The organism is Streptococcus sp. HMSC078D09, from assembly GCF_001813675.1.
Classification (GTDB): Bacteria; Bacillota; Bacilli; order Lactobacillales; family Streptococcaceae; genus Streptococcus.
This window is the reverse complement of sequence record NZ_KV813661.1, coordinates 23,801-79,971: the sequence shown is the minus strand read 5'-3', so window position 1 is coordinate 79,971 and position 56,171 is coordinate 23,801. Positions and strand designations below refer to the sequence as shown.

The 56,171-nt window shown below is 43.1% G+C and carries 55 protein-coding genes, 1 tRNA gene and 1 other RNA gene (1 of these 57 cut by a window edge); 14 read left to right on the top strand and 43 right to left on the bottom strand.

The genetic code is table 11. From position 1 onward, the window contains the following. From HMPREF2926_RS02750 to HMPREF2926_RS02675, 16 genes are all read right to left on the bottom strand, one after another. Positions 1–430, bottom strand: the 5' portion of a protein-coding gene (locus tag HMPREF2926_RS02750; protein WP_049523160.1) for an isoprenyl transferase. The gene continues 320 nt to the left of window position 1, outside the view; 430 of the gene's 750 nt are visible here — the first part of the coding sequence; the start codon lies at positions 428–430; its stop codon lies beyond the left edge, outside the window. 154 nt (positions 431–584) lie between these two features. Next, the gene (yajC, locus tag HMPREF2926_RS02745; protein WP_070586356.1) at positions 585–911 is read right to left on the bottom strand and encodes a preprotein translocase subunit YajC; all 327 of its coding nucleotides are present in this window, start codon (positions 909–911) and stop codon (positions 585–587) included. A 156-nt stretch (positions 912–1,067) separates the two neighbouring features. Next, positions 1,068–1,313, bottom strand: coding sequence for a hypothetical protein (locus tag HMPREF2926_RS02740; protein ID WP_070586355.1), 246 nt, complete (start codon positions 1,311–1,313; stop codon positions 1,068–1,070). Between the two features lie 225 nt (positions 1,314–1,538). Beyond that, a complete protein-coding gene (locus HMPREF2926_RS02735) occupies positions 1,539–3,668 on the bottom strand; it encodes an AAA family ATPase (RefSeq protein ID WP_023919529.1) in 2,130 nt (709 codons plus the stop codon). Positions 3,669–4,024: 356 nt separating this feature from the next. Continuing rightward, positions 4,025–4,324, bottom strand: coding sequence for a hypothetical protein (locus HMPREF2926_RS02730; protein ID WP_070586354.1), 300 nt, complete (start codon positions 4,322–4,324; stop codon positions 4,025–4,027). A gap of 18 nt (positions 4,325–4,342) precedes the next feature. Then, positions 4,343–4,723 (bottom strand): hypothetical protein, encoded by a 381-nt coding sequence (locus tag HMPREF2926_RS02725; protein WP_049474433.1) that lies wholly within the window; start codon positions 4,721–4,723, stop codon positions 4,343–4,345. Further along, on the bottom strand, positions 4,702–6,303 hold the full coding sequence (locus HMPREF2926_RS02720; protein WP_070586353.1) for an alpha/beta hydrolase family protein: 1,602 nt from the start codon (positions 6,301–6,303) through the stop codon (positions 4,702–4,704). Before HMPREF2926_RS02720 ends, HMPREF2926_RS02725 begins: the two co-directional genes overlap by 22 nt. 1 nt (position 6,304) lies before the next feature. Further along, on the bottom strand, positions 6,305–6,691 hold the full coding sequence (locus HMPREF2926_RS02715; RefSeq protein ID WP_070586352.1) for a DUF1310 family protein: 387 nt from the start codon (positions 6,689–6,691) through the stop codon (positions 6,305–6,307). A 186-nt stretch (positions 6,692–6,877) separates the two neighbouring features. Further along, complete coding sequence (locus HMPREF2926_RS02710) at positions 6,878–7,276, bottom strand: DUF1310 family protein (protein ID WP_070586351.1); 399 nt, start codon at positions 7,274–7,276, stop codon at positions 6,878–6,880. 108 nt (positions 7,277–7,384) lie between these two features. Then, positions 7,385–8,149, bottom strand: coding sequence for an amino acid ABC transporter ATP-binding protein (locus HMPREF2926_RS02705; protein WP_070448946.1), 765 nt, complete (start codon positions 8,147–8,149; stop codon positions 7,385–7,387). 19 nt (positions 8,150–8,168) lie between these two features. Further along, entirely contained in the window at positions 8,169–8,855 is a 687-nt protein-coding gene (locus tag HMPREF2926_RS02700) for an amino acid ABC transporter permease (protein WP_070586350.1), read from the bottom strand. Between the two features lie 3 nt (positions 8,856–8,858). Continuing rightward, on the bottom strand, positions 8,859–9,551 hold the full coding sequence (locus HMPREF2926_RS02695) for an amino acid ABC transporter permease (RefSeq protein ID WP_049473090.1): 693 nt from the start codon (positions 9,549–9,551) through the stop codon (positions 8,859–8,861). Between the two features lie 66 nt (positions 9,552–9,617). Beyond that, positions 9,618–10,496, bottom strand: coding sequence for a transporter substrate-binding domain-containing protein (locus tag HMPREF2926_RS02690; protein WP_003009959.1), 879 nt, complete (start codon positions 10,494–10,496; stop codon positions 9,618–9,620). Between the two features lie 28 nt (positions 10,497–10,524). Further along, a complete protein-coding gene (locus HMPREF2926_RS02685) occupies positions 10,525–11,526 on the bottom strand; it encodes a uroporphyrinogen decarboxylase family protein (RefSeq protein WP_070586349.1) in 1,002 nt (333 codons plus the stop codon). 99 nt (positions 11,527–11,625) lie between these two features. Continuing rightward, positions 11,626–11,826 carry a hypothetical protein gene (locus HMPREF2926_RS02680; protein ID WP_070586348.1) on the bottom strand — a complete coding sequence of 67 codons (201 nt, stop codon included), beginning with the start codon at positions 11,824–11,826 and terminating at the stop codon, positions 11,626–11,628. A 17-nt stretch (positions 11,827–11,843) separates the two neighbouring features. After that, on the bottom strand, positions 11,844–12,854 hold the full coding sequence (locus HMPREF2926_RS02675; RefSeq protein WP_371106510.1) for a uroporphyrinogen decarboxylase family protein: 1,011 nt from the start codon (positions 12,852–12,854) through the stop codon (positions 11,844–11,846). 426 nt (positions 12,855–13,280) lie between these two features. Here HMPREF2926_RS02675 and HMPREF2926_RS02670 point away from each other — a divergent pair, with 426 nt between their 5' ends. Continuing rightward, complete coding sequence (locus HMPREF2926_RS02670) at positions 13,281–14,138, top strand: 5'-nucleotidase, lipoprotein e(P4) family (RefSeq protein ID WP_070448942.1); 858 nt, start codon at positions 13,281–13,283, stop codon at positions 14,136–14,138. 58 nt (positions 14,139–14,196) lie between these two features. On the opposite strand, the gene glmS is transcribed toward HMPREF2926_RS02670, so the two are convergent. The 7 genes from glmS to HMPREF2926_RS02635 form a co-directional block, all read right to left on the bottom strand. Next, entirely contained in the window at positions 14,197–16,005 is a 1,809-nt protein-coding gene (glmS, locus tag HMPREF2926_RS02665) for a glutamine--fructose-6-phosphate transaminase (isomerizing) (protein ID WP_003009950.1), read from the bottom strand. 372 nt (positions 16,006–16,377) lie between these two features. Next, positions 16,378–17,763: a glycoside hydrolase family 1 protein gene (locus tag HMPREF2926_RS02660; RefSeq protein WP_070586346.1), complete on the bottom strand. Its 1,386-nt coding sequence runs from the start codon at positions 17,761–17,763 to the stop codon at positions 16,378–16,380. A 134-nt stretch (positions 17,764–17,897) separates the two neighbouring features. Next, positions 17,898–18,593 (bottom strand): gamma-glutamyl-gamma-aminobutyrate hydrolase family protein, encoded by a 696-nt coding sequence (locus HMPREF2926_RS02655; protein WP_021154354.1) that lies wholly within the window; start codon positions 18,591–18,593, stop codon positions 17,898–17,900. Positions 18,594–18,772: 179 nt separating this feature from the next. Continuing rightward, positions 18,773–20,293, bottom strand: coding sequence for an ABC transporter permease/substrate-binding protein (locus HMPREF2926_RS02650; protein WP_070586345.1), 1,521 nt, complete (start codon positions 20,291–20,293; stop codon positions 18,773–18,775). Next, on the bottom strand, positions 20,286–21,014 hold the full coding sequence (locus HMPREF2926_RS02645) for an ATP-binding cassette domain-containing protein (protein ID WP_070586344.1): 729 nt from the start codon (positions 21,012–21,014) through the stop codon (positions 20,286–20,288). Before HMPREF2926_RS02645 ends, HMPREF2926_RS02650 begins: the two co-directional genes overlap by 8 nt. Continuing rightward, positions 21,007–21,861: an SDR family oxidoreductase gene (locus tag HMPREF2926_RS02640; protein WP_070586343.1), complete on the bottom strand. Its 855-nt coding sequence runs from the start codon at positions 21,859–21,861 to the stop codon at positions 21,007–21,009. Before HMPREF2926_RS02640 ends, HMPREF2926_RS02645 begins: the two co-directional genes overlap by 8 nt. 18 nt (positions 21,862–21,879) lie before the next feature. After that, positions 21,880–22,329, bottom strand: coding sequence for a MarR family winged helix-turn-helix transcriptional regulator (locus tag HMPREF2926_RS02635; protein WP_070586342.1), 450 nt, complete (start codon positions 22,327–22,329; stop codon positions 21,880–21,882). A gap of 292 nt (positions 22,330–22,621) precedes the next feature. Here HMPREF2926_RS02635 and cbiM point away from each other — a divergent pair, with 292 nt between their 5' ends. The 3 genes from cbiM to HMPREF2926_RS02620 are packed head-to-tail and all read left to right on the top strand — an operon-like array spanning position 22,622 to position 25,124. Then, entirely contained in the window at positions 22,622–23,605 is a 984-nt protein-coding gene (cbiM, locus tag HMPREF2926_RS02630) for a cobalt transporter CbiM (RefSeq protein ID WP_070586341.1), read from the top strand. After that, entirely contained in the window at positions 23,598–24,386 is a 789-nt protein-coding gene (locus tag HMPREF2926_RS02625; protein ID WP_023919566.1) for an energy-coupling factor transporter transmembrane component T, read from the top strand. Before cbiM ends, HMPREF2926_RS02625 begins: the two co-directional genes overlap by 8 nt. Before the next feature lie 12 nt (positions 24,387–24,398). Beyond that, complete coding sequence (locus HMPREF2926_RS02620; RefSeq protein ID WP_070586340.1) at positions 24,399–25,124, top strand: energy-coupling factor ABC transporter ATP-binding protein; 726 nt, start codon at positions 24,399–24,401, stop codon at positions 25,122–25,124. 97 nt (positions 25,125–25,221) lie between these two features. On the opposite strand, the gene leuS is transcribed toward HMPREF2926_RS02620, so the two are convergent. Together leuS and HMPREF2926_RS02610 are read right to left on the bottom strand one after the other, a co-directional pair. Next, on the bottom strand, positions 25,222–27,723 hold the full coding sequence (leuS, locus tag HMPREF2926_RS02615) for a leucine--tRNA ligase (protein WP_070586339.1): 2,502 nt from the start codon (positions 27,721–27,723) through the stop codon (positions 25,222–25,224). Between the two features lie 123 nt (positions 27,724–27,846). After that, positions 27,847–29,823 carry a peptide ABC transporter substrate-binding protein gene (locus HMPREF2926_RS02610; protein ID WP_070586338.1) on the bottom strand — a complete coding sequence of 659 codons (1,977 nt, stop codon included), beginning with the start codon at positions 29,821–29,823 and terminating at the stop codon, positions 27,847–27,849. Positions 29,824–29,988: 165 nt separating this feature from the next. On the opposite strand from HMPREF2926_RS02610, the gene HMPREF2926_RS02605 reads away from it, so the two are divergent. Further along, the gene (locus HMPREF2926_RS02605) at positions 29,989–31,311 is read left to right on the top strand and encodes a DUF1958 domain-containing protein (protein WP_070586337.1); all 1,323 of its coding nucleotides are present in this window, start codon (positions 29,989–29,991) and stop codon (positions 31,309–31,311) included. Between the two features lie 58 nt (positions 31,312–31,369). Here the strand turns inward: HMPREF2926_RS02605 and HMPREF2926_RS02600 are convergent, their stop codons facing one another. Together HMPREF2926_RS02600 and HMPREF2926_RS02590 are read right to left on the bottom strand one after the other, a co-directional pair. Continuing rightward, on the bottom strand, positions 31,370–32,461 hold the full coding sequence (locus tag HMPREF2926_RS02600; protein WP_061455727.1) for a glycerol dehydrogenase: 1,092 nt from the start codon (positions 32,459–32,461) through the stop codon (positions 31,370–31,372). 404 nt (positions 32,462–32,865) lie between these two features. After that, positions 32,866–34,761 carry a M13 family metallopeptidase gene (locus HMPREF2926_RS02590; RefSeq protein WP_061591485.1) on the bottom strand — a complete coding sequence of 632 codons (1,896 nt, stop codon included), beginning with the start codon at positions 34,759–34,761 and terminating at the stop codon, positions 32,866–32,868. Positions 34,762–34,953: 192 nt separating this feature from the next. Here HMPREF2926_RS02590 and HMPREF2926_RS02585 point away from each other — a divergent pair, with 192 nt between their 5' ends. The 4 genes from HMPREF2926_RS02585 to tpx all read left to right on the top strand — a co-directional run bounded on the left by HMPREF2926_RS02585 (position 34,954) and on the right by tpx (position 38,038). Then, positions 34,954–35,676 carry a metal ABC transporter ATP-binding protein gene (locus HMPREF2926_RS02585; RefSeq protein WP_070586335.1) on the top strand — a complete coding sequence of 241 codons (723 nt, stop codon included), beginning with the start codon at positions 34,954–34,956 and terminating at the stop codon, positions 35,674–35,676. Continuing rightward, positions 35,673–36,515, top strand: a complete 843-nt coding sequence (locus HMPREF2926_RS02580; protein ID WP_003004302.1) for a metal ABC transporter permease — start codon at positions 35,673–35,675, stop codon at positions 36,513–36,515. The genes HMPREF2926_RS02585 and HMPREF2926_RS02580 overlap by 4 nt, the downstream gene beginning before the upstream one ends. A gap of 11 nt (positions 36,516–36,526) precedes the next feature. Further along, the gene (fimA, locus tag HMPREF2926_RS02575) at positions 36,527–37,456 is read left to right on the top strand and encodes a metal ABC transporter substrate-binding lipoprotein/fibrin-binding adhesin FimA (protein ID WP_045759028.1); all 930 of its coding nucleotides are present in this window, start codon (positions 36,527–36,529) and stop codon (positions 37,454–37,456) included. Between the two features lie 87 nt (positions 37,457–37,543). Further along, complete coding sequence (tpx, locus tag HMPREF2926_RS02570; RefSeq protein WP_061455731.1) at positions 37,544–38,038, top strand: thiol peroxidase; 495 nt, start codon at positions 37,544–37,546, stop codon at positions 38,036–38,038. Between the two features lie 34 nt (positions 38,039–38,072). Here the strand turns inward: tpx and HMPREF2926_RS02565 are convergent, their stop codons facing one another. After that, positions 38,073–39,098, bottom strand: coding sequence for a DUF3114 domain-containing protein (locus HMPREF2926_RS02565; RefSeq protein ID WP_070586334.1), 1,026 nt, complete (start codon positions 39,096–39,098; stop codon positions 38,073–38,075). A gap of 124 nt (positions 39,099–39,222) precedes the next feature. Between HMPREF2926_RS02565 and HMPREF2926_RS02560 the strand changes: the two genes are divergently transcribed. Then, the gene (locus tag HMPREF2926_RS02560) at positions 39,223–39,876 is read left to right on the top strand and encodes a metal-dependent transcriptional regulator (RefSeq protein ID WP_061591415.1); all 654 of its coding nucleotides are present in this window, start codon (positions 39,223–39,225) and stop codon (positions 39,874–39,876) included. Between the two features lie 21 nt (positions 39,877–39,897). Here HMPREF2926_RS02560 and dtd read toward each other — a convergent pair whose 3' ends face one another. The 8 genes from dtd to HMPREF2926_RS02520 all read right to left on the bottom strand — a co-directional run bounded on the left by dtd (position 39,898) and on the right by HMPREF2926_RS02520 (position 46,796). Further along, on the bottom strand, positions 39,898–40,341 hold the full coding sequence (gene dtd, locus HMPREF2926_RS02555) for a D-aminoacyl-tRNA deacylase (protein WP_061591414.1): 444 nt from the start codon (positions 40,339–40,341) through the stop codon (positions 39,898–39,900). 206 nt (positions 40,342–40,547) lie between these two features. Continuing rightward, a complete protein-coding gene (locus HMPREF2926_RS02550; protein WP_070586333.1) occupies positions 40,548–42,767 on the bottom strand; it encodes a RelA/SpoT family protein in 2,220 nt (739 codons plus the stop codon). 173 nt (positions 42,768–42,940) lie between these two features. Beyond that, complete coding sequence (locus HMPREF2926_RS02545; RefSeq protein ID WP_049473929.1) at positions 42,941–43,684, bottom strand: 16S rRNA (uracil(1498)-N(3))-methyltransferase; 744 nt, start codon at positions 43,682–43,684, stop codon at positions 42,941–42,943. 1 nt (position 43,685) lies between these two features. Then, a complete protein-coding gene (prmA, locus tag HMPREF2926_RS02540) occupies positions 43,686–44,636 on the bottom strand; it encodes a 50S ribosomal protein L11 methyltransferase (RefSeq protein WP_141751765.1) in 951 nt (316 codons plus the stop codon). A 137-nt stretch (positions 44,637–44,773) separates the two neighbouring features. Next, positions 44,774–45,247 carry a GNAT family N-acetyltransferase gene (locus HMPREF2926_RS02535; RefSeq protein WP_070586331.1) on the bottom strand — a complete coding sequence of 158 codons (474 nt, stop codon included), beginning with the start codon at positions 45,245–45,247 and terminating at the stop codon, positions 44,774–44,776. Next, positions 45,244–45,678, bottom strand: coding sequence for an NUDIX hydrolase (locus HMPREF2926_RS02530; protein WP_070586330.1), 435 nt, complete (start codon positions 45,676–45,678; stop codon positions 45,244–45,246). Before HMPREF2926_RS02530 ends, HMPREF2926_RS02535 begins: the two co-directional genes overlap by 4 nt. A 49-nt stretch (positions 45,679–45,727) precedes the next feature. After that, positions 45,728–46,270, bottom strand: a complete 543-nt coding sequence (locus tag HMPREF2926_RS02525; RefSeq protein WP_070586369.1) for a hypothetical protein — start codon at positions 46,268–46,270, stop codon at positions 45,728–45,730. Between the two features lie 55 nt (positions 46,271–46,325). Continuing rightward, positions 46,326–46,796: a DUF3013 family protein gene (locus HMPREF2926_RS02520; RefSeq protein ID WP_070586329.1), complete on the bottom strand. Its 471-nt coding sequence runs from the start codon at positions 46,794–46,796 to the stop codon at positions 46,326–46,328. 114 nt (positions 46,797–46,910) lie between these two features. Between HMPREF2926_RS02520 and HMPREF2926_RS02515 the strand changes: the two genes are divergently transcribed. From HMPREF2926_RS02515 to HMPREF2926_RS02505, 3 genes are all read left to right on the top strand, one after another. Next, positions 46,911–48,182 (top strand): replication-associated recombination protein A, encoded by a 1,272-nt coding sequence (locus HMPREF2926_RS02515; RefSeq protein WP_003013609.1) that lies wholly within the window; start codon positions 46,911–46,913, stop codon positions 48,180–48,182. Positions 48,183–48,248: 66 nt separating this feature from the next. Beyond that, positions 48,249–48,441: non-coding RNA, 6S RNA (gene ssrS, locus HMPREF2926_RS02510), on the top strand. A gap of 5 nt (positions 48,442–48,446) precedes the next feature. Further along, positions 48,447–48,519, top strand: a tRNA-Lys gene (locus tag HMPREF2926_RS02505). 184 nt (positions 48,520–48,703) lie between these two features. On the opposite strand, the gene HMPREF2926_RS02500 is transcribed toward HMPREF2926_RS02505, so the two are convergent. The 3 genes from HMPREF2926_RS02500 to HMPREF2926_RS02490 form a co-directional block, all read right to left on the bottom strand. Beyond that, complete coding sequence (locus HMPREF2926_RS02500; RefSeq protein WP_003004480.1) at positions 48,704–49,525, bottom strand: nucleotidyl transferase AbiEii/AbiGii toxin family protein; 822 nt, start codon at positions 49,523–49,525, stop codon at positions 48,704–48,706. Continuing rightward, entirely contained in the window at positions 49,518–50,105 is a 588-nt protein-coding gene (locus HMPREF2926_RS02495; protein WP_003004721.1) for a type IV toxin-antitoxin system AbiEi family antitoxin domain-containing protein, read from the bottom strand. The genes HMPREF2926_RS02500 and HMPREF2926_RS02495 overlap by 8 nt, the downstream gene beginning before the upstream one ends. Positions 50,106–50,314: 209 nt before the next feature. Then, positions 50,315–50,836 carry a hypothetical protein gene (locus HMPREF2926_RS02490; RefSeq protein ID WP_070586328.1) on the bottom strand — a complete coding sequence of 174 codons (522 nt, stop codon included), beginning with the start codon at positions 50,834–50,836 and terminating at the stop codon, positions 50,315–50,317. 216 nt (positions 50,837–51,052) lie between these two features. On the opposite strand from HMPREF2926_RS02490, the gene HMPREF2926_RS02485 reads away from it, so the two are divergent. Continuing rightward, on the top strand, positions 51,053–51,586 hold the full coding sequence (locus HMPREF2926_RS02485) for a hypothetical protein (RefSeq protein WP_070586327.1): 534 nt from the start codon (positions 51,053–51,055) through the stop codon (positions 51,584–51,586). Positions 51,587–51,874: 288 nt separating this feature from the next. On the opposite strand, the gene HMPREF2926_RS02480 is transcribed toward HMPREF2926_RS02485, so the two are convergent. From HMPREF2926_RS02480 to HMPREF2926_RS02465, 4 genes are all read right to left on the bottom strand, one after another. After that, positions 51,875–52,582, bottom strand: coding sequence for an ABC transporter (locus HMPREF2926_RS02480; RefSeq protein WP_070586326.1), 708 nt, complete (start codon positions 52,580–52,582; stop codon positions 51,875–51,877). Beyond that, the gene (locus HMPREF2926_RS02475; protein WP_014712801.1) at positions 52,579–53,259 is read right to left on the bottom strand and encodes an ABC transporter ATP-binding protein; all 681 of its coding nucleotides are present in this window, start codon (positions 53,257–53,259) and stop codon (positions 52,579–52,581) included. Before HMPREF2926_RS02475 ends, HMPREF2926_RS02480 begins: the two co-directional genes overlap by 4 nt. 290 nt (positions 53,260–53,549) lie before the next feature. Next, entirely contained in the window at positions 53,550–54,836 is a 1,287-nt protein-coding gene (locus tag HMPREF2926_RS02470; RefSeq protein WP_256263007.1) for a sensor histidine kinase, read from the bottom strand. 31 nt (positions 54,837–54,867) lie between these two features. After that, positions 54,868–55,602 (bottom strand): response regulator transcription factor, encoded by a 735-nt coding sequence (locus tag HMPREF2926_RS02465; protein WP_070586325.1) that lies wholly within the window; start codon positions 55,600–55,602, stop codon positions 54,868–54,870. Positions 55,603–56,171: the final 569 nt, after the last annotated feature.

Below are 56,171 nucleotides of genomic sequence, written 5' to 3'. Positions count from 1 at the left end.
AATTGAGTGCGAAATTCAGGATCAAACCTGTATTGAGATGGGTCATCGCTTCTGCTCTTTCCAAAGCCTCCAGCGTTTCTTTTGGCAATTTCTTGGTATCACCGATCATTTGAATCTTGACATTGTTGCGATGCAATTCGGGGACGAAACGATCATAAAACTCGACCGGCAAGTGCATGATGAACTTGACCTCATCTTCAGGGCGTGTCCAGTTTTCCGTAGAAAAGGCATAGACAGTCAAGACCTGAACCCCCATATTTTTTGCTGCAATCGTCACTTCTTGGAGAGCTTCCATCCCCGCCTTATGACCGAAGACGCGCGGTTGCATCCGCTTTTTCGCCCAGCGACCATTGCCATCCATAATGATCCCAATGTGTTTCGGGACTTCTAAAGGTATCTCGATTTTTTCTTTTTTCTTAAAACGAAACATGTTTTTCTACCTATTTCAATATTTATCGCTTCATTATACCATAAATCCCCATAAAATAGGGACTCTGGCCTCTTTTTTGAACCAGCAGGACTTTCCTTCATCACATCGTCCTATTTGCCCACCAAAAAAGAGGCCCTTGCCTCTTCTTTGATGATTATTCTTCGATGGCTGAATCAGCATCTGAGCTAACACCTTCTGTCGCAGTAGCTGAGATTCCTTCTGATACAGGAAGAACTGTTTTGATCGCTCCCAATTCAAAGGTCAGGTAGACACCATCAACATCCAAGACAACGGTCTTGCGGTCTGTGTCGACTTCATCGATGGTTCCGTACAAGCCACCAATCGTGATGACTTCATTTCCTTTTTGAAGTTTATTCAAACTTTCCATCCGTTTTTGGTACTGTTTCTTTTGGCTACGGCTCATGAAGTACATCAAACCGACCATAAGAACGAGCATAATTAGCAAACTTCCGCCTTGCATATGTTTCTCCTTTAATTTTCATATATGCTATACTATATCAAATTTTGCCCGTCTTTTCAAGTTTTCCCATCCTCTTCAAGCAAAATCAGACTCCAGTCTCAGAGAGGAGGCAAGTTTTGATAAAAAAGAAAAAAACCACGAAAAGTGGGCTACTGACTAGTCAATCGTAATGCCATACTTTTCATGATTCTCATCATACCAATCAATCAAGACCAAAGCCGTTTGATAGGTAATATTTTTGATTTTACTCGTTCCCTTCGTCAAAGTCGCCAAGCTCATTTTGCTGATGTTTGTTTCAGTTGCGACACGATAGCTCGTCAAGCGACCGTCAACCATCAGTTGAACAACGGCTTCCACTTTTCTGTATTCGGGAGTTGAGTAGATATCAATTGTATTGCTCATCTTACTTCCATTCCTCAAATTTTATTCTTGTATAGATTATATACTTATTTTCTTTATTTATTAATAATTTTGCTCAAATTGGATTAATTTCACTAATTATTGATGTTTTTTCACCCCAAATAGGGTCTTTTTCGCCTTATACGGCGAATAATTTCCCCCAGGTGGGAAGAAAAAATAAAGACCGCTATATTATAGCAGTCTCTATTTTTCACAAACTAATTCGCCTTAATCTGCTTGTTTATCAGTGTTTTCTTCCTTCTTTGTGTCTTTTTCTCTGATCACAAGCACACCATCTTCCATGTCTGCTTCGAGATGTTTGGCATCCAAGTTATCCAAGTGGAAGTCTGTGACTTTGTCACGGATTTGTTGTTCAACTACCCGACGGAGTGGACGAACACCCATCACTTCATCATAACCTTCTTCAGTCATGTATTCTTTAGCTGCATCGCTCACTGCCAAGTCGATTTCTTTCTTAGAAAGGGTCTTATTGACATCTACCAACATCAAATCAACAATCTTAGAAAGGTCTTCCTTGCTCAAGTGTGAGAATTCAATGACAGCGTTGAAACGGTTCAAGAATTCTGGACGGAAGTAAGGTTTCAAACGATCCATGAGTTCTGGTTTATCCGCATCTTCTGTCAAGTTAGCTTCGTAACCAAATCCAGCGTTTGAAGTAGCGATAATTACAGTGTTCTTGAAGTTGACCGTATTCCCTTGACCATCTGTCAAACGACCATCGTCCAAAACTTGGAGGAGAAGGGTGATCACTTGAGGATCCGCCTTTTCAATTTCGTCAAGAAGGACGATTGAGTATGGGTTACGGCGAACACGTTCTGTCAAAGTATTGCTGTTGTCATCATAACCAACATAACCAGCTGTTGTACCAATCAATTTAGAAACAGCTGTACGGTCGCTGTATTCTGACATGTCCAAACGGATGATGGCATCTTTGGTTCCGAACATATCAAGAGCCAATTGTTTAGCCAACTCAGTCTTACCGACACCAGTCGGACCTACAAAGAGGAAGCTCCCAATTGGGCGGTTTCCTTCATCAAATCCTGCACGGTTCCGACGGATAGCACGTGCCACTGCTTCAACAGCCTTGTCTTGACCGATAACCTTGGTTTGCAAACGGTGACCCATATCTTTCAAACGTTCGATATCAGTTGCACCCATTTGTGACACTGGAATACCAGTCATCCGTTCTACTGATTCAGCCACATCGTTGATTGTTGCAGTTACCTTATGGTCTTCTGTATGGTTTTCAATTTTCTTTTCAAGTTCTTCGATACGAACTTTTGCTTTCAAAGCTGCTTCGTAATCTTCTTTAGCCGCAGCTTCTTCTTGTTTGGTTTTTTCTTCTTCAATTTCATGTTCCACAGCATGGACATCTGTTACTGGATGTTGGGCTGCCAAGTGAGCGGCTGTCACATCGACCAAGTCAATGGCCTTATCAGGCAAGCTACGTTGTGGAATGTATTGGATCGAATAATCAACCGCTGCTTTCAAAACTTCATCTGGCAAGATGACATTGTGGTGTTTTTCATAAAGATCACGGATCCCTTGGAGAATCTTGAAAGTATCTTCAGCTGATGGAGCATTGACTTTCACTTCGTTGAAACGACGAGCAAGAGCTGCATTCTTCAAGATGGTGTTACGGTATTCATCTTGAGTGGTTGCACCAATGACTGTCAATTCCCCACGTGAAAGAGCAGGTTTGATGATATCCGCAAGACCTTTAGAGCCTTGACCATCACCTGTGCTACCTGCACCAAGGATTTGATGGATTTCATCAAAGAAGAGAATGACATTTCCCATAGCTTTGACTTCTTGGATCAGATTTTGAATATTTTCTTCAAAGCTACCACGGTATTGCGTACCAGCTTCTAGACCAGAAATATCAATCGAGATGATTTCTTTGTTCTTGATAGCAGCTGGAACATCTCCGTTCACAATAGCTTGTGCCAAACCTTCTACAACTGCTGTTTTACCAACACCAGCATCCCCTACAAGGACAGGGTTGTTCTTGGTACGACGAGACAAGATTTCAGCAGTTTCTTGAATTTCTTTATTACGTCCGATGACTGGATCCAATTTTCCTTCACGAGCTTCTTCGGTCAAGTTGCGACCAAGTTTTGCAAGGATCCCATCTTGTTTCATTCCTTTACCTTGATGGTGTTGCACTTGCTCGCTTCCTTCATTTGGAAGTTGACCGGTTTGGCGGTAAATAGCGAATTCTTCAGGTGTCACTTCACGACCGTTGATCATGTAGCGACGGCTTTCAGAACGAAAACCACCCATGTTTCCCATTAGTTGATTGAAAAGATCATCCATATTGTTAAAGTTGTTATTCATATTGTATACCTCTAATTTACATAATTTTAATTCATTCTTGAAAATTAGCAGACCAATTGGCTGCTATTTGATTGTTTACATAATTTTAATTCATTTATTTAATAATAGCCCTACAGGCTAACAGTTTCTATTTTTCCTTTTATCAATTAGTTGTCTTAATTCTGGAAATAGCATATCACCATCTCCTTTCCACTATTGATCTTGTAAACCAGTAGGTTTTTCCAACCTCTTTTTGTTTACATGAATTATTATAACGCAGACTGAATTCTTTGTCAACACTTTTTTACATAATTTTTTAAATTTATTAAAAAAATCTGGAGTCACTCCAGATTCCATATTTAAATAGAAGTTCTTGGCTAGATAGATTTAAATTTACCAGCTTTTTCTTGAATAGCTGTCTGTACATTTTTAGCAAATTGCCCTACCATGGATTGGTCTAGTTGCTTTCCGACCACTTGGACGTCTTCTTCAGCTACTGTTGCAATCGCAGTCAAGCCATCATTGTAACGCTTCTCAACTCCTGCCTTGCAGGTCAATAAAACGGGCGCATAGACAACCCGGATTAAATCTTTTTCAAGTTTCTTTCGGCTTTCGATGATCCTCATCTTATCTTTCATATCTAAATCAAAGAAATCTTTGACTGGACTATCACCCATACTTCCTCCTCTTCTATACTATGAAACTTTATCTTGTGCAAACTCCTCTTCCAGTTGGCGTCTATCTTTCCGGTAGGATTGCCATAAATTCTCTTCCTCGATTTCGATCTGTTTTAAAGCTACTTGTGCAGCTTCTCTAGCTTCGAGATCATACTCTTCGATACAGCGATGGAGGGACTCCCATCCACAACTGACATCAACCTCCTGCTTTTGTAAAAAGGAAGCAGCCATCGCATACTCTTCTTCCAGCATCTGGGTGAAGAGCTGCTGTTTTCTTTCCACTAGGCAACGCTTTTCATCTAGCTCCAAGCGCGCTTTTTGGAACTCTCTTTCCAAGTGATCTAGTTTCTTTTCCTTTTTCGAAAGAGTAGATGAAATTAATAAGCTAGTTGTTCCCACTGGTTCATTTCTCCTGCTATTTCTTGATCTTTTGTTTTTAAGAGTTCAATTCCTGCATTCACTTGCTCGTTTAAAGCATGGAATTCATTCGATAAGGACTGATATGCAGCCAAACGATTGTCGAACCTTTCTCTTACTTCAGTGACAACTGTTTGCCTTGTCGCACCAGCCTGTGCATAGGCCTCTTCTACTTCATCAAGGCTGAGAATGAATCCTTTCGGAACGGTCTGTAATACTTTCTCCAAAGCTTCTAAATCTGTATCCAGTTGTGCCTTAGATTTCTGAGCTTGCTCCAGCCCTTCATCCACTACTCGAATCAGCTCATCAGAAGCCAAGCGCGCCTGCAAAGCATCAAGATAAATCCGTTCACTCGAGCTCAGTCCACCACCTGTTTTTTGCAATTTATCCTTTAGGCGATAGTAAACCTTCATCCGCTCTTCAATGATTTCCTTCCGAGTGATGGCTTCCGTTCCCTTTTCAAGAACCAAATTTCCATTCTTATCATAGATATAACCATGCATCATATGCTGTCGGCCTATATCTTTCAGATTCTTCGTTTTGAGGTGCTTAACAATCCCACTGGATTCCTTGCTTCCAGAATCCTGATAACCCAAGCTAACCAAATCTTTATGGTCAATGTGGTTGTAGATTTTGTACTTCAGCGAATCTATACGCGCTTTTTGCTCGGGTGTTAAGATGGAATAGGCATTAGGACCATTGTATAGATGGACAGTCCCAATATGAGACGCTTCTTCTTCCGTCAAGCAGGCAAGCGCATACTGAATATTCATAGACCCCAGAGAGTGACCGTATAGATCGATCTTGGCATTGGGGTATTTTCGGATCACCTCTTTCAAATGAGCTGCAGCATCTTTAAATTGCGGAGGTGGGAAAGTCCCGTTTTCGTCATTGTATTTTTTTAAAAAAGCAGCTCCCACTAAAGCAGGAAATTTAACCTGTTCTTCGGCAGTTCTTTCTGCAAAAAAGCCGACCACATCTGATGCTTTTTCCTGTACGAAATTGCTGACAGGATTGTCCAGCGCTTTTTTCATAAACCTACCTAAGGGCGTGGCCTCCGGCGGAAGATTAACAGAAGTAGGAATAATCGCATCTTCAAAAGCTTCTACAAAATTATTAAAACTATCCTTAGCCTTATCTCGCGCATAATTCTTCGCATATTCTGTTGCATACTCGCTCGCACCACCAGGGTTCAAAATATTGGAAGCTGCTGGCAAATCTGTCTTTACCCAATCCGTATATGTATCATGGAGTAATTTTTGTGTACTTATTTCAGTTTCAGATCCCTTCATCAAGACAGTCACGTCATGGATTTGGGCACGCGCTTCATCAGAAGCAGTATAGGGGACTGGATCTTCATTAATTCCCATACCATTATTTGTTAATACAAAAACTTGTTCTTCATTTCCATTGGTACTGTCATATATATGAGAAACGTGACCAATGTACTCTTCATTCTTGGGACCAATATCGAATTCCCGTCCAACTTTTATATCCTTTTCATACTCAAGTAGGGCAGCTTTAACATTTTGTTGATCATTAAAATTTAAATTTTCAGCCATTTCAATTTCCCTTCAGAAGGTCGTTCAATTCCTTTGTTTTACCGTAGTATGTCTCTTCATACTTACCAGTAACCGAATCTTCTTGTATAGTTGTACTTAACAATAAATTTTCATTGTCATTGATAATGATTTTGATCATAAGCCCTCCCATCGGATTATAATCTAAATCATCTTTAGAGATTTTATATGATTTTATTTTTCCTTCTGGAGTAAGAGCTTTAGGGTCTAATTTTTTCAACATATTTTCAATCGCTACCTTCATCTTTTGACTCTCTGCGATTTGAATCATTTCTTGTTTTTTGGCAGATTGTCCATTAAAAAAGCTACAGCCTCCTAAGCTCAGGCTAAATACTACCATTATCAACACAATAAATTTACTTTTTTTCATCTTCTTCCCATTCTTTCTTCAGGTTTCTTAGAATTTATTATACAAAATTCTATTCATACCTGAAATGTTACTTTTGTTAAAAAATGTTGCCAAATCGTTACAAGCACTAGCTATTAATGTAACATACCAGCTTTGATCCAGAAATATTTCTATTTTCCTATATTAGGGGTATTTATCTAAATGAGTTTATTTCCCAGTCTCTTCTGCTTTACTTAACAGATCACTTAATTTTGCTGAAATACCGTAACTACCTGTTTCGAACTGTCCTGAATCTTCCATTTGAACAGTCGTATCGATCGTTAACTTTTTATCGCCATTGATAACGAGATAGACATTCATCCCTCCCATTGGATTGTATTCCAATTCACCTTTTATCAGGGTATAGGAGTGAATGACCCCTTCTGAAGTGAAAGCTTTCGGATCGATACTGATTAACAAGTGTTTTATCGCTCGCTCCATTTTCGTGCTTTCTGCGATCTGAATCATTTCCATTCTCTCAGCAGCTTTATCCGTAAATAGACTGCAACCTCCTAGAAACAAAGTCAGTAAAAATAGTAGCATTAATCGTTGTTTTTTATCAGTCATATGTTCCCTCTCACTTATATTATTCGTAATGATTTTTAAAAAATGACCCAATTTTTAAAAATTTTTTCCAGAATCCAAAAAACACACCCTTACTGGGTGTGTCTCTTGTTAAATCATGTATTCGACGCTATAAGTGGCATCGGATAAAATCCGTGAAAGGAATTGTTTGGTTCGTTCTTCTTTTGGACTGTTGAAGAATTCATGGGGTTCGTTTTCTTCGATGATGTGTCCGCCATCCATAAAGATAACGTGGTTAGCCACATCACGCGCAAAGCCCATCTCATGGGTTACGACAACCATGGTCACTCCTTCTTGAGCCAATTGCTTCATAACATCTAAGACATCACCGACCAACTCTGGGTCTAGCGCTGAAGTCGGCTCGTCCAGCAAGATCACGTCTGGTTTCACTGCGATGGCACGCGCGATTCCGATCCGTTGCTGCTGGCCACCTGACAATTGAGAAGGATAGTAATCCTTATATGCGAGGAGACCAACTTTTTCAAGGGCTGATTCTGCCCGTTGGATAGCCTCTTCTTTTGGAATCTTACGGGCTACAACCAGGCCTTCTAAGATATTTTCAAGCGCTGTTTTGTTGGCAAAGAGATTGTAATGCTGGAAGACAAAGGCTGTCTTTTGGCGGATTTCTAGAATCTCTTTTTTGCTGAGTTTGGAGAGGTCATATGCTTTTCCACCTAGGGTTAAGTGACCTGTATCCGCCTTTTCCAAGTGGTTGAGACAGCGAAGGAAGGTTGTTTTTCCTGATCCAGAAGGACCCAAAATAACGACGACATCCCCTTGGTTGACCTTGAGATTAACATCTACTAGGACTTGGTGGTCCTTAAATTTTTTCGATACGTGTTCTACTTCTAACATCTTCTTATTTCTCCTTCTTCTATGCGAGTGTCAAGCGTTTTTCTAAGCGATTGAATCCCCACTGAATCACCCCACAAATGACAATATAAAGAATAAAAATCACGAGATAGGATTCAAAATATTGATAACCATAGGAGGCTTCGACCTTGGCGATGGCGGTGATATCCTTGATGGTCATGACAAAGACAAGGGAAGTTCCTTTGACCAAGTTGATGACCAGGTTACACAAATTTGGAAGGGCTGAACGCAGGGCTTGTGGAAAAACAATGCGGATATAGGCTTGGCGATTGGTCAAACCAATGGCTTGCGCTGCTTCTAGCTGACCCTTATCCACGGTCAGGATGGCTGAGCGTAGAATTTCAGCCAGACTCCCTGTTGTCATCAAGCTAAAGATGATAAAGGCATAGTAAATGGGATTGATCTCAAAGACATTAAAGTGACTGCCCATGCTCTTAAAAAAGCTATTTAAGAGGCTGGGAAAGAGACTATAAAAGAAGAGAATCAAGAGAATCGGAGGCGTCGCGCGGATAAAGGCTAAGTAAATCACTGAGAAACTGCGAACCCCTTTGACCTTATAAATCTGACCGAGTGCCAAAAAGAGAGCTGGAAAAAAACTCAAGAGGATCGATACGACCATGATCAGAAGGGTCACTGGAACACCACCCAAGGTGGCTAGAAATGTTTTACTAATAAAATTGAAATCCATAAGCTACCTTTCTGTTACACTGAGTCGTTTCTCAAGGAGTTGAGCTGAGAGGGAGATGACAAGGGCAATTCCCCAGTAGATCACTGCTACAGCTGTATAGGTCTCGAGGGAATAATTCCCAAGATTGCGGCTGATCAAGTTATTTCCTGCTCCCATGATATCGATAAAGCCAATGGTATAAGCCAAAGCGGCGTCGCGCATGAGGTTTAAGATGGCAGTCGTCATATTTGGAAGAGCCACACGAAAGGCTTGGGGAAGGACAATCCGCCAAATGGTTTGAGCCGGCGTCAAGCCGATACTCAAGCCCGCTTCCATCTGACCTTTTGGAATGGCCAAATAGGCTGCCTTGAAAACCTCAGAGATCATAGCGGCAAAGAGAAGAAACATGGCCACAAGGACAAAGACAAACTTGGACCAGTGGTCAATGTCAATGCCCAACCACCAGTTCAAAAATTGGGGAAGTCCATAAAAGACCAAAAAGAGCAAGACAATCGGAGGGGTACAACGCAAGGTAAAGACATAACCTTTTGCCAGACCTGCTCCTACCTTATCTTCTGATACTTGTGCCCAGGTCAAAACCAAGCCAAATGCAGAACCGAGAACCGTCGTTAAAACCATCAAAGCTAGGGTCGCTGGTAGAGCTTGGACCAAGGTTGGAAGAAATGACCAGACCTTGGAAATGTCGTATGAGACCATGTTTCTTTTCCTTTCTGTATCCGTATAGAAATAAGGAAGCTGGGGCTATGCGCACCCAGTTTCATCTTATTTCTCTTTATCTACATAACTGAAGACATCTTCACCGAAATATTTTTTCGACAATTTAGCAAGTGTGCCATCTTTTTCTAATTCTTTGATGGCCTTGCTGTATTCTTCCGCAAATTTTTCGTTTTTCTTATCCTTATGGATCAATGGGTAAGTTGGAATTCCTTTGTAGGCAAACCAGCTCAGTTTGTCCGCATATTGGTGGTAAGAACCATCTTTATCTGTGACAGCTTTTTCAAAGGAAAGTTTGATGTCAAAGAAGGCATCGTAACGTCCTTCAAGAACCCAAGCATAAGCATCTGCGACTTTGAAAGATTCCGCAGCTGTTAATTCGATTTGTTGGTCCTTATGCTTTTCATTGTATTCTTTAATAACATTCCACTGCGCATTTTGTGGTGAAATTGGAACCAATTTTCCTTTTTCTTTCGCAAAGTCATCGATGTTCTTGTATTTTTTCGCATCTTCTTTCCGAACGGTAAATCCGATGATACTTGCTCCGATTGGTTCTTTTGGAATGATGAATTTCTTGGCACGTTCTTCGGTATACCAAGCTCCTTTGGTTCCGATATCGTATTTACCAGATTCTAGACCGATCAAGAGATCGTCATCACTTGTTCCAGTGTACTCAAACTTGTAGTCTGGTAGTTTTTCGTCAATGGCTTTGAGAACGGCTACTTCATAGCCATCTGATTCTCCTTTTTCATCAACGAAATCATACGGTACATAGTTTTGCGTGTGGGCTACTTTCAAGGTTGTTACCTTGTTCGATCCTGTTGAGCCTTTGCTGTCGTTTGCATGGTTCAAGCTCCGTCCAAGAATGGTTGCACCTGCAATGGCAAGAACGGCCACCCCACCGATAATCCATGTTTTTTTACTCATACTCTGTTCTCCCTGATTCTATTTTTTCTTATTCTGCTGCAGCTTCACGAACCCATTCGATTCGCTCTTCATCAATATCACTTGGAATGGTACAATCGGCACCGATGACCAAGCCTGTCGTTCCGGTTTCTGCGATGATACGTTTGGTTTCTGCTTGAATCGCAGCCTTGTCTCCTGTATAGAGAAGACCATTTTTGCCATTTTCAAAGCCACCAAGAACCGTACGTCCACCGAAGATTTCGCGTCCTTCTGCTAGGCTGATTCCTTCTGGTCCAACTGCCCAGTTAATGACTTGAGCTGGGTAGTCTGTGAAGAGATGGATATCATTGCGAGCCCCTTCGTAGCCACAGATATGAAGGATATTTACCCCACCTGCTTCATTGGCTGCTTCTAAGACATGGAGTTCACTCGGTGCGATGACTTGTTTGTAAACTTCCTGACTGACACGCGCATCTTGGATGCTTTGAACACTGAGGTAGATCCCGTCTGCTCCAGCTTCTTTAATAATTCGTTGGCTCAAAATTGCGATATCTTGCCCAATGGTATCCAAAACTTTTTTAAGAGTTGCTGCATCTTGATCGATAAAGTTTGCGATCAAGTCATCTCCACCTGACACTTCTCCGACCAACCATTTGAAGTAGGTCACCGGAGCAAAGATATTGTAGATGGCTACAATGTCCTCTTCAAAACCGGCACGAATTTTTTTTACAAGCTCTACCTGCTCTGTGATCCATGGATGATCGGCTCCGAGGGGTTCAATCCCTGCTAAGTCAGAGATGTTTTCAAGACCCTTGTGAATAGCTGGATTTGGATAAGCAAAGTAACCATCGCTCATAAGTTTAACAAAGTCTGGTTGGACCTTGTGAAGGAAGTTTTGATGCCCCTTCAGGTTTTTTTCAATAATTTCCGGATTAGAAAATCCTTTCAACCATTCTTCTTCTGTTGTAAAATGGTGCCAAAATCCAACTGGCACACGATCAACCGCTTCTCCCTTAAAAGCTTTTAACACTAATTCTCTTTTTGCTGACATGTTCTTACCTCGTTCTATTTTTTTCTTGTTTGTTATCTTAACACTTCAATCATTCTTTGACTAATATATATTTTTTATCAAGCTCTTCATCTTTTTTTATCACTGATCTTCAAGAAGCAAAATTCCTGCTATATCAGAGGGACGAAGGAGAGAGAGACTATGGGCTGGAATTTTCTCCAATTTTTCGATGTCCGGATCTTTCCGTACAATCCCACGACTGCTTGCTGCAGTAGCTTTTGCGAGTCCTAGGACTAAGAATAAAGCTACCAGCCCCATACACCACACATGAATCTTTCTCATCTCCCTCTCCTTTCTTCTTACAAGACGGCTGCCTGACGCACCCAGTCTAAGCGTTCCAATTGGAAATCGTCTGGTACGGTGCAATCCGCCCCAAGGATCAAACCACGACTTCCCGCTTCTGCGACCAAGCGACGGGTTTCTTGTTCGATAGCTGCTCGTTCCCCTTGATAGAGTAGGCCTTTCTTACCATTGACAAAGCCACCTAGGACAGCACGATCCCCAAAGAGCTTGCGACCTGCTGCTAGGCTCAGGCCTTCATGATGGGTCGCCCAGTTAATGACTTGAGCTGGATAATCCTTGAAAAGGCCCACTTCATTGCTGGCCCCTTCAAAACCGCAGATATGAAGGATATTGATGCCACCCGCCTCATTAGCCGCCTCTAGAACGGCAATGTTGCTTGGCTCAATGAACTTGCGGTATTCTTCTTCTGTCACGCGCTCATCTTGGATCTGCTGGGTTGAGAAGTAAATGCCTTCCACTCCTGCTTCTTGGATCAAGCGGCGACTTAAAGTAGCGATATCTCCTGCAATCACGTCAAGGACATGGGCCAATGTTTCTGGATCTTCCTTGATAAAGTCTGCAATCACTTGGTCTCCACGGGATTGATCCGTACGGAACCAGCGTTTCAAATAAGAAATGGGCGAGAAGATATTGTAGAAAGAAGCAATCTCTTCATGGAAATGGGAACGAATCTCCTTGACCACTTCAATCTGTTTTTCAATCCAAGGATGATGCTCTCCAATCGGTTGAATGTCCTTTAATTCTTGGATCGATGTGATCTCTCTCGAATAAAGAGCACTCGGATAACGGAAGAAGCCATCGCTCATAATCTTGACAAAATCAGGTGAAATTTCTTCAACATAGTGTTGGTGTCCTTTGATACTCTTTTCAAGTACGGCTGGATTGTCTAGCCCCAATTCTTTTTCTTCTTGGGTCACATAATGGAGCCAAAATCCTACAGGGATTCGCTCTACTGCTTCGCCTCGAATGGCACGAAGAACCAATTCTTTTTTACTCATACTGTACATCCTCCTCATCTTTTCTCCAAAAGAAAGATTGACTGCTTCCCTTCTGGAATTTGTAACCATGATATCACCTCGAAAAGTAGCTGACTAATATATTTTCCCTATCAAAGCCTTAAAATTTCTTTATTGAGAAAATCATCAAAAAAACGCAAACCCTTGAAAATAGGGACTTGCGAGTATCTTTCTCGATTGTTTCATTTTAGAAAAAAAGGACCTCTTTGATCTTTTCTTGATCCGGTTATAATATAAAACTATACCCCTTCTTTTAAGATGAAAAATGGCATCTATTGAGATGAAAAAGCCCTTCATATCAACATTTCTTTCTTCCTATTCTTTCCACCATTTCCTGGCTCCCCTTCCCTCTTTCTTGTCATGTAAGATTGAAAGGAGTATAATTTTTATAGAATAATTTTAAGGAGTGTACGGTTTATGAAAACAACAAAAACCACCTTTACCATCGTTTCTGCTCTTGCTTCTGTCATTTTACTGACAAGTTGTGGAAGCAACACCAACAAAACGCAAGAGACAAAAGCAAGCAGCACTAAAAATCAGGTGACGATGACCTATGATCAACAGCGCTCACAAGAAAATACCATGTCTGTTCTCTGGTACCAAAAGGCAGCTGAAACTAAGGCTTTGTATTTACAAGGCTACAATGTCGCTACTGACCGTTTGAAAGAGATCCTCCAAACGCCTTCTGATAAGCCTTATTCCATCGTCTTGGATTTGGACGAAACTGTTTTAGATAACAGCCCTTACCAAGTTCAAAACGTCAAAGATGGTACGGCCTTCAATCCTAAAGATTGGGATGTTTGGGTGAAAAAAGCAGCCGCAAAAGCGGTGCCAGGTGCCAAAGATTTCCTTCAATATGCGGATCAAAACGGGGTTCAAATCTACTACATTTCTGACCGTACAACCTCTCAAGTAGATGATACCATTAAGAATCTTGAAAAAGAAGGCATTCCTGTTCAAGGACGTGACCACCTCATGTTCTTAGAAGATGGCGTCAAATCAAAAGAAGGCCGTCGCCAAGCTGTACAAGAAAAGACCAATCTTGTCTTGCTCTTCGGGGACAACCTAGTGGACTTTGCAGACTTCTCTAAGACATCTGAAGCTGATCGCGACAAGAAATTGGACGAATTGCAAAAAGAATTTGGTGAAAAATTCATCATCTTCCCAAATCCAATGTACGGATCATGGGAATCTGCTGTTTACCAAGGTAAAAAACTAGACGCCAAGGGACAAACAGAAGAACGCCTCAAAGCCTTGCAAGGTTTTGACAAATAAAGCAAACATCCTCGCTAGGAAAAACCTAACGAGGATGTTTTTTTCTATAATAACTAATTTATTCAACTGTTACAGACTTAGCAAGGTTCCGTGGTTTGTCGACATCGAGTCCACGATGAAGGGTTGCAAAGTAAGCAATCAATTGGGTTGGCACCACCATTGAGATTGGAGAGAGATAAGGGTGAACTGCCGTCAAGACTAAATCATCTGTCTCTTTAGCGACATTTTCTTCTGCAATGGTTAAGACATGAGCCCCACGTGCTGCCACTTCTTGGATATTTCCACGTGTGTGGCTGGCTAGGACTGGATCAGATAAGAGAGCAATGACCGGTGTACCGTCTTCGATCAAAGCAATGGTACCGTGTTTCAACTCACCCGCTGCGAAGCCTTCACATTGGATGTAAGAAATTTCTTTTAGTTTCAGACTGGCTTCCATGGCAACATAGTAATCTTGGCCACGTCCGATATAGAAAGCATTGCGGGTTGTTTCCAACAAGCCACGGACTTTTTCATCGATCACTTCTTTTTCTGAAAGGGTTGATTCGATCGATTGGGCAACGATAGACAATTCGTGCACCAAATCAAAGGCTTTGGCCTTTTCATTGCCATTGGCTTCCCCAACAGCTTTAGCCAAGAAAGCAAGAGCTGCGATTTGAGCCGTATAAGCCTTGGTGGAAGCGACCGCAATTTCAGGACCAGCATGGAGCAACATGGTCATGTCTGCTTCACGTGAAAGAGTTGAACCTGGAACATTGGTTACTGTCAAGCTTGGAATGCCCATTTCATTTGCTTTAACCAATACCTGACGGCTATCCGCTGTTTCACCAGATTGACTGATAAAGATGAAGAGTGGTTTCTTGCTGAGAAGTGGCATACCATAGCCCCACTCAGATGAAATACCGAGTTCTACTGGGGTATCTGTCAACTCTTCCAACATTTTTTTAGAAGCAAATCCAGCATGGTAAGAGGTACCAGCCGCAAGGATATAGATCCGGTCTGCTTCTTGAACAGCCTTGATAATAGCTGGATCTACCACTACTTGACCAGATTCATCTGTATAGGCTTGGATCAACTTACGCATGACAGTTGGTTGCTCATCGATTTCTTTGAGCATGTAGTATGGGTAAGTCCCTTTACCGATATCAGAAAGGTCAAGTTCAGCCGTATAGCTAGCCCGTTCTTTGATGTTTCCATCATAGTCTTGAACTTCAACGCTGTCAGCCTTGACAATGACCAACTCTTGGTCATGGATTTCCATGTATTGGTTGGTTTCACGAATCATGGCCATGGCATCTGAGCAGACCATATTGTAGCCATCGCCAAGACCGATCAATAGTGGTGATTTATTTTTTGCTACATAGATGGTACTTGGATCTTCCGCATCCATCAAAGCAAAAGCATAGGCTCCACGGATGATGTGGAGGGCTTTTTTGAAGGCTTCCAGCGTAGACAAGCCATCTTCTTCAGCAAATTTTCCGATCAAGTGGGCTGCGATTTCTGTATCTGTTTGCCCCTTGAAATGGTGACCTGCTAGGTATTCTTCCTTGATTTCAAGGTAGTTTTCAATGACCCCATTGTGGACTAAAACAAAGCGACCTGTTTCAGAGCGGTGTGGGTGAGCATTGTCCTCAGTTGGTTTTCCATGAGTGGCCCAACGGGTATGTCCAATCCCAGCTGTCCCTTCGACACCTTCTGCCTTAGATGACAATTCTGCAATGCGGCCAACTGCCTTTACCAATTGGCTCTTGCCTTCACTAGCCAGAAAAACACCCGCAGAGTCATAGCCTCGGTATTCGAGTTTTTCAAGTCCTTGAATCAAAATATCAGTAGCATTTGTATTTCCTACAACACCAACGATTCCGCACATAGTTTTTACGATATAGCCTTGCTATACTTTCCCCTTTACTTAGTCAAACGACCCATGGTCGATTTCTCAGTTACTTTAAATTGGTCTAGTCTAATTTGACCAAAAAGCAACCAGCGGAGTCAGTATACAATGCTTCTTCTAGTTTGTCAACTAGGAAATTCAAGAAAATTGGTCTAGTTAAGTTAGCGTTAAGATTGAAGGCAAAGTCATTTGAGAAAATTTCCACTGCAAGAAAAATGCCTGAAACATATTTGTTTCAGGCATTCGGAATGATTGAGAGTCAAACCGTTTGGGAAACTGTTTGACTCCAATCTTTAAAACGACAATGTGAGGAGGCTCAAATTGAACGGAACACAGGCTGCGGATTTTGATTTAGTCTTTAAATCCATTGGCTTGGCTTAATTCTTTAAACCAATGGCCGGATTTTTTGAGGGTTCGTTTTTGGCTTTCGAGATCCAACTCAACCAAGCCATAGCGGTTCTTGTAGCCATTGAGCCATGACCAGCAGTCAATAAAGGTCCAGATCAAATAGCCTTTACAGTTGGCACCATCTTGAATAGCCCAGTGGAGCTCACGAAGATGGTCTTTGACAAAGTCAATCCGGTAGTCGTCCTGGATCACTCCGTCCTTGCGGAATTTTTCCTCTCCTTCAACCCCCATCCCGTTTTCTGTCAGAATCCACTCGATATTGCCATAGTTTTCCTTGATATTTTGGGCAATGTCATACAAGCCTTGCTCATAGATTTCCCAACCTCGGTGGGGATTGATCTTGCGGCCTGGCATAACATAGGGTTCATAAAATTGTTCAAAGAGTAAGGGAGAAGCTGGATTTGGAGCGTAACGAGGAGCTGCTACACGGAGTGGTTGGTAATAGTTAACCCCTAGGTAATCCACCGTATTTTCCTCAATCAAACGCAATTCAAAGGGATCATAATCCGGCAAGAGATCACGCTCCCGTAGGATCTCGACTAATTCTTCAGGATAATGACCAAGAACAGATGGATCTAGGAAGGATTTGGCTTGAAAGAGCTCGGCAATGCGCGCAGCTTTGACATCTTCTGGATGCTGGCTCCGAGGATAGGCTGGTGTCAAATTGAGCACAATCCCGATACGATAGTTAGGATCCACCTCGTGACAGGCCTTTACCGCTAGACTGCTAGCTAACTGGGTGTGGTAGGCTACCTTAACAGCTGCTGCTGCGTCTACCTTATGAGGAAAATGGGCATCATAAAAATAACCAAACTCCACAGGGACAATGGGTTCATTAAAGGTGATCCACTGACCAACCAGATCCCCATAGGTCTTGAAACAAAAACGCGCATATTCTTGGTAAGCATAGGCCGTTTCTTTATTTTCCCAACCATCCCCTTGCTCTTGAAGAGCCATCGGTAAATCAAAATGATAGAGGTTGACCAAGAGGTGAATCCCTTTTTCTTTGATCTTTTCAAAGACACGGCGGTAGAAATCAACACCTGCTTGATTGATCTCCCCTCGTCCTTCTGGGAAAATACGTGACCACTGGATAGAGGTTCGAAAGGCTGTGTGGCCGGTTTCTAACAAGAGGTCCAGATCTTCTTCCCAGTGTTCATAAAAAGTCGATGTTTTCTCTGGTCCTTGCCCTTGATAAAAGCGGTTGGGCTCGACCCTATACCAGTAATCCCAGAGATTGTCTCCCTTTCCATCCTGGGCTAGACGTCCTTCTGTTTGAGGCCCCGAGGTCGAACTCCCCCATAAAAAATCCTTTGGAAATTGATACATGTCCTAATCCTCCTCATTCTACTAGCTCTATTGTAGCGCATCCTCCTCCAAAACCTAGGCACAATTTACAGTCTTTCTTACGCAGATTAAAGAAAAAGCCCCTTAGGAAAAATTCCTAAGGGAGCTGGTCCTCTTTATAATTGAGTCACGACATATTCAAAGAGCTTGCGATCTGCTGGGCTCTTGTCAAAACGTAGTTCTGGATGCCACTGAACTCCGAGGAAACGGCTCTCATCTGTGGATTGAACGGCTTCTATGATGTCATCTTTAGGATCCCGCGCGATTACTTCTAAGCCATCTGCCAAGTCTTTAATACTTTGATGATGGAAAGAATTGATGCGACTGGTCTTACCATAGATCTCTTGCAGGACCGTCTGATCCTTGGTCACCAACTCTTGACTGGTGTACTGACCTGGATTGTCCTGCCAGTGGTGTTCAATATCTTGATACAGAGTTCCCCCTAGAGCGACATTATAGAGCTGGGTCCCACGGCAGACGGTAAAGATAGCTTTTTTAGCCGCACGCGCTTCTTCAATCAAAGCCAACTCAAAGAGATCGCGTTTCAAGAGGTAGTCATCACTGTCGATGGTGATTTCTTCTCCGTAAAACTTGGGCAAGACATTTTGTCCACCGGTGATGATGAGCTTATCAATCATCGATATGTAGTCTTTGGCCAAGGCCGCATCTCCAATCGGCAAGATCAAGGGAATCCCTCCTGCCTCTTTGACCGCTTCGACAAAACCAGTCGCCGCATAGCTCATGTTCGCGTCTGGATCATCTGGGAAGGGTCTTTCATTTCCTGTAATTCCAATCACTGGTCTTATTTTCATGCTTATTTCCATATTCTTTCATTCATTTTCAAGGCTTATTGTAACACAATTTCAAGCCAGACTCAATGGAGATTTTTTTGAAGAGAAGGTCTCTCCCTCTAACCCAAAAGCTTGCTGAAAGGATATGAAATTGCTTTCTATTAAAAAATTCTCAAGTGCAAAGACTTGAGAATGGTTTGTTAATTTTTTATCAACCCTTCTTTTACCAAAAAGTCACGCGCTACTTTAGCAGCAGGCTTGCCTTCTACTCCGACTTGGTAGTTCATCTGACTCATTTGGTCTGCTGTGATTTTACCTGCCAACTTATTGAGAACAGCTTCTAATTCGGGATGTTTCTTAAGAAGAGCTTCTTTCATGAGGGGCGCCCCTTGATAAGGTGGGAAGAGTTGTTTGTCATCTTCGAGGACCACCAGGTCATAGCGAGCAAGTTCAGCATCTGTTGAGTAGGCATCCGTTATCTGGATATCCCCAGACTGGATCGCCTGGTAGCGAAGGGCTGGCTCCATGGTGGACACTTGTAAGTTGAGACCATAGACCTTCTGCAAGCCCTTGTTTCCGTCTTCTCGGTCGGTAAACTCCAAGGTAAAGCCTGCCTTGAGTTGTCCTTCCACCTTTTTCAAATCTGAAATAGTCTTGAGTCCATACTCTTGGGCAATCTTCTTAGGCACTGCAACAGCATAGGTATTTTGATAAGCCATGGGTTTGAGCAAGGCCAGGTCGTCTTGTCGCTTGATCCCATCTCGAGCAGCTTTGTAGACTGCTTCTGGATCATGACTGACTTGTGGTGCTGGCTTGAGGAGACTTTCGGTCACCGTACCTGTAAACTCTGGATAGATAGCGATATCCCCTTTTTTTAGAGCTTCATAGAGGAAGGTGGTCTTCCCAAAATTCGGTTTGACAGTCACTGTCATATCCGTATTTTTCTCGATCAAGATCTTATACATATTGGCGAGAATTTCAGGTTCAGGACCCAACTTCCCAGCGATGACCAGATTTTCTTTTTTCGGTTTGGGAAGAAGACTTGGCGTATAAGAAGCTCCTAATCCAATAACCATCACAGCAAAGGCTGCAAAGATGGTCCGCAATTTGGCCTTTTCCATCCATTTGAGAAGAAGGTTAAATGCGATGGCTAAGAAGGCAGAAGATAGGGCACCGATCAAAATCAGACTGGCATTATTGCGGTCAATCCCTAGGAGGATAAAGGAACCGAGTCCCCCAGCTCCAATCAAGGCAGCTAGGGTAGCTGTCCCAATAATCATCACGGCTGCCGTGCGAATCCCAGACATAATGACGGGCATGGCCAAGGGAATCTCGAGCTTCTTGAGTCGCTCCCACTTGGTCATCCCAAAGGCGATTCCTGCTTCTTCAAGGCTTGGATCAATCCCCTGTAAACCGGTGATGGTATTTTGAAGGATGGGGAAAATGGCATAGATGACAAGAGCTGTTAAGGCCGGAAGCGTCCCGATTCCCATAATAGGAATGAAGAGGCCCAAAAGAGCCATGGAAGGAATGGTCTGGAAGATCCCAGCTAGCTGTAAAACCCAGTTGCTTGTTCTTTTGTGGATACTCAAATAAATAGCTAGAGGAACAGCCAGAAAAATCGCAAGGAGCAAGGTCAGTAATGACAGTTGCAAATGTTGCCCCAATGCAGCGAGCCAGTCCCCAAAGCGTTCTTGAAAGGTTGCAAGTAGTTTAGACATGGTGAACACCTCCAAATAAATCTGCGACAAAGTCTGTCGCAGGCGCTTGTAAAATTGTTTCAGGGTCCGCCACCTGCACAATCTCTCCTTCCTGTAGCACCGCAATCCGGTCGCCTAATTTCAAAGCCTCGTCTGTGTCATGGGTCACAAAAATAGTGGTCATACCGAATTCTTTGTGCAATTCTTTGGTAAGAGTCTGCAACTGCTTACGGGAGATGGCATCCAAGGCCGAAAAAGGTTCGTCCATCAATAGAATCTTTGGTTCCCCAATGATAGCTCGCACAATGCCAATCCGTTGTTGCTCTCCACCAGATAACTCGCTTGGTAACCGATGAGCATAGTCTGCCGCAGGAAGCCCCACCTTGGTCAAGAGTTCTTCTGTTTTCGAAGCGATTTGCTCCTTGCTCCAGCCCTTCATCTCAGGAATCAGAGCTATATTTTCAGCAACGGTCAAGTTTGGAAATAGGGCAATGGCTTGAAGAACATAGCCAGTACTGAGACGTAACTCCCGTTCATCATAGTCCTTGATTCGTTTCCCATCCATATAGATATTGCCATCAGTCGGCTCCAAGAGACGATTGACCAGCTTGATCATGGTGGTTTTTCCAGATCCTGAAGGACCCACTAGCACCATAAATTCTCCATTTTCAATGCGGAGGTTGACATCTTTTAAAATGTTTTTATCCGTGTAGCGCAAGGCTACATGTTTGTATTCAATCATATTTTTCCTCAATAAGTTTTCTGTCTCTAAGAATATCCAATAAGCTACTTGCTGGATACCCTAGGACTTTTTCGACATCTGTTGAAACCCCAGCTTGTTCTCCAGCTTTAATCGCTGTATAGGTACTGACCCAGGCATCATACTCCCAAGTTTGTGCTGGCCATTTTTTCCGTGACTCATAGGCTTCTTCTACTGATTCATCTACATACGCGATGGTTTTACCGCTCTCTTTTGAGAGAAGCGCTACGATTTCTTCCATGGAAAGATCCTCTGGCCCTGTCAAATTCAAGGTTTGATTTTCCCATTTCTTAGCATGTAAAAGAATCTCTGCTGCAACACTAGATGTGTCCTTACGGGCAACTGCTGAAACCTTCCCACTTCCTGCTGGACCACGAATCTCTCCATTTTCAAGCGCCATATCAATCAAGAAGTCCAAGTAAAAATTATCTCTCAAAAAAGTGTAGGTGAACCCCAACTCCTTGATATAGGCTTCCGTCTGGGCATGATCTCGAGACAATGTAAAAGTTGCCTTCTCATCTGCCCCATAAAAGGAGGTATAAACAATATGCTGCACCCCAGCAAGCTTTGCGGCATCTAAAAGACTCTTGTGTTCCTCAACACGCTCTGGATTTTCCCGAGCAGAGACCATCAACAAGATATCGACCCCCTTCAAGGCCTCAACCACTTTTGGAGTATTGGTATACACTATTTTACGGATTTCCGCAGACGCGTAGACTTTTGCACGCTCTGGGCTTCTTGCCAGATGGATAGAAGCAATTCCTTGCTGATCGACAAGATCAGCCACATAGGAACCTAATTTCCCTGTTACACCTGTAATTCCAATCATAACTGTTACTTCCTTTTCTTAGATGTCATTTTCTTTAGCTTTTAGATTTGAGATTATACGCCCTTGATAGGCTTCAAATTCTTGAATTTCTTGATCTGAAAAACCTTGGTAGAAAATTTCACCCAACTCTTTACTAACGCGGTCACCGATTTCTTTTTGCGCCCAACCGAGGTCTGTCAAAGAGATATATTTTTTCCTTTTATCCTGCGTGCAAGGTTGAATCGTGACCAAGCCTTGTTCTTCCAATTTCTTAACCATACTGGTCAATGTATTATTAGCTAGACCCGTCGCAAGAGCGATATCTGTCGCAGTAGCGCACCCCAACTCTTGCTTCCACAAAATCGTTAAAATTTTCCCTTGTTCACTTCTATATTGAGCATCTGGTTCCTTGCTCAAGAGTTTTTGAAAAAGTCGCCCGTTCAATAAGCGTATCTGTAAAGCTTGGTAGCCCCCTTGCATCTTGTCCATTTTGTCTCCTTTTTATTTCTATATCGAAATATCAAAGTCATTGTACCACTGCTTATTACATCTGTCAACTATTTCGATATAGAAATAACATTTTTTTCTAAGAGGCTCTTCAAAAAATTCATGCACAACTCCAAATGATCAGACTTTTTTACCCCTTTTACACAAACTTCTTTGGAATACGGTCAAAAATTCGCTATAATAGTAACAAATGTTAAACTCCTTTTGTAACGACACTTGGTTTTACGATGTGGTAATCTGTTAACTGTACTATAGAAAGATCGGAGTATTTGTGATGCATATCCCAGATAATTATTTGAGTCCTGCAAGTTGTGCCCTCTTAGCTGTAGCGGCTGCCCCTGCGATTGGCCTATCCATTGCCAAAGTCAAAGTTCAATTAAAGGAAAATAAAGAATTGGCCCCTATGCTTGGTGTCGCAGCTTCTTTATCCTTCTTGTTAATGATGTTTAATGTCCCAGTTCCAGGGGGGACAACGGCTCACGCTGTCGGTGGTGCTCTTCTAGCCATCCTGATTGGTCCCTATGCAGCTTCCCTAGCCTTATCTGTCGCCTTGATCCTCCAGGCCTTCTTATTTGGAGATGGAGGAATCCTAGCCCTTGGAGCTAATATCTTCAATATGGCTGTTGCCATGCCTTTTATCGGCTATGGGATTTACAGTTGGTTCCGCAAACACCATCACGAATCTCTTGGAGTGATCGTGGGTTCCTATGTCGCCATCAACGCCGCAGCTCTCTTAACAGGGATTGAACTTGGCTTGCAACCACTCATCGCTTCAGAAGCTGGTCAGCCGCTCTATAACCCTTATGGATTGAGTATTACCGTACCTGCCATGTTGGGAGCTCACCTCCTTGTAGCAGGTTGGGTCGAAGCCTTCTTCACCTTTGTGATTTACCGTTTTGTCAAACAAGTCGCTCCTACAGAGTTGTACACACCAAGTTCAGTCAATACAACTTCATTCGTTAAAAAAATTCGCTGGGTGCTCCTTGCTTTGATCGTCCTCAGCCCACTTGGACTTCTCGCAGATGGGACAGCCTTTGGTGAATGGTCTGCTGAAGAATTGGGTAGCCTGCTTCATGGCAAAGTTCCAACAGGGATCAAAAATGGATTCTCATTTGATGCCTTGTTTAGTGATTACACCATTCCTGGAACTAAAATTGCGATCGGCTATATTCTCTCAGCCGTGACAGCCGTCCTTATCTTCTATATCATCAGTAAAATCATTCGATCAATGAACGGAGAAAAAACTTCTCATGCGTAAACTCCCTGACTGGCTTCATCAAGAGCAAGCAACTCTTGAAGCATCCAAAAGCCATCACTATTTACAAATGAATCTTCAAACATTGCGCCACTTTCTTGGCAAAATGAAACAAACGACGCCCGCATTCAAGGCCAAAACTTCGTCTTGGATGCGACTCGTTTCCTTTTTAATTCTAGCCATTCTCATTACGACTGCCCACCATCCCATCCAACTGTGGTTGATTGGTATCCTTTTGTTAATGCACATTGCCATGCTTCCTGGAGAGGTCCTACTCCACCTCTTTAAGGTCCTGTTCAAGGTGCTGCTGATTTCCACAATTGTGATATTACCTAGCATCTTATTTCAAGGATTTCAAAATGGAGGGCTCTTTTTGCTACGTGCAGGGATGATTGTCCTCAATATTTCCCTCTTTCTAGCCACAACGACAAGTGTGCAACTGGTCGAGGCCCTTCGTCAGTTACGTGTTCCAAAAACCTTTGTGCAAACCATTGATATCACACTCAAATATGGCTATATCTTAGGGAAACACTTGCAACAACAGATCGAATGCGTCCAGCTGAGAACAGTTGGGCAAAAGGTGAATCTCAATCTCTTTGGCTCCCTCCTTGGTCTCTTGTACCTATCCACAAAAAACCATACAAAAGAAGTGTACGAAGCGATGATTCTTCGAGGCTACGGCATGGATACAAAGCGCAAAGAAGCCTTCCACTGGAAGAAGGAAGACGTCTTTTTCCTATTGGAATTGGCAGTTCTCACGACCTTCACGATCTTACTTGGCTAGAAAGGAAAGTATATGATTCGCATTCAAGATGGAAATTACCACTACACCGAGGAGACTGGAATCCATGATATTCAACTCCAGATCCAAAAGGGGGAAACCGTTGGCCTGATGGGTCCAAACGGAGCGGGAAAATCTACCCTTTTTAAAATTCTGGTTGGACTCTTGCCCCTCTCTTCTGGTCAGTACCACTTCAAGGACTGGACCATTGACCAAGACTTCTTGAAAGATCCCCATCGTGCTGGGCAACTCTTCCAGCAGGTTGGACTCATTTTTCAGAACAGCGATACCCAATTGTTCAATACAAGTGTCTATGATGAACTGGCTTTTGGGCCACGCCAATTAGGTTTAGCCGAAACCGAAGTCCAACAACGCGTCAAGGATACGCTCGGTCTTTTAGAGATTGAACACCTGAGAGATCGCATTCCCTACCATCTTTCTGGTGGCGAAAAGAAGCTAGTCGCTATCGCCAGTGTCCTCACCATGAATCCTAGTCTCTTGCTATTTGACGAGCCTTTTAACGGCCTCTCGCCAAAATACCAGAAGCTGATTGTCACCTTGCTGCAAGAACTAAAAACAGCTGGAAAAACAATTGTGATTTCCTCCCACCATTTCGAGCAAATTGCTCCGATTGTGGAACGGGTTCTGCTCTTTTCTGAAGAGCACACCATTACAGGAAGCTACAATCGAGCTGATTGGGAAAATCATCCAGATATTCAACAATCGTTTTCAACATGTTAAAAAGCCTCGGTAGGGTTCTTCCTACCGAAGCTTTTTTGATCCTTAATCAACCAAACGAAAAAATCCTCCAGAACTTAGCTCTGAAGGAATTTTAATTTTATTTCACAACGATGTTAACAAGTTTGTTCGGTACACTAATCACTTTCACGATTTCTTTGCCATCAATCTCTGCCTTGACTTTGTCGTCAGCTAGAGCGACTTCTTGCAATTCTTCACGAGAAAGGTCTTTTGCGACCATGAGTTTAGCACGGACTTTTCCTTTGATTTGAACGACGATTTCGATTTCGTCTTCAATCAATTTTCTTTCGTCCCATGTTGGCCAAGCTACGTAAGAGATTGACTCACCTGTTGCTGCCACTGTTTGCCAGAGTTCTTCTGCCAAGTGAGGGGCAAATGGAGCAATCAATTGGATGAAGCCTTTGGCGTAATCCACATAGAGTTTATCTTCCTTGTTAGCAGCATTGACAAAGACCATGAGCTGGGCAATGGCTGTGTTGAATTTCATAGACTCGATTTGCTCTGTGACAGCTTTAACGGTTTCGTTATAAACCTTGTCTAGAGCGCCATTGTTTTCCGCAACGATTTCTTTACTTGTAATCAAACGGTAAACACGATCAAGGAATTTACGGCTTCCTTCCAGACCTTCTTCTGACCAAGCGATGGAAGCATCAAGTGGTCCCATGAACATTTCATAGACACGAAGGGTATCAGCACCGTATTGTTCCACCACATCGTCTGGGTTAACCACGTTCTTGAGGGATTTAGACATCTTGGCTGGTGCTTGCTCCAATTCTTCTCCTGTTTCCACATGGAAGAAGGAACCGTCACGTTTTTCAACCTTGTCAGTTGCCACAAGTGCCCCACGGTGGTCACGGTAGCTTGTTCCCAAAATCATTCCTTGGTTAAAGAGTTTTTGGAAGGGCTCTTTGGTTGGAACAACACCGAGGTCATAGAGGAATTTATGCCAGAAACGAGCGTAAAGCAAGTGAAGCACAGCGTGCTCTGCACCACCTACGTAGATATCTACTGGCAACCATTGTTTGAGGAGGTCCTCATCAGCCAATTTCTCAGTGTTGTGTGGGTCGATATAGCGAAGGTAGTACCAGCTTGAACCCGCCCATTGTGGCATAGTATTGGTTTCACGACGACCTTTGACGCCATCCTCACGAGTCACTTCCAGCCAGTCTGTCAAGTTAGCTAATGGGCTTTCACCAGTACCTGAAGGACGGATGTCCTTGGTGACTGGCAAGACAAGTGGCAATTCACTTTCTGGAACAGCTGTTGAAGTTCCGTCTTCCCAATGAATGATTGGGATTGGTTCACCCCAGTAGCGTTGACGGCTAAAGAGCCAGTCGCGGAGACGATAGGTAACCTTTTCTTGACCAAAGCCTTTTTCTTCTAGCCAAGACACGATTTTAGCAATCGCTTCTTCTTTGTTGAGACCGTTCAAGAAGTCAGAGTTGACGTGAAGGCCATCTTCTGTGTAGGCAGCTTCTGCTACGTTTCCACCTTCCAAGACTTCTACGATTGGAAGTCCAAATTGTTTAGCAAATTCCCAGTCACGCTCATCGTGAGCAGGTACGGCCATAACAGCACCTGTTCCGTAGCTAGCAAGAACATAGTCGGCAATCCAGATTGGAATTTCTTTGCCATTGACAGGGTTGATCGCATAAGCACCCGTCCAAACCCCTGTTTTTTCCTTGGCAAGGTCTGTACGAGCCAAGTCTGATTTGAGGCTGGCTTGGTGTTTGTAGTCCGCTACAGCTTCAGCTTGTTCCGGTGTTGTGATGGCATCTACTAGTTCATGTTCAGGCGCCAAAACAGTGAAGGTCGCACCAAAGAGGGTATCCGGACGAGTTGTAAAGACGGTGAATTCCTTGTCAGTCCCTTTTACTTTGAAAGTAACGTTAGCACCAGTTGATTTCCCAATCCAGTTGCGTTGCATGTCCTTGATAGACTCTGGCCAGTCAAGATCATCCAAGTCAGCCAGCAAGCGCTCCGCATAGGCAGTGATTTTGAGCATCCATTGGCGCATTGGTTTACGGACAACTGGATAGCCACCACGCTCAGATGTTCCATCTGGAAGAACTTCTTCGTTGGCGATAGCTGTGCCTAGTTCCTCAACCCAGTTGACTGGCACTTCTGCTTCATAGGCCAAGCCTTTTTCATAAAGCTTAGTGAAAATCCATTGCGTCCACTTGTAGTAATTTGGATCTGTCGTATTGACTTCACGATCCCAGTCGTAAGAGAAGCCAAGCGCATTGATTTGGCGTTTGAAGTTGGCAATGTTTTCTGCTGTGAATTCCGCTGGGTCATTTCCCGTATCCATAGCATATTGCTCTGCAGGCAAACCAAAAGCATCCCATCCCATTGGGTGAAGGACATTGTAGCCTTGCGCACGTTTGAAACGGCTAAGGATATCCGTCGCTGTGTAGCCTTCTGGGTGTCCTACGTGAAGACCCGCTCCAGATGGGTAAGGGAACATGTCCAATGCATAAAACTTAGGTTTTGAAGCATCTGTTCCTGTCTTAAAGGTGTGATGGTCAGCCCAGTATTTTTGCCACTTAGGCTCGATTTCTTTATGATTGTAAAAACTCATAGCGTCTCTCCAATTTTCGTGATGCTCCTATTATACCATTTTTAGGCGATTTTTAAAGGTTCAGACGAAGAAAAAGACAGGTCCCATACGGGACCTGTCTCTCCTGTTTTCTTCAAGAAAAGTCTATTTCACATGCTTTTCAAGTTCTTCTTGCGCTTTTTTATTGGATTTTTCTTTTTCTTTCTTCCATTGTTCACGCGCTTTGTCGTAGTCTTTAGCCGATACGACCTTGTCTTGAACTTCTAAATACTTATAGTTAAAGGTTTGACCCTTGTGGCCTGTCCAAGCAAAGGCTGCAGAGTATGGTACAGTCTTACGAACGACTGGAGAAGCCCCATCCGAATGAATCGGAATCAAGAGGGCGCTATCGGTCAACCAAGCCTGAGCCGCAGCATATTTTTCATAACGCTTGTTCACATCAGTGTTTTCTTTTTGAGCGTCCTCAATTAATTGATTGTACTCATCAAAGCCAGCTGCTTTTGCCGCCGCATTATCCGTACCAGCATCGAATCCAAAGTAAGAATTGGCATTTTCACCAGATTTACCACTGGTGATGTCGATGTAAGAAGATGGGTCCGTATAGTCTGGTCCCCAGCCCAAGTTATTGTTTAGATCCCAGTCTTGTTGGGAAGCATTTTCAGCAAAGTAAGTCACTCGTTGAAGATCATCCTCAGAAACCATATTCAGATCGATGACAATATTTTCTGCTCCCAATGTAGATTCAATCGACTGTTTGAAGGATTGGGCTTGTTTGATTCCTTCCGTATAAGTCGAAGAAGTTGGAAGGTCTAAATGAATTGGGAATTCAACTCCTTGAGACTGCAATTCTGCCTTAGCTTTGGCAAACTCTTCTTTGGCCTTGCTTGGATTGTAGAGGGTGTCTTTTCCATCTGCGACAGAGACCCCTTTCCATTCATCCCCATAAGCTTCTAAGTCTTTTTCTACTGCATCACCAAATTGTTTGCCATCGATTTGGACAAAGTTTGGTGGCGTAAAGGTATTACGGATCACCTTATTGGCACCCGCTTCCCCGTTAGTTTGCGCTACATAAGCCTTGCGGTTGAAGGCAAACATAATAGCTTGACGGAAGTCCTTGTTCAAGATTGCTTTCTTGGTAGAGGCCTTTTGAGCATCCGTGGTCTTCTTTGTGATTTCATAGGCCTGACGGTCAATGTTGAAGGAAAGGTTATAGGTTGAGGAACCTTGGTCAGTATAGACGATGTCGTCCTTATGCTTCTTCTCTACACTCTTATAGTTGGAACCATTTGGGAAAACACGGGCAACTGTATAGTCACCGTTATCAAATCCACGGATCAGAGACTCGGAGTCTTGACCATCATAATAGGTCAGTTTGACTTTACTGATCTTGACATTTTCCGCATCCCAGTAGGTTGGATTTTTTTCTAATATCGCAGAAGATTTCGAAGTAATGGATTTGATCAAATAAGGTCCGCAGTAGAGGATACTAGACGGAGAGGTTCCTTGACCGTAATCATCTCCCTTGGATTTCAAGAATTCTTCGTTGACCGGCATCAGGATCCCCATCGTAGTCTTAGAATTCCAGAAACTTTCTGGTTGACTCAAAGTATATTGAACGGTGTAATCATCAATAGCTTTTACACCAACAGTTGAGAAATCAGATGTCTTCCCTGATACATAATCATCCAAGCCTTTGACAGATTTTTGGACCAAGTAAATCGCTTGTGATTTCTTGTCTGCCGCGTGCTTGAGACCTGTGACAAAGTCTTGAGCCTTGACTTCTCCATATTCTTCCCCTTCAGAAGTCATCCATTTGACCCCTTTACGGAGTTTATAAGTATAGGTCAAGCCATCCTTGGAAACAGTCCAGTCTTTAGCAAGCGATGGGATCAAGTTCCCGTACTTGTCCACTTCCAACAAGCCATCTATCGCATTTCCTGTAAACTCGGAAGTCGATTTTTTATTAGAAATCGAATAGTCGAGAGTATCCGGATCCTGGGTATAGACATAGCTAAAAGTCTGATCGCCGGGACTTCCAGATTTTCCTCCTGAGCAGGCTGCCAGTACACCAGCTGATAAAAGCAGAGCGCTGGTAGCTAAGAGTACCTTCCCTTTGTTCATATAAATCACCTCATTGTAAAAAATGTTATACTCAATTTAAATTATAGCACTTTCTAGGGAAATGTAAACGCTTTTACTGCGAAATTATTCTATTTTTTCTTTATTTTTTCAATTTCTTCTTTTTCTAGAATTTTTTCAAGTTAAATCCCTGGCCTGTATGATATAATGGAATCTATGAATTATGGGAGACATTTACACAAACGACTAAAACACAGCCTCTTGTCCCTCCTTGTAGGAGTCTTGACATTAGGCCCTATTTCCACTGCCTTTGCGGACGACATCTACCAGCAAGAAGATGTCATGAAAATCGCAGCTGATGCTGGACTGGTATTGGACGATTTTTACAAGCCCAAGGCCGACATCGTCATCGACGCCAATACTGGAGCCATTTTGTACGGAGACAATATCGACACGGTCCGGGACTCAGGAAGCATGGCCAAGCTCATGAGTGCCTATGTGGTCTTTCGGGCCCTTAAGGAAGGCAAGATCAAGTACGATACCGTGGTCACAGCAACAGAGGCAGACCAAGCCATCTCGGAAAACAATCTGTTAAGTAACTCACCTATTGTAGCTGGTGTTGACTACAAGGTATCTGAATTGATCAAGATGCTCTTTGTTCCATCTTCTAGTGCGGCCGTGATTATGCTGGCCAACGCCGTCACTGACAATGATCCCGATAAGTTTTTGGACTTAATGAATCAGTACGCACAAGAAATGGGGATGAGTCATACTAAATGGCATAATCCAAATGGAGCGATGATCTCGGTGCTTCAGGGCTACTACAATCCTCAGCGCCACGACGTCAATGCCAATAACGAAATTACAGCGCGAGACATGTCTATTCTGGCTTATCACATCGTAAACGACCTGCCAGAAATGTTGGAATACACTAAGCAAGCTCATACTACCATCATGGAAGGAACCCCCTACGAGCAAAGCTACGATAACTACAATACTTCCCTCGAAGGTGGAAAGTTCGCCCTCAAAGGAACAGACGGACTCAAGACCGGATCTAGCCCGACTGCTGACTACAACTATACCGCGACAACCAAGCGGGGTAAACAACGGATTATCGAAGTCATCCTAGGCGTTGGAAACTACGATGTCGAGATCGCCGAAAGCTACCGCAATCAGATCGGAAATACCTTGGCTGAGAAAATGTTCGCAGACTACCAGTATAAAAAAGTCCTTTCTGCAGGGGAACACACCATCGACGGGAAGACCATTCAACTGAAGCAAGACTTCTATGCAACCGTTAAAAAAGGCACGAATCCAGCAATTAAACTGGAAAACAACCGCCTGGTCGTCCAAAACGGCTTGCAACAGGTATCTCCAAGCATTAAACCTGGGGTGGCTGTAAGTGAGTCTAAAGCAACGACCTCTAGCAGTAAAAGCAAGGGACTCGATGTCATGTGGCTCTTCTGCTTCCTGCCTGCCGGAATTTTATACCTGATCTTTAAACAAACCGATCCAAAAAGAAGAAAATAGAAAAAGAACTCCCATTACCATAAGGTATGGGAGTTCTTGGTTTGTCGACAAAGTCATCTTAGGCCAAACCTTGAACGTAGGCATCTACTGCTACGATGGCTTGGGCAATATCAGAAGCCTTCACTTCAAATGGCATTTGATGGATGGTTTCTCCTTCGATGGTGGCCTGTTGGCCAACCTTGAGAAGATCTTCATAACTTGCAGTTTCAAGATGCATTTCTTTCAGAGTGGTTGGCATACCGATTTGTTGATAGAAACGAATGTATTTATTCAATTCTTCCTTAGGACGGTTTTCTAAGAACAATTGAACTAACGTTCCGTAGGCTACTTTTTCACCGTGAGTCAAATGGTGGATGTCCCCAGTAAGGGCTGTAAAGCCATTATGGATGGCATGGGCAGCTGCTAACCCACCACTTTCAAACCCAATACCACTAAGAAGGGTATTGGCTTCAATGATGTTTTCAAGAGCAGGGGTTACAACTTTGGCTTCACAAGCAGCCATGGCTTGGAGACCATCAGCAAATAAGGTTTCTTCACAACGTTGTGCAATGGCGACACCCGCTAAGGTTTGTCGTTGACCCAACATGGTTTTTCCATTGGCTTGCATTACCGCACGCGCTTCGACCCAAGTCGCTAATCCATCTGCGATTCCAGAAGCGAGCAAACGTTTTGGTGCTTGAGAGATGACTTTGCTATCCACCAAGACCAATTCTGGGTTCTTAGAATAGAAGATATAGCGCTCAAAGGCACCCTCATCCGTATAGATAACCGACAAGGCGGAAACGGGAGCATCTGTAGAGGCGATGGTCGGAGCAATCACAACTGGTGATTTTAGAAGATCAGCAATAGCTTTTGCACTATCGATGGTCTTTCCTCCACCAAGTCCAATGACCAAATCACAGCCATTTTCTTCTGCCAGACTAACCACACGATTGATTTCGTTGTCAGAAGCTTCTCCATTGAAGAAGACTGGCAAAACCGTGAGCCCATTTTGACCAAGGTATTCTTCAAAACGCTTCCCTACGATATCATAGACCACTGAATCACATAGCAAAACAGGGTGATTCCCTAATTCTGAAATAGATTGCGCATTTTCAAATAAGGCATTCTCACCTTGAATGTAACGTGACGGACTTGCAAAATTTCTCATAGTCTGCTCCTTTAAAATTTATTTAGTTCACACCTATAGTAGCATTTATTTCTATGAAATTCAAAGAATTATACAAGGCACCACTCAATTAAATTTATCTGTTCACGCAGTTATTGGAAGCGCTTCGTTTTTATTTGATGAATCTTATTATCAAAAATCCCCAAAGCTAGTTTCAGTAGGTTGAAACTTGACTTTGGGGATTTTTATTTTTTTACAAGTATTGAGAAAATCAATCAATGGCTTAACTGAAGTCGAGACTACTTCCTTTGATCAACGAAACGAGTATCACGAAATTGAACTCGCCCTAAAAGCGTCGAGAAAAAGAGAGATTGCCTGGTGGGCATGGCCCACATGGTCAATCTCCTATTTTCTTCTCGCTTTTTTTACGGGCTTAGTATCTTGATTTACCAAATGATCACACGATCTTCTGGTGCGCGCCACATGCCGTCGCCTTCTTTGACATCAAAGGTTTCAAAGAATTCGTCAAAGTTTGGTAATTGGACATTGGTGCGGAGTTTTCCTGGTGCGTGGACATCGACACTTGCGAGGAGTTGCATGTACTCTGTCCGAGCTTTCATGCGCCAGATACGAGCAAAATTAGTGAAGAATTCTTCTGCTGAGAAGTCTGCTTCTTTCTTCGCTGCTTCAAGGGCTGCAGCGATACCACCTAGGTCTGCTACGTTTTCAGAAACGGTCAATTTCCCGTTAATCTTGGCACCGTAAGAGTCTTGCCCTTCAAACTGATCGATGACCTTTTGCGTGCGAGCGGTAAAGGCTTCGTAATCTTCTGGCTTCCACCAGTCTTTCAAGCTACCGTGCTCGTCAAAGGAAGCGCCATTGGTATCAAAGGCGTGGGAGATTTCATGGGCAATGACTGCACCGATTCCACCGTAGTTAGCTGATGACGATTGATGAAGGTCATAGAAAGGTGCTTGCAAAATCGCTGCTGGGAAGACGATTTGGTTTTGTTGCGGATCATAGTAGGCATTGACCATATTAGCTGGCATGTGCCATTCGCTCCGATCGACTGGTTGGTTCCACTTGCTCCAAGTATGGGCAATGGAAATTTGAGCCAATTTTTGGGCATTTTCTACCAAGTTTTTGCTCTCGTCGATGATCTTTTTGGCATATGTTTCTGGTAATTTTTCAGGGTAGCCGATATGCGGTGTGATGACATTGAGTTTGACAATGGCTTTTTCGCGGGTTTCAGGAGCGAGCCAGTCTGCTTTTTCAAGACGATCCTTGTAGACCTCAATCATGGTCGCTACTTTGTGCTCTACATCTGCTTTTGCTTCTGGTGAGAACTTTTCGCCCGCATACCAGAGCCCAAGCGCTTGGCTATAAGGTCCTTCTGCCAAGGCCAAAGCTGCCTTTTCTTTCGGACGTGCTTCTGGTGTCCCTGTAATGGTCCGTCCATACTCACCAGACAAGACACGAATTTCTTCAGTCAAGAAGGACGTCCAATCTAAGGCTGCGCCGAGTTTCAATTTAGCATGAAGGGTTTCCCAGTTGGCTGCTGAGTAGAATGTTGGTGCGAATTCCTTCCAGAAACGCTCTTCTGGCACGATGATAGTATCTGGCGTTTGTCCGATCACTTCTGTAAAGAAAGTATCGAGTGGCAATTCTGGAACCAAGGCCTTGAAATCTGCCCATTCATAAGGATGGTAGAGTTTGTTGTACTCTGATTTTTCTTCGTTTGACAAGACATATTTGGCCAATTCTGCATCAGCCGCAATGACCTTATCTAGGATATCTTTGATTTCTTCCTCTGAGAAATCGAATTTTGCCAAGAGTTTTTCAACCATTTGACGCCAAACAGCTAATAACTCTGGTCCTTTTTCATTGTCTTCTTCATAGTAGGTTGTATCAGGCAAAATCAAACCAAGTGCTTCTCCCCACAAGACATTCATTTGGGCATTCATAAAGTCTGGTGACACGCTAAATGGCAAGAGATTTGGTTTGCCAGCTAGCTCATAGGTGCCCAACTTGCTGGTATAGTCTTCAAAGGAAGATAAGGCCTTGATTTCGTTGATCAAGGGCATAGCTGGAGCCACACCAGCTGCTTCCCGTGCATCAAAATCTGCCACCATTTTGTGGTATTTGACAAAGTTTTGCAGAATGCTATCTTCAGGCAATTCTTCTCCTCTTTGCCATTTTCCGGTAATATCCAACATCAAGTTTTCGATATCTTGGATCAAGTCCATAAAACCACCGGTTGACGGTTTGTCATCTGGAATCACAGCTGTCTCAGCCCATGCCCCATTGACGTAATCATAAAAATCATCTTGTAAACGTACCATGATCTTCTCGCTTTCATTCTTTTGTAATAACCTTATCAAAAATAGGAACTTTTTTCAATGATTTCAAGAGATTTAAGTTGAATTATTTTAAAAATTAACTTGACTTAACTTTTTATTCGTGTATAATTATTTCAAAAATTAACTTGACTTAATTTTTTTATTCATGTATATTAATGGTAAAGGAGCAAAATCATGATTCAAATTGAACATCTCAGTGTTGCTTACCAGCAAACACTGGCCTTGGAGGATCTTTCCCTCACCATCCAGGGTCCAACCATCCTAGGCATTCTTGGCCCCAATGGGGCTGGAAAATCAACCCTAATCAAGGCCATGCTAGGACTTCTCCCTCATGCGGGAAAGGTCCAGCTCGATCAAAAAGATCTCAGCCAAGTTCTTCAACGGGTGGCCTACGTCGAACAGAAATCCGCTATTGATTTCCACTTTCCCATCACGGTGAGAGAGTGCATCTCACTGGGTCTTTATCCCCACCTTTCTATCTTCAAGAGAAAAAGCAAAGAAGATCTCCAAAAAGTGGAAAATGCCTTGAAACTTGTCAATCTTCTTGATCTAGCGGATCGCCAGATCGGCCAGCTTTCAGGAGGGCAATTCCAACGGGTGCTGATCGCCCGCTGCTTGGTCCAAGAAGCGGATGTCATTTTTTTGGATGAGCCCTTCGCAGGGATTGACTCTGTCAGCGAAGACATCATCATGCAGACCCTCCAGACCTTGAAACAAGAAGGCAAGACCATTCTGATCGTCCATCACGACCTCAGCAAGGTCCCAGCTTATTTCGACCAGGTCCTCCTCCTTCATCGTAAACTGATTGCATTTGGGAAAACAGAGGAAACCTTTACCAAAGAAAATCTGCATGCATCCTATGGGCATGAACTCTTTATAGGAGGTGGCGTCGGATGATTACAGAATTTATCGATGGATTACAGCAATTCCACTTCTTACAGAATGCCCTGATCACAGCCATCGCCATCGGGATTGTCGCTGGAGCCGTTGGATGCTTCATTATTTTAAGAGGCATGTCTCTCATGGGAGACGCTATCTCACACGCAGTTCTTCCTGGTGTGGCTCTCTCCTTTATCCTGGGCATCAATTTCTTTATTGGCGCTATTGTCTTTGGCCTCCTGGCGTCCGTCCTTATCACCTATATCAAGAGCAACTCCATCATCAAGAGCGACACTGCAATTGGGATTACCTTTTCTTCTTTCCTCGCCTTAGGAGTCATCCTGATTGGAGTCGCTAAAAGTTCCACCGACCTTTTCCACATCCTCTTTGGGAATATCTTGGCCGTCCAAGACCGGGATATGTGGATAACCATCGGTGTTGGTGCTGCGGTCTTGCTGGTGATTGTCCTACTCTTTCGACCCTTACTGCTCACATCTTTTGATCCTGTTCTGGCTCAATCCATGGGCGTCCGGGTCAAGGTCTATCACTACCTCCTTATGGTGCTCTTGACCTTGGTTTCTGTCACTGCTATGCAGAGTGTCGGAACCATTCTCATCGTCGCCATGCTCATTACACCCGCTGCGACGGCCTATCTCTATACCAATAGTCTCTGGTCCATGATGCTCCTTTCATCCGGATTAGGTGCTCTTGCATCCATCCTGGGACTCTTTATTGGCTATAGCTTAAACATCGCCGTCGGGTCTTGTATTGTCCTCACTTCTGCTGTCTTCTTTCTCATCAGCTTCTTTATCGCTCCTAAGCAGAGAAAGAATAAGCACGCTCTTTCATCTCATTAAAGGAGAAAACCATGAAAAAATTCACTTCTATCCTCGCCCTCTTTGTGGCGCTCTTATTTGGTCTGTTGGCCTGTAGCAAAGGCTCTTCTTCTGGAGCTTCTGATAAATTGAAAGTGGTCACCACCAACTCCATCCTTGCAGATATCACCAAAAATATAGCTGGGGATAAGATCGAGCTGCACAGTATCGTTCCTGTCGGCAAAGATCCTCACGAGTACGAACCGCTTCCAGAAGATGTCAAAAAGACTTCGCAAGCAGACCTCATCTTCTACAACGGGATCAACCTCGAAACCGGTGGCAATGCTTGGTTTACTAAATTGGTCAAAAATGCCAATAAAGTTGAAAACAAAGACTATTTCGCAGCTAGCGACGGAGTCGACGTCATCTACTTGGAAGGCCAAAACCAAGCTGGAAAAGAAGACCCTCACGCTTGGCTCAATCTCGAAAACGGGATCCTCTACGCTAAAAACATTGCCAAACAATTGATCGCAAAAGATCCCAAAAACAAGGACTTCTACGAAAAAAATCTAGCTGCCTATACTGAAAAACTCAGCAAGCTCGACCAAGAAGCCAAACAAAAATTCAACAATATCCCAGAAGAGAAGAAGATGATTGTAACCAGCGAAGGCTGCTTCAAATACTTCTCCAAAGCCTACGGCGTCCCATCCGCCTATATCTGGGAAATCAATACGGAAGAAGAAGGCACACCTGACCAAATCAAAACGCTGGTAGAAAAGCTCCGGCAAACCAAGGTGCCTGCCCTCTTTGTTGAATCTAGCGTCGATGAACGTCCTATGAAAACTGTGTCTAAAGATACCAATATCCCGATCTATGCAAAGATCTTCACTGATTCCATTGCCAAAGAGGGAGAAAAAGGTGATAGCTACTACAGCATGATGAAATGGAACTTAGACAAGATCGCAGAAGGTTTGAACAAATAAGATTCCAAACTGATTAGATTCTCAAACAAATCAGTGGCTCTTCCCCCTTCATTGATGTACAATGAAAAGAAAAAAGGAGTCTTTGCTATGACAACATTTTTAGGAAACCCTGTTACCTTTACTGGATCTCAACTTCAAGTTGGCGATACTGCTCATGACTTTTCATTGATCACTCCAGCTCTTGAGAAGAAATCTTTAGCTGATTTTGCTGGCAAGAAAAAAGTCCTCAGCATTATCCCATCCATCGACACAGGTATCTGTTCGATGCAAACACGTCACTTCAATCAAACCTTATCGGATATGGAAGACACTGTCGTCTTGACGGTCTCTGTCGACCTTCCTTTTGCTCAAGGTAAATGGTGCGCTGCTGAAGGGCTCGACAATGCCATCATGCTCTCAGACTACTACGACCATTCCTTCGGGAAAGCATACGGCCTCTTGATCAATGAATGGCACCTACTCGCACGCGCTGTCTTGGTCTTAGATGCGGATAACAAGGTTACTTACGTTGAATACCTAGACAATATCAACAGCGAACCAAATTACGACGCTGCAATCGAAGCCGTCAATGCGCTTGGATAAATGAAAAAAGAGGTCTGCGACCTCTTTTCCATTGCTATAAAATCCGATGAAGTCCATTCTGTAGGAGGACGCGCCAGCGTAAGCGAGGGATGCCTCTGAGGAAACTCCGCACGCGCTGTGCCACTTGTTGCTTGTAGCTCTTGCCTCCTTGTGCAAAGACTCCTTTTCGACTCCAGTAGCCTTCGACACTGCGATCATTTTTAGGGGCTAGATAGCGAACATCTTGCTGATAGAGGACATGCTTGCGAAAGGCTGGATCCCAAGCTTTGACGGGGTCAATATCTAAGTCCTTATGGGTCCGTCCCCTAGCCAGCCCGTAGTTAAAACTAGCCCCATTGACAATGCCATTTTCAGAAACTTCTACTGGATCGACTTCATTGAGAAAACGCCCGGCTTGATCGAGAATATACTCCGTATGAAAATTTAACAAGACCTTGAAATTGACTTGTTGGGAGGCCCCTGATGGATAATGAAGGTGACCATCTGGCCCTAGGGAGACCTTATTGTGAAGGCGGGCAGCCGCATAAGCATCCACCGTGACCGCTCTAGCCTCCTGTAAGTAAGCTTGTAAGGCCTCCTCGTCAGTCTGTCCAGCTCTGGCCTCATGCGTCCGAATCCACTGGGCTTGGTAACTTGAAAGTAGGTAGCGCAACTGGTGAACCTGGCGTTTCAAGAGCTGATCTCCCAACTGATCTGCTAAGGGATCCTTTTCAAAGGCGATTTGCACGACGTGTGAAAAAACCTTCCAAAAATCGGAACCTGGCGGACAATCTGGAGCCATCCTACTCAGAAGAAAGGCTGTTTCTTCACAAGTTCCGGACAGGTCACTTGGCATAAGAAGAATTTTCATGACTCCCCTCAGCAAGTCTTGGGCAGCCGTTTCCGTTAGATCCTTGATCTCTTGAAACCACATATTTTGAAACAGAGGACTGGCAAAGAAAAAGACAGACTGGTATTGTTCTTGGTAGGCTTGTGGATCTTTCAATCCCTGCAAGTGCTTCTCTAGATAGGCTAAACTATTTTCTCTCCAGCCTAGTCTCGCTAATTCCCGTCTGTTCATGATGACGTCCTTTCTATGCTACTATACTACCATCTTTTGGAGCTTGAGACAATTCTCATTACTCCACTAGCGTTTTTGAGGATTTTTTTGATATACTAGAAGTGAGCGAAGAAAAGAGGAAAGCATGACACCAAACAAAGAAGATTACCTCAAGTGCATTTATGAAATTGGCACAGAAGTAGAAAAAATCAGTAATAAGGAAATCGCTAGTCGCATGCAGGTCTCTCCACCCGCTGTGACCGAGATGATTAAGCGCATGATCTCTGAGGGCCTCTTGGTGAAAGATAAGACCCATGGCTATCTACTAACGGATCTGGGCTCGCAATTGGTCTCTGATCTCTACCGCAAGCACCGCTTGATCGAAGTATTTCTGCTGAAAAATCTTGGCTACACAACTGAAGAAGTCCATGAAGAGGCAGAAGTTCTCGAGCATACCGTTTCTGAACATTTCATCGACCGGCTGGATCACATGCTTGGAAATCCTAAGACCTGCCCTCATGGTGGGACAATTCCAAAGAAAGGCGAAAGGCTTGTCGAAGCCTACCAAGACCGTCTCAGTGAAACGACCCAACCTAGTCTGTATATTCTGCAAAGAGTCTATGACACCTATGAATTGTTAAAATTCTTAGACCAGATCCATCTCCAGATTGGGGATACTATCGAGTTTCAACGATATGATGACTACACAGGCCTCTATCACTTAGTCATCCAAGGACAAGAAATTTCTATCAACCAAGTGATCGCCCAACAACTCTATATCGAAAAATATGCAGTCTAAACCGACTGCATGTTTTCTTACTTATGGATTTTTTGTATCTAACAAAATCGTCACTGGACCATCATTGATCAATTCAATCGCCATATCGGCCCCAAAGATCCCTCGTTTGACAGGGACTTCTTTTTCTAATTGATCATTAAAGGCATCATATAACTGACTGGCCATATCTGGCTTGGCAGCTCCTGTAAAAGCAGGACGGTTGCCTTTTTTGGTATCCGCAAAGAGGGTAAATTGAGAGATCGATAAGATTTCCCCTTGGATATCTTTGACCGAAAGATTCATCTTATCTTCCTCATCTGAGAAAATACGCATCTGCGATACCTTGCGGACTGCATACTCCAAATCCTTCTGGTCATCCTCAGGCCCTACTCCCACTAAGAGCAGCAAGCCTTGCTGGATCGCATTGTAAACTTGGCCATCAATGGAAACCGAGGCACTCTTGACCCGTTGAATTACTAATTTCATTTTATTATCCTATTTTATAAATCTATTGAGCATTCACTGCTGACCTTAAAAGAAAATCGACATCAGACAAGGCAGTGAGACGCAGGCACACTATCTGAAAAGTAAAGGCTGTTCAGTTGCTTTTAGTGCGAGGCAGCGAGACGAAGACAGTACTTAAGTACGGCAAGGCGAGCTAACGAAGCAATAAAAGATAACTGAGCAGCCGACTAGCCGTTGGTACGCTTAACAGAGTACACCTCCGGCACACTCTTAATCTTATCCACAACCGTTGTCAACATAGACAGGTTTGGAATTCCAAAGGAAATGTGGATATTGGCAAATTTCATGTCTTTGGTTGGTTGGGCATTGACGGTTGAGACCATCTTAGCTGTATTGGAGAGGACTTGTAGTACATCGTTCAGAAGTCCGGCACGGTTGAGTCCGTAAATATCGATGTGAGCGATGTAGTCCTTGGTCGTGTTGTTATCTTCCCATTCCACATCAATCAAACGTTGCTCGTAGTTGTCTTGAGCTCGGAGATTCATACAGTCCTGACGGTGAATCGCAACACCGCGTCCTTTGGTGATGTAGCCAACGATTTCATCGCCTGGAACTGGGTTACAGCACTTAGCAATCCGAATCAAGAGCCCAGAAGCGCCTTGGATGACCACGCCACCTTCGTGACGGACCTTCAAGGTGTCTTTTTTATTTTCAACCTTGACCTCGCCACCTTTGACTAGCTCTTCTGCTTCTGCGCGTGCCTTAGCCCGTTCTTCTTCCCGGCGTTCATCCTCCGTCAAGCGGTTAAAGATGGTAATAGCCCCAATCTCTCCAAAACCAATCGCCGCAAACAAGGCTTCTTCTGTCTTGTAACTTGATTTTTGTAGCACTTTGTCCATGTGCTTTTTGTCCATGAACTTATTGGCTACCAAGTCATGCTCGTGGAATTGGGCCATCAAGAGGTCCCGACCCCGGTTAATCGATAATTCCTTATCTTGATTTTTAAAGAACTGACGGATCTTGTTACGCGCCTTGCTAGTTTTAACAAGGGTCAGCCAGTCACGGCTCGGACCAAAGGAGTTGGCATTGGTGATAATCTCCACCTGGTCTCCCGTCCGAAGTTTGGTATTGAGGGGCACCATCCGGCCGTTGACCTTGGCACCAATCGCTTTTTCCCCAACCTTGGTGTGGATTTCATAAGCAAAATCGATCGGTCCAGAATCTTTCGGAAGCGAGCGCACGGTTCCATCTGGTGTGAAGACGTAAATCTCTTCTGCCAAGATGTCTTCTTTTACATTTTCAACAAATTCTTTAGCATCGCCTGACTGGTCCTGGAGTTCCATCATCTCCTTGATCCAGTTCATCCCAATAGCCGATTCCTTGCTGTTGACTTGACCCTTGATTCCTTTTTTATAGGCCCAGTGAGCCGCAACCCCGTATTCGGCAACCTCGTGCATTTCCTTGGTTCGGATCTGGAATTCAATCGGTCCCTTAGGGCCGTATACAGTCGTATGGATAGACTGATAGCCATTGGCCTTCCGGTTGGCAATATAGTCCTTAAAACGCCCCGGCATTGGCTTCCAGAGCTCATGGATGTAGCCTAGCATAGCATAAACATCACTTGGAGTATCCAGGATACAGCGGATGGCAATCAAGTCATAGATTTCATCAAAGCGTTTCTTCTTATCCTGCATTTTGCGATAGATCGAGTAGATATGCTTTGGTCGACCATAAATTTTCCCATGCAGATGGCGTTCTCCAGCATAGGTCTCAATCTTGTGGACAACCTCTTCGACCAACTCTTCTCGCTCGCGACGTTTTTCCTTCATCATATGAGAAATCTTGTAGAATTCTGTCTCATTCAAATAACGGAAAGACAAATCTTCAAGCTCCCACTTGACGCTGGAAATCCCGAGACGGTGGGCTAGTGGTGCATAGATCTCCATGGTCTCACGCGAAATGCGCTCTTGCTTATCCTTGCGCAAATGCTTGAGGGTACGCATATTATGCAAGCGGTCTGCCAATTTGACCAAAATGACACGGATATCTTGAGACATGGCCATAAGCATCTTGCGATGGTTTTCCGCCAACTGCTCTTCATGGGACTTGTACTTGACCTTCCCGAGCTTGGTCACCCCATCGACAATCACGCGTACATCATGACCAAATTCGCGCTCTAAATCATCTAAAGTCGCATCCGTATCTTCTACGACATCATGCAAAAAGCCACAGGCGACCGTCACAGCATCCAGTTTCAGCTTGGCAAGGATTCCTGCCACTTGAATCGGGTGGACGATATAAGGCTCGCCAGACTGACGGAATTGCCCATTATGGCAATCAACCGCATAGACCAAAGCCTTTTGTACAAAAGCAACATCTTCAGGTGATAAATATTTTTTTGTAAGGGCAACGACTTGGTCCCCTGTTAAATTCTCTTCTTTCGGCATTCGTTTTCTCCAGTTTCTTGGATACTATTTTAACACTTTTAGAAGCAGATGGGAACCAATGAAGCTACTTTAATATACGGATACTTCTCGAAGATCATTCTGGGATCCACCTTGCTTTCATCATTCGTAAAAGTTTTTTGTAAAAAAACTAACGAAGCGATTTCTTCACTTCGTTAGTTCATTAATTCTGTGACAACACTCACGGCGCTGAGGGCATAGAGTGGCGCTGTTTCTGCTCGCAGGATGCGAGGACCAAGTCCTGCAAGAATGGCTCCTTTAACTGTAAAACTTTCAATTTCTGCAGGGGAGAGGCCTCCCTCTGGCCCAAAGATAAAGAGCAGTTTAGCTCCAGTTTCCAATCCGGTCAGCGACTGAATCAGAGCGGCTGCCTCTCCTTCTTTGGCCGACTCTTCATAGGCCACCACGATCCGGTCAAACTGGTCAAGTTGTGCTAGAAAGTCAGACTTTTTCTCAAAAAGGGTAATGCTTGGGACCAAATTCCGCTTGCTTTGCTCGGCTGCTCCAAGGGCAATTTTTTCTAACTTTTCGACCTTTTTACCCAACTTCTTGCCGTCCCACTTGGCAACGGACCAGTCTGCAGGGAAGGCCCAGATTTGGCTGGCACCGAGTTCTGTTACTTTTTGAGTGATGAACTCCAGCTTATCTCCCTTGGGAAAGCCTGATGCAATGGTCACTTGAACTGGCAGTTCCACATTGTCAGCTAATTCTTCAATCAGCTCCAATTGACGGGACTCCACATTGACCACGCGCGCCAAGCGCTTAATCCCATCATCAAAGACTAAAGTCACCTCATCGTCTTCTTTCAAGCGCATGACCTGAAACATGTGCTTGCTGGTTTCCTTGTCCTCGATGGTGACAGGTGAGCTAGCCAAACCTTTTACAAAATACTGCTGCATGCTAGCCTCCAATCACACCGGAGACATCCTTGGTCTTCTTGAAGACGCAGGCATTCCATTCCCCTTGGATCATGTGGGTTTCAAGGAAGAATCCTGCTGACTCAGCCGACTCGCGCACCATGTCCCACTTGTCCTTGATAATGCCACTCATGATGAGATAACCTTCATCCTTGACCAAGCGATAAGCATCATCTGTCAGATGGATAAGGATATCCGCCAGGATGTTGGCCACGATGACATCTGCCTCAATCTCCACGCCTTTCAGCAAATCGCCTGGGGCTACATGGATGTTTTCCATGCCTGGGTTGAGTTCAATATTTTCCTGAGCGACGCGAACCGCTACGTCATCCAAATCATAGGCAAAGATTTCCTTGGCACCAAGAAGGGAGCTAGCAATGGAAAGGACACCTGAACCAGTTCCTACATCTAGCACCGTTTCGCCACCACGGAGAACCTGCTCTAAGGCAAAGAGGCTCATCTTGGTTGTCGGGTGGGTTCCTGTTCCGAAGGCCATACCAGGATCCAGCTTGATAATCTTTTCTCCCGCTGTCGACTCATAGTCTGTCCATGACGGCACGATGGTCAAGTCATGAGTGATACGAGCTGGTTCATAGTATTTCTTCCAGTTGTCTGCCCAGTCTTCCTCAGCCAAGGCAGTCGTCCCCATCTTGACCTCTCCTAGATCCAAAAAATCTGTCAATTCTGCCAGACGATACTGCAAGTCCGCTTCAACCGCTGCTACATCAACCGTTTCCGGATAATAGGCGGTTACCACGATCTCTTCTTGCTGCTCTACCTCTGGGAAAATCTCACCAAAACGATCCACATTGCCCACATAGTCCATGCTGTCTTCGATTGCAACACCCTGGGCACCTAGTTCAATCAAGAGGTTAGAGACCAACTCCTCTCCCTCACGTTTCACTGTAACTTTTAACTCTTGCCATGTTTCCATCATTAAGATACCAAGCCCGTAAAACACAAAGCCAAAATCGGAAACTCTCTGAAGACGTTTGTGTCTAAGAGAAGTTTATCTTTTTGGCACCGTGTTTAGGGCGGGTTCAGTTTAGAAATTTAACTGAACCATCCTTTCTATTTCTCTATCAATTTTTTCATGTAGACCATATCCATGCCTTCTTTTTCAGGCTCGATATGGGTTTGATGGTAGCCATTCTTCTCGTAGAAGGCGACCATGCCTGCATCCTGTAACACCGTACACAAATCCCATTGTGTGATGGTTGGAAATTCTTTTCCCAGTAAGCTTAAACCTTTAGATCCATACCCTTTTCCTTGATACTGAGGCAAAATCGCTGCCGTTCCCAACCAAGCTTTCGTTAACTCGGCATTGGTCTGAACTCGTAAAAATCCGATGTTTTCTTCATCTTCTTTTACAAAGTAGTAATAGCTATTGGGACGCTCGACTAGTTTCCACTTAATTCTTTCACGGTCCTCCAGATAAGGATCATATTCATCTTGGTATTTCTCATAGACAGACTTAAAGCTAGCTCTTTGAATCGCAATGATGGTCTCCAAATCCTCTGCTCCCGCTCGAACAAGTGTTATCATAAACTTTCCTCCAAATAATCCCACAATCTCCCCTGTAGCTGAGGCACTGCCTGTTTAGACTTCAAAAATTCCTCAATAGGCATCATTTTATAGGCCTGTCCTTCATCTCCAAAGGTAATATTGTCAAATTGTTCTTGTCTTAGCTGACCAACCATAAAGACCGATTGCTTGCCTTCAAAGATTACGCTAGGATAAATTTTGCCCCAAAGCAAACAATCTTCATTTAAATGAATTCCCAGTTCCTCATAAACTTCACGCGCTGCGCACTCGAAAGGACTTTCGTTTCCTTCACGACCACCACCTGGCAACTCCCACATGTTGGGACAAGGGATATCGTCCTTGTCATCACGTAAGATAGTCAAGACCTTATCCCCACAAATCAAGGCAATCTTAGAGCCTGTGAAATCAAACTTTTTATTCAATAATTCCATGATATTTACTCTTTTCTATGATAACAATTACTCTCTAGGAAAATACGAGCTAGCTTTCTTCGATTACTTTTTGACACTCTGCATCCCAGTACGCCTGCCATCTACCATGTTTTTTAGCAAAATAAACCGTAAACTCATCATTTACATAATCTGCAACATAGCGAAGATTAGGCGGATTTTCCTCAAAACTTAATACCCAAGGATGGAAGTAAAAAGTTTTCTCCCACCTCTTCTGAGTATAGCCGAGATCCTTGGCATACTGAGGGATGGGTTGTTGCATCTCACTTTCCAAATAGGACTGAATAGCATTGTCAATACTATTTAAACGAGCTAATAGTTGCTTAAACTGGTCTTCTTCCTCCGTATTAAAACCAACTAGAAATTCAAATTCCGCAAAGTCTTCAGGAAATTCAAGTTCTGTGACTGTACCATCTTCTGCATAGCGCCCCTCCTCATCGACAAGGCGACGAGTTCCAGACTTCAATATTCGCTCGAAATCTAGATCCGCAAAGCGATTGCGGGGAAGAATATCAACTGACGGCTCAGTTTTAGCTGACCTTCTCCTGAAAAACTGTTTGACTTTTTCTAGCATAGTCTCCCCCTTCTCCTTGAATTCATTATTTAAAAATGTCCACTTAGAATCTTTTCTAATACCTCGGGTAAGGGTAAAATTCTCCTTCTTCCAATCCAACTTTTCCTTCTTCAAAGACTTCTTGGTTCCATTCCATGACGAATTCTTCTGCTTCTGGGTCTTCCAAAAAGTCCATGAGGGCATCTAGCCCAACCTCTGCAGTATCTTTAAGGAAAGTCGCAAAATAGGCTAGAAACTCACGAGACAAGCCTTTTTTAGGCTCATAAGGAATCGCTGTTAAATAGGCATCTTCCTCCACATGAGACTTGGCTGGATTGTAGAAGAGCACGGCTTCTTCAAAGAAGATATCCTCGTCAGATTCTTCGCCAGCTTCATCAACCAGTGCAATCCCGCCTGTGTTTTGCGCTTCCAAGAGAAAAGCCACTTCTACCGCATGGTTTTTCTTATCCCAATTGATCTCAAAATCAAAAGGAAAAACCTTGTCCATCTCCTCTTCTAAAACATCCAAAAATCCGTATTTAGACATAGCGTCCTCTTTCTAATTTCCCACTCTTAGAGCGGAATATGATACAATAGTTACTACAATCTTACCATAAAAACCGTCTCTTTGAAAGGAGACAAAGCTAGAAAGGAGAAGGAAATGCCCGACAATCTCGCACTCCGTATGCGACCACGAACGATCGATCAAGTCATCGGTCAACAGCACCTGGTCGGAGAAGGCAAAATCATTCGTCGCATGGTCGAAGCCAATCGTCTGTCCTCTATGATTCTCTATGGACCTCCGGGGATCGGAAAGACCAGTATTGCTTCTGCGATCGCAGGAACCACTAAGTATGCCTTTCGGACCTTTAATGCAACAGTTGACAGTAAAAAACGCCTCCAAGAAATCGCAGAGGAGGCCAAATTTTCTGGCGGCTTGGTCCTGCTTTTAGACGAGATCCATCGCCTCGATAAAACCAAGCAAGATTTTCTCTTGCCTTTGCTCGAAAGCGGTCTGGTCATCATGATCGGTGCAACGACTGAAAATCCCTTTTTCTCTGTCACACCCGCTATTCGTAGTCGCGTACAAATCTTTGAGCTGGAACCGTTGACGACGGAGGAGGTCAAGCAAGCTCTAAAAACGGCGCTGGATGATCCCGAGCGTGGCTTTGACTTTCCAGTCGTGCTCGATGAGGATGCTTTGGATTTCATCGCTACCTCAACCAATGGAGATCTTCGCTCTGCCTTTAATTCTCTCGATCTAGCTGTGCTGTCGACCTCTGAAAATGCAGAAGGGATCCGCCATATTACGCTAGAGATCATGGAAAATAGCCTCCAGCGCAGCTACATCACCATGGACAAAGATGGAGACGGCCACTACGACGTGCTCTCTGCTCTGCAAAAATCTATCCGTGGTTCGGACGTCGATGCTAGTCTCCACTATGCCGCTCGTTTGATCGAAGCCGGAGATCTACCCAGCCTAGCTCGTCGCTTGACTGTCATCGCTTATGAGGATATCGGCCTAGCCAATCCAGATGCGCAGATTCATACCGTAACAGCCCTTCAAGCAGCTGAGCGCATCGGCTTTCCTGAGGCCCGCATTCTCATCGCCAACATCGTCATCGATCTTGCCCTTTCGCCTAAATCTAACTCAGCCTACGTTGCCATGGACAAGGCGCTAGCTGATCTTAGAAGTTCTGGCAACCTTCCTATTCCTCGCCACCTCCGCGATGGTCATTATGCCGGAAGCAAGGAACTGGGAAATGCACAAAACTATAAATATCCCCATAACTACCCTGGCAACTGGGTCAATCAGGACTACCTGCCAGACAAGCTCAAACACGCTTCCTACTTTATTCCTAATGAAAATGGCAAGTACGAGCGTGCTCTCGGAGCCACCAAGGAGAAGATTGATCAATTTAAGAAAAAGTGACATCGGTTTCAAAAAATTGAGATTTTCCCTTGAAATATTTTCAAAATGTGGTATCATATACATATAGAAACGCTGTGGTGTACGACTTCACACTTAAGTGTTGACCGACTATTTTTTGTATTATTAGGGAAACAAAAGACTTCTGGCAGTATGCAGGCCGTTTCACGCGGAAGCAGCTAAGTCAGAGCGAGTTGCCCACCTGCTTAATTGCGCGGGTTCAATACAAATCGTGAAGTTTCGGCACCAATACAGCTTTTTATATTTGCCTCCTTAGCTCAGTTGGTAGAGCAGTAGACTCTTAATCTATGGGTCACAGGTTCGAGCCCTGTAGGGGGCATCTAAATCAACAGGAAAAAGCCTTGATTTATAAGGCTTTTTTGCTTGTCTTAAGAGTACTTAGCTCACTTTTTTATGAATACAAATAAGCGAGCTTCATGACAAAGCTCGCTTTTATCTAACACATCGTTATAATCTCAAAACCACCTCGGAGGTAGTTTGTTAATGAAAGTCTATATTAGGTATCATAATTCTAACAATAGCTGTTGAACAACTTCCAAAACATCCCTGAAAGAAATAGAAGTTGCATAAGGGTAATGAGACTGATAATTTTCCCAATGACGCGCCAATGTTATATCATCCTTCATCTCATCAATCATATTTTGAAAATCTACTACATCTAACGTTGTCTGACGATAGGAAAATGTTGCCTCGCAAGCTGATCGAAGCTTTTTACTATCCAATCGGCTTTTTTCCATACTATAAATTACATACACATCATAAAAATCCTTGCTTCGAGTGTTAAAGAAAGATCTTCGATAAATCGTTTCTAATTTTTCAGCCAATATTGTCTCCAAATTATAGGCCACGATCTCATAGTCAATCTCTTGAAAGAGACTATGATAACGATAGGAAACGGATTTGGGAGTAATAGGATCACCAGTCGCAATATCTAAAGGAATTGTCTGACGTATATTATCAAGCCGACATAAAATATGGATTCGATAACCACCATAAGGATCTTCATCTTTAATTTCACTTATCTTAGTAATTTCATAATGAACCAAATCATCAGTTAGGATTTCCTTTAAAGTACTTTCTAGTAGAGATTTGTCCATCTTAAATTGTTCTAAAATAAAATCCATATCAGAAGTTGTTCGACTTTCAACACCAATAATATTGGATAAAAGAAATCCTCCCTTGAATACAAAGTTATGACTATACGGACTAGATGCTATCTTTGCAAGTATCGTTTCTAGAAAATAATAAGTTAGCACAACATTGAAATCTACCTGTTTTTCGTTTGAAATTTTATGGCACAGAGCAATCAATCTATCTTTATTCATATAAGACCTCCATCAATGATTGGACGTTTTCGAGCACATGAAACTCTCGCGCATATTTGTATAGTTTTCGTAGATCTTTTTTTGAAGATTGAATATATCTCTTTAAAGAAGTCGAAAATATTTCCACATCTATCTTTTGTCGCTCGCGAATGAGATCGCATATCGATCTCTCCAAATCATATACCCTTACTTCATTTCCGAAGGACGTTTGTAGCTTTGTCACACCGACTTCATACAATTCTTTCTGGATGAAATGCCTTTTTACCTCCTTAGGAAATCGATGAGGATTATAACCTGTATAGACCGTCACTTCTTTGTATTTAGGGATAACATCTATCAGCCCATGGAGATACAATGCTGATAGATAAGAATAAATCACTTTTTGATGTTGGAGTTGGAAAATGGCATACTCATCATACTGAGACCAATCGGTGATATAAATCCCTCTGGCAACCTTTATGAGTTGACCATTTTCCACCATTCGATTTAGGTAAGGCTTTGGGATCCCTTTTTTAACTACATCAGATGTTCTAATAATAGACTGATGATCTAGCATTTCCTGTATTTGTTTTTGAATCATTTCAGCATTCCTATTTTTGTTACTTCTGTGCTTTTATTATATCATATCACACGCACAAAAGTAACAATAACGATTATTCATAAAAAGATGCCGGACAAATAGCTCCGACATCACTTTCCAAAATCCTCTCTCCAAATATACTTGACGGTCACATCGTCCCAATTCTTTGGACTGAAGCGGCTGGAGTAGATGGAGGTCCAATTCACAGTTCACCGATCCACCACTTGTGCTTTAAAGTGGACTGGTTTATCGTCTACATTGGTGATGGTGATGGTAAATTTCTTATTATTCGTGACATCAAAAACTTTTTCACCTAGGTAGTTGACGACAATCCCATCTTCTACCAATTGAATAGCCTGTTGAGTGTTAGGAATCTCCATAGAACCATTTTCAGTATCACCGATCTTCACGACTTTTTGTCCATCTACTTCAAATAACACATCACCAAATTGTTCATACCAAACAGTCATTCCAGATAATTTAATTTTTTGATCATCCTTCTTTTCTAAAATCAATTCCGAACTATACTCTAGCTGATCCGTATTGGGATAAACTCTCAATTGAACACTTTGACCAGGCTGGAGGGTATAGCTTCCATAAGCAAGGATCGAATAAACAAACCAGACTGCAAATGAAGCATATAAGAAGCCAATGATTCTTCGTGAACGTTTGCTTTTAAAACGATGTAAAAGTAAGACGAGAGAAATAATAAATATCAGGGGTGTTATCATTTGTCTTCCTTTCTTACCAGCATTGACCCGGTTATGATTTCTACAGCAGCTTTTCATTTCACTCCTAGCCACACTTTCCATCTAGTATACCATAACTTGAAATGATCTAATCACAAGAACCCTACCAAACATTTGACAGCTCTTCACCGAATCCGCTATGATAAGGGTACTTGAAATTCCGAGTTTTCGTAGCATTTAAAATGTAAGGAGTCAAAAATGAAAATCTATTATTCAAAATTTGTTGGTGGTGGCTATCTACTCTTTGCATCGGCTATATTCATTCAAATTTTCTTTCTTCTCTTACATGGATTGATCGACTTTTCTCAACTAAATCTTCTCACTGTGATTCCAACCGTCCTCTTTTTCGCTGCTATCTACGCAACAATTGCAGGCATCAAAAGACTGACTAGCCACAGAGTCTCCTTTGAATTCACCTTTGAAGGTATTGAGGTCTATCCCGGACTCTTCTTCTCAAAAGAAATCTTCATTCCCAAAGAAGAATTGTTGCGAGCATCGTATGTTGAAGTGGACGTCAGCGACCCTGATCATGTCAACAGCAAAGCTTGCTATTTAGATTTTAACCTCAGAGAAGTCACCCAGCTAGAAGATATTTCTAAGTCAAACATCATCATCAATACAAGCACCTTGAAATTGCGTCTCGCCCTTAGCCTCTGTCGATTTAGAGAGGAAGAAAAAGCCGAGTTAGCGACCTATCTAAAAGAAAACTACGGCATTGATTTTTTCTATTAGCATGTAATAAAAAAGCCCTCCATTAGAGCTTTAGATTGGCAAGATCTTTCCAAGTACTTGACGGACGAATACCGAATAACCATTTTATAGCAAAGAAAAGAGAGTGAGACAGAAATCGGTCATTCGTTAGAATTCGATTTCGTCGTCCCACCTCCGCACAGTTGAGTAGGGCTGTAAAAGCTGATGAAATCAGCGTAGTAGAGCCCACTCAACCACTGCGTCTTGCTCAACAATCCAAAAATCAATTGAGAGGCTAGGACTTTTGTCCCAGCCTCCTTTTAACTGCTCTTAGTTCCCCATTTCCCCTTTGGGTACGAGCAGATAGAAAAATAGCAAATTCAATCCAAATACGGCAACAAAGAGCGCTAATTGGGTGACATCAATCGTTTGTTTCTCAGTCAAATCTTGGATTAGCTTTGTATAATAATAGCCTGGGAAAGCCCGTTGTAGCTTGCCAACTAAGTCCATAAATCCTCCACTTGCGCCAAGCGTATCAAAGGGAATAATGGTCATGGCTGCTAAAATAATAACTGGAAAGCCAATGGTATCAATCGTCTTGGCATCTACCCTCACCCCAAGTACAAAGCCAATCACACTAAAGTAGATCCCCATCAAGGATAAGAGGAAAAATTGTACCAACAGGCTAGTCGTCACTGGAAAGTGAAAACCTAGGACAGCAACTACTAGCACCGCTAAAAAGATCAAGCTGTTCAGAATCAGTTGTACGATGCTTTGATCCCATAAATAGTTCTTGACACTATAGCTTGTAAAGCGGGATTCAAAAGAATAAAACCCGATATCTGAGGCGATACGCTTACTAAAAGTTGCAAGGCTATTGCCAATGACCCCGATAAATACGGCAATGCCTAATAAAATACTTGGTGAAACCCCTTTTTGAAGCTGATAAAAGAAGATATACCAGCCTATGGGTAAAATAATGGTGAATAATACGAAGCGCTTATTTCGTAAAACTTGTTTTAATTGAATCTTTCTCATGCTTGTTCCCCTCCTTTATTCATCTCTTCTCGGAAATACTGCTCAATGGTTTGACCAGCCTGGTGAATATCCTCAACAGCCTTTGTTGCAGCAATTCGACCGTCTTTTAAAATCAGGACTTTTGTAAAAAAGGCATCAATTTGGTTAAAATCATGGGTCACCACAACAGATGTAAACTCTTGCTGCTCCAGCAATTTCCAAAAATTATCCACTGCTTCCAAGTCCATGCCAGTCGTTGGCTCATCTAAAAAAATCAACTTTGGATGATTCAAAATAGTTAGCAACAAGGACAAGCGTCTCTTTTGACCACCAGAAAGACTTCCCACCATCTGCTCTCTAGATTCTCTCAATTCAACCATCTCTAAGAGTCCATTGATATCAGCCTGCTTCAGCTGATTCATCCGACTTTTTAATTCGACGAATTCAGCAACGGTTAGATCCTCGATGAGCAGATCCCCCTGAGGCATCATCCCAATTTCTCTTTGAAAATCAAGCGAAGTCTTTATCGTCCCCGAATCAGCCTGGAGCTGCCCTGCGATAATGTTGAAGAGGGTGCTTTTACCTGCTCCATTATTTCCCAGTAAGGCAATTTTGTCTCCTTCTTCTATCGAAAAAGACACCCCCTTTAATACAGCTTTCTCCTTAAACGATTTTGTAATAGATGCTACCTGAAACATAGGATCCCTCTTTTCTTATTGATCTTGTGCCCATTATACGTCAAAGAGAAAGCCTTGGAGGCTCTCTGTCAGAATCGGTCAAAAAATCGTCGTGAATGGTCAAAAAAGAGGCTGGGGACAAAAGTCCTAGCCTCTCAATTATTTTTGGATTGTTGAGCAAGACGCAGTGGTTGAGTGGGCTCTACTATGCTGATTTCATCAGCTTTTACAGCCCTACTCAACTGTGCGGAGGTGGGACGACGAAATCGAATTCTAACGAATGACCGATTTCTGTCCCACTCTCTCTTCCATTATTCCTTCCAAAAGGTCAGGCTCTGGGTAAATCGGTAGTTTGAACTCTTGGTAGACACTGTCGTTTTGGGATACTTTTCCAGTAATTGTTGGATCTTGTACAAGCCAAGACCACGGCCATCTCCTTTACTTGAGTAGTCCTTTTCAAAAATTCTCGCCAGATCTATTTTTTCAGCTTTTGTACTATTTTCAACTATTAAGATGAGGGAGTTTTCCTCCTGGAGCATGGCAAGAGTCAGCTGTGGGTCATCTGATTCAAGACTCGCTTCAATAGCATTGTCACAAAGGATGGATAAGAAGGTGATGAAATCTAAAACCTCGATGAATAAATCACGAACAGGTTCATCGATCTCGACAGAGATCCCAATCCCTTTATTTTGAGCTTCCAACAATTTTGCGGACAGAACACTTTTTACAGCTGGATTTTCGATGTGACCGAGTTTGGCAATATCAAACTTGCTATCGTAAAATTGTTGGCCACTCTCTCGGAGAACATTCTCATAGACTTCCCTGATCGCATTGAGGTCTTCGTGCTCAATACTTAATTTGAGACTGGTTAAAATATTCAGGTAATCATGACGAAAGGCACGAATCTCCCCGTAGAGCATTTCGACGTGTTGGCTATAGGTGGCTAACTCCTGCAGTTGCCTATCTTTTTGTTCCAGAATCTCTTGTTTCAATCGTTCTTTGGACACTGCATTGAAATACAAGAGCATCACAAAAAACAAAATCAAATAAATACTATTTAACTGTTTCCGCAAAGCATCTGCATGCGGAATAATATCCTCAAAAACCACCAGACCTACAACACTGAGCAAATACACAAACATGGAAAGATTCATTGGGAGTAAGAAACGATTAAAATACTGCCGTTGAAACCCTACTTTTAAATCTGTAAAATCTAGTTTTAACAATTTAGTGAGCCCTAAATAGACAGGAAAGACCAGCAATTCAAGTAGAGCATCATACCAGCTGACAGATGCCTCATAAACAAGTACAATCCCTAACATTGGAAAGACATAAAAGGCTAAGAGACGCCCAATGAGACTCTCCATGACAACCGGGTAGAGCCCATAAAAAATGTTCAAAAGGTGTCGTATTTTACGATTTCGATAGAAACTATAGGCAATAAATACTAAGAAATAGCCAAAAAAGCCTACCGGTGGCACAAGGGTAAAGATAATTGCAAAGAAGAAGGGGCACAAAAAGAGCCAGCGCAAGGTAAACTCTTGCCTACTGATATGACGATAGATCAGCATGCTGACGAAGAACTTTAGGTAAGACATTAGAATATCTAACAGCAATTTCTTCTCCCTTCTATTTTTTCAAAGCTTCCAGTAAGCCTCTATACTTGGTCCGTGAGATCAAGCAATTGTCCCCATTTTCAAAAAAAGCTTTCTTGACTTCTTTATCAATCTTCGTAATATTTTGTGGATTCACCACAAAGGAGCGGTGACACCGATACAAGCGGGGATCTGCTTTTTCGATATCGGTAATACTGGCGTAAAATTCTAATCGCTCATCCTTGGTGTGTAAAATAACCTTGTGAATGGTTGGAGACGTTTCAACATACAAAATCTTATTAAAGGGAACTTGTACACGCGCCATCGCACTCTCAAATGTAAAAGCATCTTGCGCAATCGTGGTCCCAGCTTGCTCCAAGGTATAATCGATGGCTGAGCTGATTCTCTCTCTGAACTCTTCCTCACCCAGCGTTTTATCGATAAAATCCAAGGCGGCTACTTTGTACTGAAAGGTAATGGGCATGAATTCAGAGTGAGTGGTGACAAAGACAATGGTCGCATGGGGGTCTTTCTTACGAATCTCTTTTGCAATCTCCAGACCTTTTTTCTCCTCACCTTTAATCTCGATATCTAAAAAGAATAGGTGATGAGCGCCTCTCTCTGTGATAGCATCTAGCAACTGGCTTGATTTCCCAAACACTTCTGGCGCTTTGCATTGCAAGGACTTCTGAGCGATAAGTTCCTGCAAGACCGATTCGATTCGTGATTGCTGGATCCACTCATCTTCTAACACAAAAATCTTCAACAAAGTCTTCACTCCTTCCCCTCGACGAATATGTTCTATTTTACCATAAATAATAGCTGCTGAGCCACTCTTTCAAAGTAGAATCAAAAGGCATTCTATCTTTTTCTCCCTAACAAGAAAAAACTCTCCCGGAGGAATCCGGAAGAGCTTGCGCAAGGGGAATTTGAAAAATATTTTTTAATATGAAAAAGGTCGATAAAATCTACACTATGTTCAAACTCTCATTTTACTAACAGCGATATTACGATCAAGTTTTATTGTCAATAGACATGTATGTGGGAAGTTCTCCCCTTGCAACAATGTAGACCTGTGATCTACTCTTAATAGTATACACTAGAATTATTACAAAATCAGTTAATTTGTATTGCAATTTGTTGGCAAATACTTCTCCACCAAAAAATACCGAAAACGCTTAATTCCCAAGTGTTTACACAAATCCTCTTTAACTAGTATTTATCATTTCTGTTACAAAATTTAAAATAAAAATATTATTCCATGGCAAAAGGAGCCAGTAAGCATCACAACTTATAACAAGAAAAAGGGGCTGGGAAAAAAGTCCTAGCCTCTCAATT

What these genes read in the sequence shown, in the direction of transcription:
- HMPREF2926_RS02670 (WP_070448942.1), top strand. Translation starts at nt 13,281, where the DNA reads ATGAAAACAACAAAAACCACCTTTACCATCGTTTCTGCTCTTGCTTCT.
- dtd (WP_061591414.1), bottom strand. Translation starts at nt 40,341, where the DNA reads ATGAAATTAGTAATTCAACGGGTCAAGAGTGCCTCGGTTTCCATTGAT.
- tpx (WP_061455731.1), top strand. Translation starts at nt 37,544, where the DNA reads ATGACAACATTTTTAGGAAACCCTGTTACCTTTACTGGATCTCAACTT.
- HMPREF2926_RS02600 (WP_061455727.1), bottom strand. Translation starts at nt 32,461, where the DNA reads ATGAGAAATTTTGCAAGTCCGTCACGTTACATTCAAGGTGAGAATGCC.
- HMPREF2926_RS02470 (WP_256263007.1), bottom strand. Translation starts at nt 54,836, where the DNA reads ATGTCTTACCTAAAGTTCTTCGTCAGCATGCTGATCTATCGTCATATC.
- HMPREF2926_RS02640 (WP_070586343.1), bottom strand. Translation starts at nt 21,861, where the DNA reads ATGATTGGAATTACAGGTGTAACAGGGAAATTAGGTTCCTATGTGGCT.
- glmS (WP_003009950.1), bottom strand. Translation starts at nt 16,005, where the DNA reads ATGTGCGGAATCGTTGGTGTTGTAGGAAATACAAATGCTACTGATATT.
- HMPREF2926_RS02515 (WP_003013609.1), top strand. Translation starts at nt 46,911, where the DNA reads ATGCCCGACAATCTCGCACTCCGTATGCGACCACGAACGATCGATCAA.
- cbiM (WP_070586341.1), top strand. Translation starts at nt 22,622, where the DNA reads ATGCATATCCCAGATAATTATTTGAGTCCTGCAAGTTGTGCCCTCTTA.
- HMPREF2926_RS02655 (WP_021154354.1), bottom strand. Translation starts at nt 18,593, where the DNA reads ATGAAAATAAGACCAGTGATTGGAATTACAGGAAATGAAAGACCCTTC.
- HMPREF2926_RS02740 (WP_070586355.1), bottom strand. Translation starts at nt 1,313, where the DNA reads ATGAGCAATACAATTGATATCTACTCAACTCCCGAATACAGAAAAGTG.
- leuS (WP_070586339.1), bottom strand. Translation starts at nt 27,723, where the DNA reads ATGAGTTTTTACAATCATAAAGAAATCGAGCCTAAGTGGCAAAAATAC.
- HMPREF2926_RS02705 (WP_070448946.1), bottom strand. Translation starts at nt 8,149, where the DNA reads ATGTTAGAAGTAGAACACGTATCGAAAAAATTTAAGGACCACCAAGTC.
- HMPREF2926_RS02525 (WP_070586369.1), bottom strand. Translation starts at nt 46,270, where the DNA reads ATGCTAGAAAAAGTCAAACAGTTTTTCAGGAGAAGGTCAGCTAAAACT.
- fimA (WP_045759028.1), top strand. Translation starts at nt 36,527, where the DNA reads ATGAAAAAATTCACTTCTATCCTCGCCCTCTTTGTGGCGCTCTTATTT.
- yajC (WP_070586356.1), bottom strand. Translation starts at nt 911, where the DNA reads ATGCAAGGCGGAAGTTTGCTAATTATGCTCGTTCTTATGGTCGGTTTG.
- HMPREF2926_RS02485 (WP_070586327.1), top strand. Translation starts at nt 51,053, where the DNA reads ATGAAAATCTATTATTCAAAATTTGTTGGTGGTGGCTATCTACTCTTT.
- HMPREF2926_RS02565 (WP_070586334.1), bottom strand. Translation starts at nt 39,098, where the DNA reads ATGAACAGACGGGAATTAGCGAGACTAGGCTGGAGAGAAAATAGTTTA.
- HMPREF2926_RS02530 (WP_070586330.1), bottom strand. Translation starts at nt 45,678, where the DNA reads ATGGAATTATTGAATAAAAAGTTTGATTTCACAGGCTCTAAGATTGCC.
- HMPREF2926_RS02495 (WP_003004721.1), bottom strand. Translation starts at nt 50,105, where the DNA reads ATGATTCAAAAACAAATACAGGAAATGCTAGATCATCAGTCTATTATT.
- HMPREF2926_RS02650 (WP_070586345.1), bottom strand. Translation starts at nt 20,293, where the DNA reads ATGTCTAAACTACTTGCAACCTTTCAAGAACGCTTTGGGGACTGGCTC.
- HMPREF2926_RS02500 (WP_003004480.1), bottom strand. Translation starts at nt 49,525, where the DNA reads ATGAATAAAGATAGATTGATTGCTCTGTGCCATAAAATTTCAAACGAA.
- HMPREF2926_RS02480 (WP_070586326.1), bottom strand. Translation starts at nt 52,582, where the DNA reads ATGAGAAAGATTCAATTAAAACAAGTTTTACGAAATAAGCGCTTCGTA.
- HMPREF2926_RS02735 (WP_023919529.1), bottom strand. Translation starts at nt 3,668, where the DNA reads ATGAATAACAACTTTAACAATATGGATGATCTTTTCAATCAACTAATG.
- HMPREF2926_RS02635 (WP_070586342.1), bottom strand. Translation starts at nt 22,329, where the DNA reads ATGGACAAGATGCAAGGGGGCTACCAAGCTTTACAGATACGCTTATTG.
- HMPREF2926_RS02680 (WP_070586348.1), bottom strand. Translation starts at nt 11,826, where the DNA reads ATGAGAAAGATTCATGTGTGGTGTATGGGGCTGGTAGCTTTATTCTTA.
- HMPREF2926_RS02715 (WP_070586352.1), bottom strand. Translation starts at nt 6,691, where the DNA reads ATGAAAAAAAGTAAATTTATTGTGTTGATAATGGTAGTATTTAGCCTG.
- HMPREF2926_RS02660 (WP_070586346.1), bottom strand. Translation starts at nt 17,763, where the DNA reads ATGTATCAATTTCCAAAGGATTTTTTATGGGGGAGTTCGACCTCGGGG.
- HMPREF2926_RS02625 (WP_023919566.1), top strand. Translation starts at nt 23,598, where the DNA reads ATGCGTAAACTCCCTGACTGGCTTCATCAAGAGCAAGCAACTCTTGAA.
- HMPREF2926_RS02520 (WP_070586329.1), bottom strand. Translation starts at nt 46,796, where the DNA reads ATGTCTAAATACGGATTTTTGGATGTTTTAGAAGAGGAGATGGACAAG.
- HMPREF2926_RS02675 (WP_371106510.1), bottom strand. Translation starts at nt 12,854, where the DNA reads ATGTACAGTATGAGTAAAAAAGAATTGGTTCTTCGTGCCATTCGAGGC.
- HMPREF2926_RS02580 (WP_003004302.1), top strand. Translation starts at nt 35,673, where the DNA reads ATGATTACAGAATTTATCGATGGATTACAGCAATTCCACTTCTTACAG.
- HMPREF2926_RS02700 (WP_070586350.1), bottom strand. Translation starts at nt 8,855, where the DNA reads ATGGATTTCAATTTTATTAGTAAAACATTTCTAGCCACCTTGGGTGGT.
- HMPREF2926_RS02690 (WP_003009959.1), bottom strand. Translation starts at nt 10,496, where the DNA reads ATGAGTAAAAAAACATGGATTATCGGTGGGGTGGCCGTTCTTGCCATT.
- HMPREF2926_RS02605 (WP_070586337.1), top strand. Translation starts at nt 29,989, where the DNA reads ATGGAATCTATGAATTATGGGAGACATTTACACAAACGACTAAAACAC.
- HMPREF2926_RS02610 (WP_070586338.1), bottom strand. Translation starts at nt 29,823, where the DNA reads ATGAACAAAGGGAAGGTACTCTTAGCTACCAGCGCTCTGCTTTTATCA.
- HMPREF2926_RS02550 (WP_070586333.1), bottom strand. Translation starts at nt 42,767, where the DNA reads ATGCCGAAAGAAGAGAATTTAACAGGGGACCAAGTCGTTGCCCTTACA.
- HMPREF2926_RS02545 (WP_049473929.1), bottom strand. Translation starts at nt 43,684, where the DNA reads ATGCAGCAGTATTTTGTAAAAGGTTTGGCTAGCTCACCTGTCACCATC.
- HMPREF2926_RS02645 (WP_070586344.1), bottom strand. Translation starts at nt 21,014, where the DNA reads ATGATTGAATACAAACATGTAGCCTTGCGCTACACGGATAAAAACATT.
- HMPREF2926_RS02695 (WP_049473090.1), bottom strand. Translation starts at nt 9,551, where the DNA reads ATGGTCTCATACGACATTTCCAAGGTCTGGTCATTTCTTCCAACCTTG.
- HMPREF2926_RS02585 (WP_070586335.1), top strand. Translation starts at nt 34,954, where the DNA reads ATGATTCAAATTGAACATCTCAGTGTTGCTTACCAGCAAACACTGGCC.
- HMPREF2926_RS02720 (WP_070586353.1), bottom strand. Translation starts at nt 6,303, where the DNA reads ATGGCTGAAAATTTAAATTTTAATGATCAACAAAATGTTAAAGCTGCC.
- HMPREF2926_RS02730 (WP_070586354.1), bottom strand. Translation starts at nt 4,324, where the DNA reads ATGGGTGATAGTCCAGTCAAAGATTTCTTTGATTTAGATATGAAAGAT.
- HMPREF2926_RS02535 (WP_070586331.1), bottom strand. Translation starts at nt 45,247, where the DNA reads ATGATAACACTTGTTCGAGCGGGAGCAGAGGATTTGGAGACCATCATT.
- prmA (WP_141751765.1), bottom strand. Translation starts at nt 44,636, where the DNA reads ATGGAAACATGGCAAGAGTTAAAAGTTACAGTGAAACGTGAGGGAGAG.
- HMPREF2926_RS02475 (WP_014712801.1), bottom strand. Translation starts at nt 53,259, where the DNA reads ATGTTTCAGGTAGCATCTATTACAAAATCGTTTAAGGAGAAAGCTGTA.
- HMPREF2926_RS02560 (WP_061591415.1), top strand. Translation starts at nt 39,223, where the DNA reads ATGACACCAAACAAAGAAGATTACCTCAAGTGCATTTATGAAATTGGC.
- HMPREF2926_RS02620 (WP_070586340.1), top strand. Translation starts at nt 24,399, where the DNA reads ATGATTCGCATTCAAGATGGAAATTACCACTACACCGAGGAGACTGGA.
- HMPREF2926_RS02490 (WP_070586328.1), bottom strand. Translation starts at nt 50,836, where the DNA reads ATGATAACACCCCTGATATTTATTATTTCTCTCGTCTTACTTTTACAT.
- HMPREF2926_RS02685 (WP_070586349.1), bottom strand. Translation starts at nt 11,526, where the DNA reads ATGTCAGCAAAAAGAGAATTAGTGTTAAAAGCTTTTAAGGGAGAAGCG.
- HMPREF2926_RS02710 (WP_070586351.1), bottom strand. Translation starts at nt 7,276, where the DNA reads ATGACTGATAAAAAACAACGATTAATGCTACTATTTTTACTGACTTTG.
- HMPREF2926_RS02590 (WP_061591485.1), bottom strand. Translation starts at nt 34,761, where the DNA reads ATGGTACGTTTACAAGATGATTTTTATGATTACGTCAATGGGGCATGG.